The sequence below is a fragment of the Rhodoferax sp. U11-2br genome (genome assembly GCF_018619435.1).
Lineage (GTDB): Bacteria > Pseudomonadota > Gammaproteobacteria > Burkholderiales > Burkholderiaceae_C > Rhodoferax.
Genome location: NZ_JAHFZF010000013.1, coordinates 57,672 through 108,245, shown reverse-complemented (window position 1 = coordinate 108,245; position 50,574 = coordinate 57,672). Strand labels below are relative to the sequence as shown.

The 50,574-nt window shown below is 60.1% G+C and carries 47 protein-coding genes and 1 other RNA gene (1 of these 48 cut by a window edge); 23 read left to right on the top strand and 25 right to left on the bottom strand.

The features are described from left to right. Positions 1 to 22 precede the first annotated feature (22 nt). The 7 genes from KKO72_RS10630 to KKO72_RS10600 all read left to right on the top strand — a co-directional run bounded on the left by KKO72_RS10630 (position 23) and on the right by KKO72_RS10600 (position 6,469). The gene (locus tag KKO72_RS10630) at positions 23 to 736 is read left to right on the top strand and encodes a GntR family transcriptional regulator (protein WP_214938062.1); all 714 of its coding nucleotides are present in this window, start codon (positions 23 to 25) and stop codon (positions 734 to 736) included. A gap of 256 nt (positions 737 to 992) precedes the next feature. Continuing rightward, complete coding sequence (locus KKO72_RS10625; RefSeq protein WP_214938054.1) at positions 993 to 2,165, top strand: ABC transporter substrate-binding protein; 1,173 nt, start codon at positions 993 to 995, stop codon at positions 2,163 to 2,165. Positions 2,166 to 2,444: 279 nt separating this feature from the next. After that, on the top strand, positions 2,445 to 3,317 hold the full coding sequence (locus KKO72_RS10620; RefSeq protein WP_214938053.1) for a branched-chain amino acid ABC transporter permease: 873 nt from the start codon (positions 2,445 to 2,447) through the stop codon (positions 3,315 to 3,317). 2 nt (positions 3,318 to 3,319) lie between these two features. Next, a complete protein-coding gene (locus KKO72_RS10615) occupies positions 3,320 to 4,294 on the top strand; it encodes a branched-chain amino acid ABC transporter permease (protein WP_214938052.1) in 975 nt (324 codons plus the stop codon). Further along, positions 4,291 to 5,076: an ABC transporter ATP-binding protein gene (locus KKO72_RS10610; RefSeq protein ID WP_214938051.1), complete on the top strand. Its 786-nt coding sequence runs from the start codon at positions 4,291 to 4,293 to the stop codon at positions 5,074 to 5,076. The genes KKO72_RS10615 and KKO72_RS10610 overlap by 4 nt, the downstream gene beginning before the upstream one ends. Continuing rightward, on the top strand, positions 5,069 to 5,794 hold the full coding sequence (locus KKO72_RS10605) for an ABC transporter ATP-binding protein (RefSeq protein ID WP_214938050.1): 726 nt from the start codon (positions 5,069 to 5,071) through the stop codon (positions 5,792 to 5,794). The genes KKO72_RS10610 and KKO72_RS10605 overlap by 8 nt, the downstream gene beginning before the upstream one ends. A gap of 90 nt (positions 5,795 to 5,884) precedes the next feature. Further along, positions 5,885 to 6,469 carry a hemerythrin domain-containing protein gene (locus tag KKO72_RS10600; protein ID WP_214938049.1) on the top strand — a complete coding sequence of 195 codons (585 nt, stop codon included), beginning with the start codon at positions 5,885 to 5,887 and terminating at the stop codon, positions 6,467 to 6,469. An 80-nt stretch (positions 6,470 to 6,549) separates the two neighbouring features. On the opposite strand, the gene KKO72_RS10595 is transcribed toward KKO72_RS10600, so the two are convergent. The 5 genes from KKO72_RS10595 to KKO72_RS10575 all read right to left on the bottom strand — a co-directional run bounded on the left by KKO72_RS10595 (position 6,550) and on the right by KKO72_RS10575 (position 14,293). Further along, the gene (locus tag KKO72_RS10595; protein WP_214938048.1) at positions 6,550 to 7,515 is read right to left on the bottom strand and encodes a PDR/VanB family oxidoreductase; all 966 of its coding nucleotides are present in this window, start codon (positions 7,513 to 7,515) and stop codon (positions 6,550 to 6,552) included. Between the two features lie 19 nt (positions 7,516 to 7,534). Continuing rightward, on the bottom strand, positions 7,535 to 8,587 hold the full coding sequence (locus KKO72_RS10590; RefSeq protein WP_214938047.1) for an aromatic ring-hydroxylating dioxygenase subunit alpha: 1,053 nt from the start codon (positions 8,585 to 8,587) through the stop codon (positions 7,535 to 7,537). A 367-nt stretch (positions 8,588 to 8,954) separates the two neighbouring features. Continuing rightward, positions 8,955 to 9,665 (bottom strand): alpha/beta fold hydrolase, encoded by a 711-nt coding sequence (locus tag KKO72_RS10585; protein ID WP_214938046.1) that lies wholly within the window; start codon positions 9,663 to 9,665, stop codon positions 8,955 to 8,957. Between the two features lie 182 nt (positions 9,666 to 9,847). Beyond that, complete coding sequence (gene parC / locus KKO72_RS10580) at positions 9,848 to 12,247, bottom strand: DNA topoisomerase IV subunit A (RefSeq protein ID WP_214938045.1); 2,400 nt, start codon at positions 12,245 to 12,247, stop codon at positions 9,848 to 9,850. Between the two features lie 75 nt (positions 12,248 to 12,322). After that, positions 12,323 to 14,293, bottom strand: a complete 1,971-nt coding sequence (locus tag KKO72_RS10575; RefSeq protein ID WP_214938043.1) for a DNA topoisomerase IV subunit B — start codon at positions 14,291 to 14,293, stop codon at positions 12,323 to 12,325. Between the two features lie 110 nt (positions 14,294 to 14,403). Here KKO72_RS10575 and KKO72_RS10570 point away from each other — a divergent pair, with 110 nt between their 5' ends. From KKO72_RS10570 to bamC, 4 genes are all read left to right on the top strand, one after another. Beyond that, positions 14,404 to 15,624: an MFS transporter gene (locus KKO72_RS10570; protein ID WP_214938041.1), complete on the top strand. Its 1,221-nt coding sequence runs from the start codon at positions 14,404 to 14,406 to the stop codon at positions 15,622 to 15,624. A gap of 4 nt (positions 15,625 to 15,628) precedes the next feature. Continuing rightward, positions 15,629 to 15,754 (top strand): hypothetical protein, encoded by a 126-nt coding sequence (locus tag KKO72_RS21180; RefSeq protein ID WP_256445083.1) that lies wholly within the window; start codon positions 15,629 to 15,631, stop codon positions 15,752 to 15,754. Positions 15,755 to 15,872: 118 nt separating this feature from the next. After that, positions 15,873 to 16,766 (top strand): 4-hydroxy-tetrahydrodipicolinate synthase, encoded by an 894-nt coding sequence (gene dapA / locus KKO72_RS10565; RefSeq protein WP_214938039.1) that lies wholly within the window; start codon positions 15,873 to 15,875, stop codon positions 16,764 to 16,766. Positions 16,767 to 16,803: 37 nt separating this feature from the next. Then, complete coding sequence (bamC, locus tag KKO72_RS10560; protein ID WP_214938038.1) at positions 16,804 to 17,898, top strand: outer membrane protein assembly factor BamC; 1,095 nt, start codon at positions 16,804 to 16,806, stop codon at positions 17,896 to 17,898. A gap of 92 nt (positions 17,899 to 17,990) precedes the next feature. On the opposite strand, the gene KKO72_RS10555 is transcribed toward bamC, so the two are convergent. From KKO72_RS10555 to uvrC, 3 genes are read right to left on the bottom strand one after another with little or no spacing between them, the layout of a single operon-like run. Next, entirely contained in the window at positions 17,991 to 19,085 is a 1,095-nt protein-coding gene (locus tag KKO72_RS10555) for a tartrate dehydrogenase (RefSeq protein ID WP_214938036.1), read from the bottom strand. 9 nt (positions 19,086 to 19,094) lie between these two features. Then, positions 19,095 to 19,661 carry a CDP-diacylglycerol--glycerol-3-phosphate 3-phosphatidyltransferase gene (gene pgsA, locus KKO72_RS10550; protein WP_214938034.1) on the bottom strand — a complete coding sequence of 189 codons (567 nt, stop codon included), beginning with the start codon at positions 19,659 to 19,661 and terminating at the stop codon, positions 19,095 to 19,097. A 41-nt stretch (positions 19,662 to 19,702) separates the two neighbouring features. After that, positions 19,703 to 21,832 (bottom strand): excinuclease ABC subunit UvrC, encoded by a 2,130-nt coding sequence (uvrC, locus tag KKO72_RS10545; protein ID WP_214938032.1) that lies wholly within the window; start codon positions 21,830 to 21,832, stop codon positions 19,703 to 19,705. A gap of 27 nt (positions 21,833 to 21,859) precedes the next feature. Here uvrC and earP point away from each other — a divergent pair, with 27 nt between their 5' ends. The 3 genes from earP (at position 21,860) to KKO72_RS10530 (ending at position 24,597) form a co-directional block, all read left to right on the top strand. Further along, positions 21,860 to 22,993 carry an elongation factor P maturation arginine rhamnosyltransferase EarP gene (gene earP, locus KKO72_RS10540; RefSeq protein WP_214938030.1) on the top strand — a complete coding sequence of 378 codons (1,134 nt, stop codon included), beginning with the start codon at positions 21,860 to 21,862 and terminating at the stop codon, positions 22,991 to 22,993. A gap of 92 nt (positions 22,994 to 23,085) precedes the next feature. Next, complete coding sequence (gene efp, locus KKO72_RS10535) at positions 23,086 to 23,640, top strand: elongation factor P (protein ID WP_214938028.1); 555 nt, start codon at positions 23,086 to 23,088, stop codon at positions 23,638 to 23,640. A gap of 81 nt (positions 23,641 to 23,721) precedes the next feature. After that, positions 23,722 to 24,597 carry a TIGR00730 family Rossman fold protein gene (locus KKO72_RS10530; RefSeq protein WP_214938025.1) on the top strand — a complete coding sequence of 292 codons (876 nt, stop codon included), beginning with the start codon at positions 23,722 to 23,724 and terminating at the stop codon, positions 24,595 to 24,597. A 4-nt stretch (positions 24,598 to 24,601) separates the two neighbouring features. Here the strand turns inward: KKO72_RS10530 and KKO72_RS10525 are convergent, their stop codons facing one another. The 6 genes from KKO72_RS10525 to KKO72_RS10500 form a co-directional block, all read right to left on the bottom strand. Beyond that, on the bottom strand, positions 24,602 to 25,759 hold the full coding sequence (locus KKO72_RS10525; protein ID WP_214938061.1) for an MFS transporter: 1,158 nt from the start codon (positions 25,757 to 25,759) through the stop codon (positions 24,602 to 24,604). 50 nt (positions 25,760 to 25,809) lie between these two features. After that, entirely contained in the window at positions 25,810 to 27,216 is a 1,407-nt protein-coding gene (gene rmuC / locus KKO72_RS10520) for a DNA recombination protein RmuC (protein ID WP_214938060.1), read from the bottom strand. Between the two features lie 232 nt (positions 27,217 to 27,448). After that, positions 27,449 to 28,429 carry a D-glycerate dehydrogenase gene (locus KKO72_RS10515; protein ID WP_214938023.1) on the bottom strand — a complete coding sequence of 327 codons (981 nt, stop codon included), beginning with the start codon at positions 28,427 to 28,429 and terminating at the stop codon, positions 27,449 to 27,451. A gap of 7 nt (positions 28,430 to 28,436) precedes the next feature. After that, complete coding sequence (gene nhaD / locus KKO72_RS10510) at positions 28,437 to 29,723, bottom strand: sodium:proton antiporter NhaD (protein WP_214938021.1); 1,287 nt, start codon at positions 29,721 to 29,723, stop codon at positions 28,437 to 28,439. Positions 29,724 to 29,885: 162 nt separating this feature from the next. Further along, positions 29,886 to 30,107 (bottom strand): hypothetical protein, encoded by a 222-nt coding sequence (locus tag KKO72_RS10505; RefSeq protein WP_078363366.1) that lies wholly within the window; start codon positions 30,105 to 30,107, stop codon positions 29,886 to 29,888. Between the two features lie 163 nt (positions 30,108 to 30,270). After that, positions 30,271 to 31,410, bottom strand: coding sequence for a cupin domain-containing protein (locus KKO72_RS10500; protein WP_214938019.1), 1,140 nt, complete (start codon positions 31,408 to 31,410; stop codon positions 30,271 to 30,273). A 31-nt stretch (positions 31,411 to 31,441) separates the two neighbouring features. Here KKO72_RS10500 and KKO72_RS10495 point away from each other — a divergent pair, with 31 nt between their 5' ends. Next, the gene (locus KKO72_RS10495; RefSeq protein WP_214938017.1) at positions 31,442 to 31,972 is read left to right on the top strand and encodes a peptidylprolyl isomerase; all 531 of its coding nucleotides are present in this window, start codon (positions 31,442 to 31,444) and stop codon (positions 31,970 to 31,972) included. Between the two features lie 32 nt (positions 31,973 to 32,004). On the opposite strand, the gene dut is transcribed toward KKO72_RS10495, so the two are convergent. Then, entirely contained in the window at positions 32,005 to 32,454 is a 450-nt protein-coding gene (gene dut, locus KKO72_RS10490; protein WP_214938015.1) for a dUTP diphosphatase, read from the bottom strand. A 2-nt stretch (positions 32,455 to 32,456) separates the two neighbouring features. Then, positions 32,457 to 33,677 carry a bifunctional phosphopantothenoylcysteine decarboxylase/phosphopantothenate--cysteine ligase CoaBC gene (coaBC, locus tag KKO72_RS10485; protein ID WP_214938013.1) on the bottom strand — a complete coding sequence of 407 codons (1,221 nt, stop codon included), beginning with the start codon at positions 33,675 to 33,677 and terminating at the stop codon, positions 32,457 to 32,459. A gap of 102 nt (positions 33,678 to 33,779) precedes the next feature. Between coaBC and KKO72_RS10480 the strand changes: the two genes are divergently transcribed. From KKO72_RS10480 to KKO72_RS10460, 5 genes are all read left to right on the top strand, one after another. Further along, positions 33,780 to 35,447, top strand: a complete 1,668-nt coding sequence (locus tag KKO72_RS10480) for a CTP synthase (RefSeq protein WP_214938011.1) — start codon at positions 33,780 to 33,782, stop codon at positions 35,445 to 35,447. Further along, the gene (gene kdsA / locus KKO72_RS10475) at positions 35,447 to 36,304 is read left to right on the top strand and encodes a 3-deoxy-8-phosphooctulonate synthase (protein WP_078363372.1); all 858 of its coding nucleotides are present in this window, start codon (positions 35,447 to 35,449) and stop codon (positions 36,302 to 36,304) included. Before KKO72_RS10480 ends, kdsA begins: the two co-directional genes overlap by 1 nt. Before the next feature lie 59 nt (positions 36,305 to 36,363). Next, complete coding sequence (gene eno / locus KKO72_RS10470; RefSeq protein WP_078363373.1) at positions 36,364 to 37,650, top strand: phosphopyruvate hydratase; 1,287 nt, start codon at positions 36,364 to 36,366, stop codon at positions 37,648 to 37,650. Positions 37,651 to 37,659: 9 nt separating this feature from the next. After that, positions 37,660 to 37,935 carry a septum formation initiator family protein gene (locus KKO72_RS10465; RefSeq protein ID WP_078363374.1) on the top strand — a complete coding sequence of 92 codons (276 nt, stop codon included), beginning with the start codon at positions 37,660 to 37,662 and terminating at the stop codon, positions 37,933 to 37,935. Between the two features lie 295 nt (positions 37,936 to 38,230). Next, entirely contained in the window at positions 38,231 to 39,049 is an 819-nt protein-coding gene (locus KKO72_RS10460) for a sulfite exporter TauE/SafE family protein (protein ID WP_214938009.1), read from the top strand. Between the two features lie 77 nt (positions 39,050 to 39,126). Here KKO72_RS10460 and KKO72_RS10455 read toward each other — a convergent pair whose 3' ends face one another. The 4 genes from KKO72_RS10455 to KKO72_RS10440 form a co-directional block, all read right to left on the bottom strand. Continuing rightward, entirely contained in the window at positions 39,127 to 40,503 is a 1,377-nt protein-coding gene (locus KKO72_RS10455; RefSeq protein ID WP_214938007.1) for a tryptophanase, read from the bottom strand. A gap of 136 nt (positions 40,504 to 40,639) precedes the next feature. Continuing rightward, the gene (locus tag KKO72_RS10450; protein WP_251140579.1) at positions 40,640 to 42,193 is read right to left on the bottom strand and encodes a methyl-accepting chemotaxis protein; all 1,554 of its coding nucleotides are present in this window, start codon (positions 42,191 to 42,193) and stop codon (positions 40,640 to 40,642) included. Positions 42,194 to 42,211: 18 nt separating this feature from the next. After that, positions 42,212 to 42,661, bottom strand: a complete 450-nt coding sequence (gene rnhA, locus KKO72_RS10445) for a ribonuclease HI (RefSeq protein WP_214938005.1) — start codon at positions 42,659 to 42,661, stop codon at positions 42,212 to 42,214. A 30-nt stretch (positions 42,662 to 42,691) separates the two neighbouring features. Continuing rightward, positions 42,692 to 43,495: a class I SAM-dependent methyltransferase gene (locus KKO72_RS10440; RefSeq protein WP_251140578.1), complete on the bottom strand. Its 804-nt coding sequence runs from the start codon at positions 43,493 to 43,495 to the stop codon at positions 42,692 to 42,694. Between KKO72_RS10440 and gloB the strand changes: the two genes are divergently transcribed. Continuing rightward, entirely contained in the window at positions 43,494 to 44,261 is a 768-nt protein-coding gene (gene gloB, locus KKO72_RS10435; RefSeq protein ID WP_214938003.1) for a hydroxyacylglutathione hydrolase, read from the top strand. The two genes, KKO72_RS10440 and gloB, sit on opposite strands and share 2 nt — an antisense overlap. Beyond that, the gene (locus KKO72_RS10430) at positions 44,258 to 45,835 is read left to right on the top strand and encodes a transglycosylase SLT domain-containing protein (RefSeq protein ID WP_251140577.1); all 1,578 of its coding nucleotides are present in this window, start codon (positions 44,258 to 44,260) and stop codon (positions 45,833 to 45,835) included. Before gloB ends, KKO72_RS10430 begins: the two co-directional genes overlap by 4 nt. 73 nt (positions 45,836 to 45,908) lie before the next feature. Here KKO72_RS10430 and KKO72_RS10425 read toward each other — a convergent pair whose 3' ends face one another. The 4 genes from KKO72_RS10425 to dnaX all read right to left on the bottom strand — a co-directional run bounded on the left by KKO72_RS10425 (position 45,909) and on the right by dnaX (position 49,399). Next, positions 45,909 to 46,322 (bottom strand): MAPEG family protein, encoded by a 414-nt coding sequence (locus KKO72_RS10425; RefSeq protein ID WP_214938001.1) that lies wholly within the window; start codon positions 46,320 to 46,322, stop codon positions 45,909 to 45,911. A 17-nt stretch (positions 46,323 to 46,339) separates the two neighbouring features. Further along, positions 46,340 to 46,930, bottom strand: a complete 591-nt coding sequence (recR, locus tag KKO72_RS10420) for a recombination mediator RecR (protein ID WP_078363383.1) — start codon at positions 46,928 to 46,930, stop codon at positions 46,340 to 46,342. A 166-nt stretch (positions 46,931 to 47,096) separates the two neighbouring features. Then, positions 47,097 to 47,429, bottom strand: a complete 333-nt coding sequence (locus KKO72_RS10415; RefSeq protein WP_078363384.1) for a YbaB/EbfC family nucleoid-associated protein — start codon at positions 47,427 to 47,429, stop codon at positions 47,097 to 47,099. 47 nt (positions 47,430 to 47,476) lie between these two features. Continuing rightward, positions 47,477 to 49,399 carry a DNA polymerase III subunit gamma/tau gene (dnaX, locus tag KKO72_RS10410; RefSeq protein ID WP_214937999.1) on the bottom strand — a complete coding sequence of 641 codons (1,923 nt, stop codon included), beginning with the start codon at positions 49,397 to 49,399 and terminating at the stop codon, positions 47,477 to 47,479. 108 nt (positions 49,400 to 49,507) lie between these two features. On the opposite strand from dnaX, the gene ffs reads away from it, so the two are divergent. Continuing rightward, positions 49,508 to 49,604: signal recognition particle sRNA small type (gene ffs / locus KKO72_RS10405), an RNA gene on the top strand. Positions 49,605 to 49,618: 14 nt separating this feature from the next. On the opposite strand, the gene KKO72_RS10400 is transcribed toward ffs, so the two are convergent. Then, positions 49,619 to 50,574, bottom strand: the 3' portion of a protein-coding gene (locus KKO72_RS10400) for an acetyl-CoA hydrolase/transferase family protein (protein WP_214937998.1). Its footprint extends 340 nt past the window's final position; the window shows 956 of its 1,296 coding nt (coding positions 341-1,296); its start codon lies beyond the right edge, outside the window — the gene reads right to left on this strand; it ends in the stop codon at positions 49,619 to 49,621.

Sequence of the window (50,574 nt, the reverse complement as noted above, 5' to 3'; positions counted from 1 at the left end):
GCCCAGCGGTGCACCCACCCCGGTGCAGGTGCAGGCCCTGCTGCGCATGCGCGCCATGATTCTGGATGGTGAATGGCCCGGCGGCAGCCGCATCGCCGAACTGGCCGTGGTCGAGAAACTGGGCTTTTCACGTACCCCGATCCGCGCCGCGCTGCTGCGCCTGGAGCAGGAAGGCCTGCTGGATGCCCTGCCCAACGGGGGTTATGCGGTCAAAACGTTTTCGGAGCGGGATGTGTCCGAGGCGATTGAGTTACGTGGCACGTTGGAGGGCTTGTGTGCCCGCCTGTGTGCCGAACGCGGCGCCCCACCCAAGCTGCTGACGCAGGCGCGCGTTTGCCTGCAAGCCATCGATGCCTTACTGGACCAAGCCGCGCTGGACGCTGCCGCGTTCTCGCGTTATGTGGATTTGAACGCGCGCTTTCATGCGCTGCTCAGCGAGATGGCGGGCAGCAGCCTGATGACCAAGGAGCTGGAGCGGGTCTACGGCCTGCCCTTTGCGTCTCCGTCAGGCTTTGTCGTCGCGCAGGCCCACTCCCCCAAGGCGCGCGACCGGCTCGTCGTGGCGCAAGACCAGCACTGGCAGGTGCTCGATGCGATTGAGCGGCACGAGGGCAGCCGGGCCGAGGCACTGATGCGGGAACACTCGCGTATTGCCCAGCGCAACCTGCGCGATGCCATCCTGAACCAGGCCAAGCACCCCGTGCCCGGTGTGCAGCTGATCCAACAGCGCAGCTGAGCACACGCCCGCCTGGCGGCGGGTATCGGGCCAACACCTTGACCCCCCATTTGCGGGTCAATCCGGTGGCACACCCCTCGTCCCATTGATGCCCCCTACACTTTGCCGCGCTGACCCAGCGGCAGCTTCAGGTGGCGTTTGGGTTATTGCAAAGCGTTATAACAAAGAGTCGGGAATCGCTATTGCATGTGGTGGTGTTTCACGGCACAGTCACTGCAAATAGAAGCAGATCCGCAACACATATTGGAGACAAACCATGCACAAGAGATTGTTCCTTCACGCCACAGCCCTTGCCATTTGTGGCTTGGCAGCTACCAACGCCATAGCACAGGGCGACACCTTCAAAATCGGGCTGATCCTGCCGATGACCGGCCAGCAAGCCAGCACCGGTCGCCAGATCGAGGCCGCGGCCAAGCTCTACATGGCGCAAAACGGCGACACCGTGGCGGGCAAAAAGGTGGAGCTGATCGTCAAGGACGACACCAGCGTGCCCGATGTGACCAAACGCCTGGCGCAGGAGTTGATCGTCAACAACAAGGTCAATGTGCTGGCGGGGTTTGGCATCACACCCTCGGCCCTGGCCACCGCGCCGCTGGCCACCCAGTCCAAAACACCGATGGTGGTGATGGCCGCCGCCACCTCCAGCATCACAGAAGCCTCGCCCTATGTGGTGCGCACCAGCTTCACACTGCCACAGGCCTCGGTCGCGCTGGCTGACTGGGTGCCCAAAAATGGCATCAAGAAGGTAGTGACCCTGGTCAGCGACTACGGTCCGGGTATTGATGCTGAAAAGTATTTCAAAGAGCGTTTGGTCTTCAATGGTGGGCTGGTCGTCGAGGCCTTGCGGGTGCCGCTGCGCAGCCCGGACTTTGCTCCGTTCCTGCAAAAAGTGCGCGACATCAAACCCGATGCACTGTTTGTGTTTGTGCCCTCGGGTGCCGGTGCGGCGGTGATGAAGCAGTTTCTGGAACGTGGCATGGACAAAGCGGGTATCAAACTGATTGGCACAGGTGACCTCACCGACGATGACCAGCTCAACGACATGGGTGATGGCGCGCTGGGGGTGGTCACCTCCCACCATTACTCGGCCGCCCATCCTTCGCCGCTGAACCAGAAGTTTGTGGATGCGTTCAAAAAAGCCAACCCAGGCCTGCGCCCCAACTTCATGGCCATCGGTGGTTATGACGGTATGCGGATGATTTACGAAGCGCTCAAAACGTCCAAGGGCCAAGGTGGTGGTGATGGTCTGTTGGCGGCGATGAAGGGCCAGATTTTCGAGAGCCCACGTGGCCCGATGTTCATCGACGCACAAACACGTGATGTGGTGCAAAACATCTACCTGCGCAAGGTCGAGAAAAAAGACGGCCAGCTCTACAACATCGAGTTTGACGTGATCAAGGACGTGAAAGACCCGGGCAAGGCCAAGTAAGGGTTTAAAAAAGCTTGGGCACGAGTCCCGCCTTGGATGGAGTGATTGGGCGCAAGGACTGTGGGTATTGGGCAGGGCAACTGGGCAATGCGCATGCGGTTTCGGGGTGAAATCACGCGGGTGTTATTAGCGGGTATTCCCAGACTGTCTCCGCGCCTTCCACCCCGAAGCCCGGTCACATTGCCCAATCACCTTACCCAATCGATAAGTTGCTGCCGGTTGCCGAAAACTCCCTGATTTTTCCTGTTTGTTCCTAACCCTGATGAACACCCACTTCTCATGCTAACCATCCTCTTCGACGGCATCGCCTACGGCATGCTGCTGTTCATCCTGTCGGTCGGCCTGGCCGTGACCATGGGGCTGATGAATTTCATCAACCTGGCTCACGGCGCTTTTGCCATGGTGGGCGGCTACATCACCGTGCTGCTGATGCAAAAAATGGGGGTGCCCTTTTTGTTGTGCCTGCCGTTGGCATTCATCGGCTCGGCGCTGCTGGGTGGGGTGCTGGAGCGCACCCTTTACCGCCCGCTCTACAACAAGCCCCATCTGGACCAGGTGCTGTTTTCGATTGGCCTGACCTTTATGGCGGTAGCCTGCGCCGACTACTTCATTGGGTCGAGCCAGCAGATCGTCCAGTTGCCGGAATGGCTCAAGGGCCGCACCGAAATTGGCGAAGGTGTGTTGATGCTGGGCATGGGGCATTACCGGGTGTTCATCATTGTGGTCTGCGCCGCACTCACCGTGGGTCTGCAGTATGTGCTGACCCAAACCCGTTTTGGCAGCCAGCTGCGTGCCTCGGTGGACGACCAGCGGGTGGCGGCTGGCATGGGCATCAATGTGAACATGGTGTTTCTGGGCACCTTTGCCGTGGGCTCCGGCCTGGCCGGGCTGGGTGGCGCCTTGGGTGCCGAGGTGCTGGGCCTGGAGCCCACCTTTGCCCTGAAGTACATGACCTACTTTTTGATTGTGGTGGCCGTGGGTGGCACCTCCAGCATCACTGGGCCGCTGCTGGCCGCGCTGCTGCTGGGCATTGCCGATGTGGCGGGCAAGTACTACATCCCCAAACTGGGTGGCTTCATTGTGTACAGCCTGATGATTCTGATTCTGATCTGGCGCCCACAGGGCCTGTTTGTGCGCAAAGGAGGCAAATGACCATGGGCACACAGAAACTGTTGCAAAACCAGGGCCGCTGGAAGCTCTGGGAAATCCCTCTGTGGCTCCTTGCCCTGGCTTCACCCCTGCTGCTGGGCAGCCACGCGCTGATCATCAACGAGATTGCCATCGTGGCGCTGTTTGCCTTGTCGCTGGACCTGATCCTGGGTTTCACCGGCATCGTCTCACTCGGCCACGCCGCCTTTTTTGGCATGGGCGCGTATTCGGCAGCGCTGTTTGCCAAACTGGTGATGCCCGACCCGCTGCTGGGCCTGGCTTTTGGCATCTTGACCGCCACGCTATTGGGCGCCCTGTGCAGCGCCACCATTTTGCGCGGCACCGACCTGACCCGGCTGATGGTGACCATGGGGGTCGGCCTGATCCTGATGGAGCTGGCCAACAAACTCGACTGGTTAACCGGTGGTGCCGATGGCCTGCAGGGTGTGGTCATGGGGCCGCTACTGGGGCAGTTTGAGTTTGACCTGTATGGCCGCACCTCGGCCTGGTATTCCCTGACTGTGCTGTTATTGGTGTTTGCACTGGCCCGGCGTCTGGTCAACTCGCCGTTTGGTGCCACGCTGAAAGCGATTCGTGACAACCGGTTACGTGCCATGGCGATTGGCATCCCAGTCAACAGCCGCCTAGCCTTGATCTACACCGTGGCCGCTGCGGTGGCGGGCGCCGCCGGTGCGGTGATGGCGCAGACCACCGGCTTTGCCTCGCTCGACCTGTTCGAGTTTCACCGCTCGGCTGACGTGATGCTGATCCTGGTGGTGGGGGGTGTCGGCTGGCTGTACGGCGGCATCACCGGGGCGATTGTGTTCAAGCTGATGCAGGATGCACTGTCGAGCATCACCCCGCAGTACTGGACCTTCTGGATCGGCCTGTTCCTGGTGGTGTTGGTGCTGGTTGGGCGTGACAGGCTGCTGCGTCCTTGGCGCTGGTTCAAACCCGGTCAAAGCGGGAGCCACTCATGAGCACGACGGTTCTTTCTGCCAACAATCTGGTGATGAAGTTTGGCGGCATCACCGCCACCAACCACGTCACCCTTGATTTAAAACAGGGCGCACGCCACGCGCTGATTGGCCCCAATGGCGCGGGCAAAACCACACTGATCAACCTGCTGACTGGTGTGCTGCAACCGACCTCGGGCAGCATCACGTTGGAGGGGCAAGACATCACCCAACTGGCCCCCTACCAGCGGGTGCGCCGTGGCATGGTGCGCACCTTTCAGATCAACCAGCTGTTTGATTCACTCACCCCGCTGGAAACCTTGGCCATGACGGTGTCGCAACACCAAGGCCTGGGCAACCGCTGGTGGCAGGCTCTGGGCGCTCAACAAGGTGTGACCGAGCGCTGTGAGCAACTGCTGGAGCAATTTCATCTGACCTCCGTGATGGATCAGCAGACAAAGGTGCTGGCCTACGGCAAACGCCGCCTGCTGGAGATTGCCATTGCCCTGGCCTGCGAGCCGCGTGTGCTGCTGCTCGACGAGCCGGTGGCTGGTGTGCCCGCCGGTGAGCGTGAGGAGCTGCTGCAAACCGTGGCCGCCCTGCCGACCGATGTGTCGGTGTTACTGATCGAACACGACATGGATCTGGTGTTCAGCTTTGCCAAACGCATGACGGTGCTGGTCAACGGCACGGTGCTCACCGAAGGTGACCCCGACACCATCGCCAACGACCCGCAGGTCAAAGCGGTGTACCTGGGCCACGGTGATGAACTCAACGATACGCTGGGAGCCGCGACCCATGGCTGAACTGTTAAATGTGCAAGGCTTGAGCGCTGGTTATGGCGAAGCCGTGGTGTTGCATGAGGTGTCACTCTCGATCGACCCCGGTCAGACGTTGGCCCTGCTCGGGCGCAACGGCACCGGCAAAACCACCTTGATCAACACCCTGGCTGGCGCCACCCAGCAACACGCGGGCAGCATCCTGCTGGGCGGCCAAGTGCTGCACAAGCTGCCGTCCCACGAACGGGCGGCGGCGGGTATTGGCTGGGTGCCGCAAGAGCGCAACATCTTCAAGTCACTCACGGTGCATGAAAACCTCACCGCCGTGGCGCGGCCACAGCGTGCTGGGCGAGCGTCGAGCCCCTGGACGCCGGCACGGGTTTATGAGCTGTTTCCCCGGCTGGCCGAACGCAAGAGCAACCTGGGCACCCAACTCTCGGGCGGTGAACAACAGATGCTGGCCCTGGGCCGTGCGCTGGTGCTCAACCCGACGCTGCTGCTGCTGGACGAACCCTGCGAAGGCCTGGCGCCCATCATCGTGCAGGAGCTGCTGCGGGCCATCCGGCGTATCACGCGTGAGGAGGGTCTCTCTGCCATCATCGTGGAACAACACCCGCAGGCGATTTTGGCGATCTCGGACACCGCGGCGGTGCTGGACCATGGCACCGTGGTGTATGCGGGCAGCGCGCGCAGCCTGCAGGAGCAGCCCGAGCTGCTCGACAAGTTGCTGGGGGTGGCGCGTTGACGCCTTGCTTACTCTGATTTGTAGAGCTACAAGCCCTTTCAAAATAAGGGCTACAGCCTGTTTTGATACTCAAACCCAAGGGGAATCCAGTTGATCCACTCCAGCATTCAAATCATCCACGACGAACACACCGCCCTGGCCTCGATGCTGCGCTCCATCGGCATGATGCTCGACCGGGGCCCGGGTGCCAACCCACAGACTTTTTTTGAGGTGATGCGTGCGATGTTGTTCTACATCGACGAGTTTCCCGAACAACGCCACCACCCCAAAGAGACCGAGCTGCTGTTCCCGCCCGTGGCCCGGCTGGCGCCCGAAACCCGCACCGCGATTGAGCAGCTGGGCCAGGACCATGCCCATGGCGAAGTCGCGGTGCGTGAATTGCAACACCAGTTACTGGCCTGGGAGCTGCTGGGCGAAACCCGCCGCGCCGTGTTTGAGAACGCCGCCCGGCGTTACCTGAGTTTTTACATGACTCACATGCGCCTGGAAGAAACCGTGGTGTTACCTGCGGCCCTGCGGGTGCTCAGTGCCGAGGACTGGTCTGTGATTGATGCCGCTTTTGAGACCAACTGCGACCCCCTCACCGGCAAGTACCCACGCGACCCGATCTACGACCGCCTGTTCACCCAGATCGTGACCCAGGCACCCGCGCCAATTGGCTTGGGTGAGGCTTAAGCGGCGTTTTGAAAGAATTGCGCCTTGGCCCTTTTTTTATCAGGCCAGGGCGCTATGACTAACGCAGCAGACAGAGCGACTCAGAGATCCAGCACCAGCCGCGCCGTCTTGGCGCGTGAGCAACAGGGCAAAAACTGGTCGTTGGCGGCCTGTTCTTCGGGGGTCAGGTAGCTGTCTTTGTGCTCGGGCACACCTTGCAACACCCGGGTCAGGCAGGTGCCACAGACACCCTGCTCACAGGCAAACTCGATCTCCACACCCGCAGCAGATAGAGCCTGCAGCACCGTCTGGCCACCTGCCACGGGGATCACCTTGCCGCTGCTGGCCAGTTGCACTTCAAAGCTGGCCTCGTCTGCGCTGTGTTTCACCTCGGCAGCAAAAAACTCGTAGTGCAACTGTGCCTCGGGCCAGCCTTTGGCACGGGCGCTGCCCAGCACCGCGTCCATGAAGCCCTTGGGACCGCAGACATACAGGTGCTGACCCGGTGTGGGTGTTGCCAGCATCGCCGTCAGATCCAGTTGTTGTGCGGGTGCGGCGTCGTCAAAATGGAACTGGACACGCTGGGCAAAGGCCGACGCTGCGATGTGCTGGACAAAGGCGGTACGTTCCCGCGAACGGCTGCAGTAATGCAGCTCAAAGTCAGCCCCGCTCTTGGCCAGGTGCTCAGCCATGCACAGAATGGGCGTGATGCCAATGCCACCGGCCAGCAGCAGATGGCGTCGGGCATCCTGCTGCAAGGCAAAGTGGTTTTTGGGCGGGCTGATCTGCAAGGTCTGCCCGGTCTTAATCAGATCATGCACCGCCACCGAGCCACCGCGTGATGCCGGGTCACGCAGCACGCCAATCACGTAGCGATGCTGCTCTTGAGGGTCATTGCACAGCGAATACGAGCGAGTGAAACTGCCGAGCAAATGCACGTCAATGTGAGAGCCTGCCGAAAACGCGGGCAGGCTCTGCCCCGGTTGCGCCATCAGTTCCAAGGCGCAGATGTCTTGCGCCTCGGTCCATTTGCGCGTCACACGCACAGAAAGTGTCGAGCTTGTCATGTTGCTATGAGAAATGGAGTTAAGCAGCCAATGCTGACAAGGGCTGTGCGGCATCCTGTGCCAATAAGCGGTCTAATACGCGGCGCGACTGCACACCACCGGCGTCGATGTTGAGCATCAGCAAGGCGCGCTCGGGGTGCGCCAGCAGGTTCTTTTGTTGGCGCTCCAGCATCTCCAGGTCTTCGGCAAAAATTTTGCCCTGGCCCTCGCGGATGCTGGCGGTGAGCGCACGGTCTTCGGGTTTGAACTTGCGCGCCATGCCCCAGAAGTAATGGATCGAGGTCTCGGTCTCGGGGGTGATGAAGTCCACCACCACGCTGTAAGCTTTTTTGTCGTTGGGCGCGTCGTAACCACCATGCCCCTGGTGCGCCACGCCCACTTCAATCATCACATGGCTCGGCGGGGTGAAGCGGCAAATCTGCCAACGGTCCACCGGCACATCGTCGGCCAGGTTGTTGGCACGCAAACCCATTTTCCAAAACGGCGGCGGCTGGATGCCGCTCATGAAGCGGCTGGTGACCACCATGTCGCCCTCGGTGGTGGTCTTACAGGGCGTCTCATCAATTTCTTTCTGGCCGATGCTGGTGGCGTGCACATAGGTCTCGTGCGTCAGGTCCATCAGGTTGTCGATCATCAGGCGGTAGTCGCAAGCGATGTGGTACAGCCCACCACCATAGGCCCACTCGGGGTTGTCATACCAGTCCATGTGCGGGATTTGGGCCTCGTCGGCCTGGGCCGCATCACCCGGCCAGACCCAGATGAAGCCGTAGCGCTCCACCACCGGGTAACTTTTGATGGCGGGAAAACCGCGCACACGCTGGCCCGGCATGGCGATGGTCTTGCCCTCACAGCCCATTTCCAGGCCGTGGTAACCACAGACCAGTTTGCCCTCAGACACATAACCGAGCGACAGCGGCGCACCCCGGTGTGGGCAGAAGTCTTCCACCGCGGCCACCTTGTTGGCCTCGCCACGGTAGAAGGCGATGGATTCGCCGCAGATGGTGCGGCCCAGGGGTTTGTCGTCGATCTCGTTGGGGGTGGCAGCAACATACCAGGTGTTTTTCAGGAACATGGTGACCTCTATGGGGTGGGCTAAGGGTTAGGTAAACCGTTGGATGCACCAATTTTGTATACAACAACCCCCTAAAACAAGCTGATTTGCCCTTTATAAAGGGTAAATCCTAGGATACTGTATCCAATAGCAGATATAACAAGATGTTGAACAGGTCACCCCTGCGCATGCTGGCGGCCAAACCCAACGCCGCCGTGGGAAATGTGAGCGCCCCGGATCAACGGGGCAGGAGCTGGGGTGTTTTGAAGCGCGCTGCGAGGCAAACTCGTGTGCCCGGGTGGGGTGCCGGCCTGACCATGGGTTTCAAGCCAAATGGGTCTCTAGCCCTTATCCAACAAGGGCCAGTAGCTCCTGATATTGCAGTAGCTTAACGCTGCAACCAGCGTTGCATCGCTGCCGTGACGGCCTCGGGCTGTTCCAGCGTGCTCATGTGGCCGCAGTGGCGGACCACCACCAGCTCGGCATCCCGGATGATGCGGGCAAACGCTGCGTGTTGCTCGGGCGGGCTCCACAGGTCTTGCTCACCGGTCAGCACCAGGGTCGGGCCGCTGATGGTGGGCAACACCACCGCAGCGTCCGGACGGGCCAGCAGCGCGTGGATCTGTGCGGCAAAACGCTCGGGGTTGCTGCGCTCTAACATGTCCAGAATCGATTCAAACAGCGGCGTGCCATGCACGTCCGGGTGCACCATGTTGGGTAACCATTGGCGCCCCATGACCCGCATGCCCTGCTCTTTGGCCAAGGCCACCAAGGCCAGTCGGCCCGCTTTTTCCTTGACACCGGGCTCCCCCTCGGCCAGGGGGTGGGTGCCGGTATCGAGCAAGGCCAGATGTGACACACGCTGCGGCGCCAGGCGCACCACCTCCAGCGCCACCCGCCCGCCCATCGAATGGCCGGCCAGTGCAAACACCCCGGGCGGTGCGGTCTCCAGCACCTGGCGGGCCATGTCGGCCAAGGTGGTGCGCAGGCCGTAGTCCATCACGATGCAGTCATGGGTGGCCGACAAGGCGGGCAGTTGTGGTGCCCAGACGGCGTCATCACACATCAGCCCAGGGCAAAGGATCAAAACGGGTTTCATCTCAGGTCACTCCAGTCAATCGCAGGGGCCAACACAGCTGGCACAAGCACCAGGACACTGCAATAAGCTTGCCAGTATCCCGTCCAGAATAAGGTCGGGTCTGGTGCACAGCATGGTCTGACCGACATCCCGGCGCCTTCACCTCAGATCATCGCAGCCTGGTATGACAACTGGCTGTCAGATCACTCGACCCGTGTCACCGACGCCGGTTTGAAGCCCAGGTCCGCCAGCTTGCCCTTGCGCGCCCGTGCGGCACGGGCGTTGTTGAGGCTGCGGATTTCCAGGGTTTCATCACGCACTTTGCCACCACGGCCGATGCCGTCGATGCGCACACTGCGGTTGTAGGCGCAGGCACCAGCCAGCGTGTCCTTGTCTTCCAGGTCGATCAGCATCAGGCCACGCCCGCCGTTGGCCAGGGTCTTGAGTTCACTGATCTCAAAGGTCAGAATCCGCCCACCCACCGAGGCGCAGGCCACATGGGTGGCCGCTGGCCATGGTGCCGAGCCCGCCTCACTCGCCACCACCGAGGGCGCGCACAGCACCTCTCCGTCGTTGACCGTGACAAAGGCCTTGCCCGCCTTGAACTTGCTGACCATGTTCTCAACCGATGCCAGGAAACCGTAGGCACCGGAACTGGACAGCAGCAGCGTGGCGCTCATCGGCCCGGCAAAGTAATACAGCAGCTGGGTGCCTGCCTCCAGTTCGATCAGGCTGGTGATGGGTTGGCCATCACCACGACCACCCGGCAGCAGCGACACCGGCACCGAATAAACGCGGCCATTGCTGCCAAAGGCCAGCAAGGTGTCCACCGTGCGGCACTCGAAGGTGCCGTACAAGGCATCCCCGGCCTTGAAGGTGTATTCCGGCTGCGCGGCACCAACCGTTGCCGCGCCAGCACCTGCCGTGCGCTCCTTGGCCCAGCCTTTTTGTGCACGCACCCAGCCTTTTTGGCTGACCACCACCGTCACCGGCTCGTCCACCACCTTGACTTCGAGCACGACTTTTTTCTCGGCCTGGATCAGGGTGCGGCGTGGGTCGGCAAAGGTTTTGGCATCCGCCTCAATTTCCTTGACCATCAGGCGGCGCAACACGGCCGGGCTGCCCAGCAGTTCTTCGAGTTTTTGTTGCTCACCACGCAGACCAGCCAATTCCTGCTCTATCTTGATCGCCTCCAGCCGGGCCAGTTGGCGCAAGCGGATTTCAAGAATGTCTTCGGCTTGGCGTTCAGACAGTTTGAAGCGCTCTATCAGCGCCGCTTTGGGCTCGTCACTCTGACGGATGATGGCAATCACTTCGTCAATATTGAGGAGCACCAGCGCCCTGCCCTCCAGGATGTGGATGCGATCCAACACCTTGTCCAAGCGGTGCTGCGAACGCCGCTCGATGGTGGTCTGGCGAAACGCAATCCACTCGGTGAACATCTGGCGCAGCGACTTTTGCGTGGGTCGGCCATCCAGGCCAATCATGGTCAGGTTGATCGGGCTGGTGGTCTCCAGGCTGGTGTGTGCCAGCAAGGTGTTGATCAGTTCCTGTTGGCCGATGCGGCTGGTTTTGGGTTCACATACCAGGCGCACCGCGGCGTCTTTGCTGGACTCGTCACGCACCCCGTCCAGCACCGACAGCAGCGTGGCCTTCAGCTGGTTTTGCTCCAGCGTGAGCGCCTTTTTACCGGCCTTGACCTTGGGGTTGCTCAGGTCCTCAATCTCTTCCAACACGCGCTGGGTGCTGACACCGGGCGGCAACTCGGTCACCACCAATTGCCACTGGCCACGCGCCAGATCCTCGATCTTCCAGCGCGCACGGCATTTGAGCGAACCGCGACCGGTGCGATACGCCTCGGCAATTTCACCTGCGCTGCTGATGATCTGGCCTCCGCCTGGGTAATCCGGCCCGGGCACCAGGGAGAACAACTCGTCGTCAGTCAGCTCGGGGTTCTTGATCAGCGCCACACAAGCTTGTGCCACTTCACCCAGGTTGTGGCTCGGGATTTCGGTGGCCAAACCGACCGCAATACCGCTGGCGCCGTTGAGCAGCGCAAACGGCAGGCGGGCGGGCAGCTGGCGAGGCTCTTCGGTGGATCCGTCGTAATTCGGTGTGAAGTCGACCGTGCCTTCGTCGATTTCGTCGAGCAGCAGGCTGGTGATTTTGGCCAGGCGCGCTTCGGTGTAACGCATGGCAGCGGCACCGTCGCCGTCACGGCTGCCAAAGTTGCCCTGGCCGTCGATCAGCGGGTAACGCTGGGAAAAGTCTTGCGCCATACGCACCAGCGCGTCATACGCAGCACTGTCGCCATGCGGGTGGTAACGGCCCAGCACATCACCGACCACGCGCGCGCACTTGACCGGCTTGGCGCCGGTGTTGCCATTGGCCCCACCAAACCCTAAGCCCATGCGCGACATGGCGTACAAGATGCGGCGCTGCACCGGCTTCTGGCCGTCACAGACGTCGGGCAAGGCGCGGCCCTTGACCACACTGAGCGCGTACTCCAGGTAAGCACGCTGGGCGTAACTGGCCAGACTGGGGGTCTCGTCCGCATCAGGTTGGCTGGGCTGCGGTGGGTCAATCAAAATGATGTCGGTCATGGGGAAACTCTTGTGATCTGCTCTGACTGTTGTAGCTGCTAGCCCTTGACTTGTAAGGGCTGAAGGCAAAAATGACTAAATATCCAGGTCCACCGAATCGCCGTGCAACTCCATCAGGTCGCGCCGGGCACCGGCTTCACCCTTGCCCATGAGCTTGGTCATCAGCTCGGCGGTCTGTTTGGTGTCTAGACCGCCCAGCCCCACCTGCAGCAGGCGGCGGGTGTCGGGGTTCAGGGTGGTGTCCCACAGCTGTTCGGCATTCATCTCGCCCAGACCTTTGAAGCGGCTGATGGTCCAGGCGCCTTCACGCACACCTTCCTTGCGCAACTTGTCCAGTATCACCGTCAACTCACCTTCGTCCAGCGCATAGGCTTTGGACGCGGGCTTTTTGCCACGCGCAGGTGCATCGACCCGGAACAAGGGCGGGCGCGCCACATAAATATGACCGGCATCCACCAGCTTAGGAAAGTGTTTGAAAAACAGGGTCAGCAGCAGCACCTGGATGTGTGAGCCGTCCACGTCCGCATCACTCAGGATACAAATCTTGCCGTAACGCAGGCCACTCAGGTCGGGGGTATCGTCCGGGCCGTGGGGGTCCACACCAATCGCCACCGCGATGTCATGGATTTCGTTGTTGGCAAACAGGCGGTCACGCTCGACCTCCCAGGTGTTGAGCACCTTGCCGCGCAACGGCAGAACGGCCTGGCTTTCCTTGTTGCGGCCCATCTTGGCACTACCACCGGCCGAATCCCCTTCGACCAGGAACATCTCGTTCTCGAGAATGTCACGGCTTTCGCAGTCGGTCAGCTTGCCGGGCAACACCGCCACGCCTGAGCCCTTGCGTTTTTCGACCTTCTGGCTGGCCTTCTGGCGGCTTTGAGCGGCCTTGATCGCGAGTTCGGCCAACTTCTTGCCGTGTTCCACGTTCTGGTTGAGCCATAACTCCAGCGCCGGGCGCACAAAACTCGACACCAGCCGCACCGCGTCGCGCGAATTGAGGCGCTCCTTGATCTGGCCCTGAAACTGCGGGTCCAGCACCTTGGTCGAGAGCACATAACTGGCACGCGCAAACACATCGTCAGGCAACAGCTTGACACCCTTGGGCAGCAGCGAATGCAACTCGACAAAACTCTTGACCGCGGTGAACAAGCCATCACGCAGGCCGGACTCGTGGGTGCCACCGGCCGTGGTCGGGATCAGATTCACATAACTCTCACGCACCGGCTGACCGTCTTCGGTGAAGGCCACACACCAGGCCGCACCTTCACCGTCGGCAAAACTGTCGTTCTGCGCGTCGGCAAAACCCGCCCCTTCAAACAGCGGGATCACCGGTTCGGCCGTCAGGGTCTGTGTCACATAGTCACGCAAGCCGCCTTTGAACAGCCAGGTCTGGGTTTCCTTGGCCTTCTCTTGTGTCAGGCTCACCGTGACGCCGGGCATCAACACCGCCTTGCTGCGCAGCAAGTGCTCCAAGTGCGCCATCGGCAGCACCATCGACTCAAAATACTTGGCATCCGGCCAGACCCGCACCAGCGTGCCGCTGCGGCGTTCGCCGTCACCAGCTGGTCGCACACTCAAAGGCTCGATCACATCACCGCCCGAGAACACCAACCGAGCCACCTGGCTCTCGCGGTAGGTGGTGGCCTCCAGTCGGCTGCTCAAGGCATTGGTCACGCTGACACCCACACCGTGCAGACCACCCGAGAAGCTGTAGGCGCCGCCACTGCCTTTGTCGAACTTGCCGCCGGCGTGCAACTGGGTGAACACAAGCTCAATCACCGGTGCGTTCTCAGTGGGATGCAAGCCAAACGGGATGCCACGGCCATCGTCCTCGATGCTGACCGAGCCATCGGCAAACACCGTGACCTTGATTTTTTTGCCATGTCCAGCCAGCGCTTCGTCGGCCGCGTTGTCCAGTACTTCCTGGATGATATGTAGCGGGTTGTCTGTGCGGGTGTACATGCCCGGACGCTGTTTGACGGGCTCGAGCCCTTTCAAAACGCGGATCGAACCTTCAGAGTATTCAGAGTTGGGTTTGGTAGCCATAGCCTGTGATTGTAGTCATGGGCCGGCAATCCACTGGATGCAAAAACAGGTAATCAACAGCGTTTGGGCCTCAGACAGCGCCTTTTGAACCAATTGGCTATATTCCAGCGATGTCTGAACACAGCCCCAAACTCTCTCTCACCCAGATTCTGATCTGTGGTGCTGCCATCGTGACCGTTTCGATGGGTATCCGCCACGGTTTTGGCCTGTGGTTACAGCCGATTACACAAGCCCAGAGCTGGAGCCGTGAAACTTTCGCTTTTGCGCTGGCGATCCAAAATCTGGTGTGGGGGGTGTCCGGTATTTTTGCCGGCATGCTGGCCGACCGGTTTGGCGCCTTTCGGGTGATTGTGTCGGGTGCGCTGCTGTATGCGCTGGGTTTGTTGGGTATGGCTTATGCCACGTCGCCGCTGGTCTTTTCCCTGACCACCGGGGTGCTGATCGGCATGGCGCAGGCTGGTACCACCTATGCCGTGGTGTACGGCGTGATTGGCCGCAATGTGTCGGCCGACAAACGCTCCTGGGCCATGGGCATTGCGGCAGCAGCCGGGTCGTTTGGCCAGTTTCTGATGGTGCCCACCGAAGGTTTCCTGATCAACAGCCTGGGCTGGCAAAACGCCCTGGTGACCCTGGCGCTGGCGGCGCTTGTGCTGCTGCCGCTGGCCTGGGGGCTGCGTGAGCCCGATGCCCGAGGTGGTGCCGGGCATTTCCGTGAGCAATCCATCCTGCAAGCGCTGCGCGAGGCCTTGCACTACCGTAGCTTCCAGTTACTCATGGCCGGTTATTTTGTGTGTGGTTTTCAGGTGGTGTTCATTGGTGTGCACATGCCAAGCTACCTCAAGGACCATGGCCTGCCGCCCCAGGTGGCCAGTTATGCACTGGCCCTGATCGGCCTGTTCAATGTGTTTGGCACCTACGCGGCCGGTGTGCTGGGCCAACGCCTGCAGAAAAAACACATCCTGGCCTTCATTTACCTGGCGCGTGCGCTGGTGATCAGCGTGTTTTTGCTGGCACCGCTGACGCCGCTGAGCGTCTACGTCTTTTCAGCGGTGATGGGCCTGCTGTGGTTGTCCACGGTGCCACCCACCAATGCGGCGGTGGCCCAGATTTTTGGGGTGGCGCATCTGTCGATGCTCGGTGGATTTGTGTTCTTCAGCCACCAGATTGGCTCGTTTCTGGGTGTCTGGCTCGGTGGCTGGTTGTACGACCGCACAGGTAGTTATGACATCGTCTGGTATATCGCCATCGCGCTGGGGGTGCTGGCCGCCCTCGTGAACCTGCCGGTCAAGGAGACGGCGATTGTGCGCAGCCCCGCACCACAAGCCGCCTGAGCGCATGAAACCCGCCGTCAGACTTCTGGGGTACGCCATGATGCTCGGGCTGCTGGCGCTGGTGTTTGTTTTGTATGGCCAGGCCGACTTCATGTTGATGCTGGCAAACCAGGTCTGGGGCTGTTTCTGAGCGTCTGCGTGCCAGATACATGCGCCGTGTCACCCGCCAAACCTTTACCTGGATGCCGGTCTGGCGCAGCATCCACTCTCGCTAGAATAAAGGGCTAACCCTGGAGCCAGCTCGCAAGATGACCTCTCTATCCCGACCCATCACCGGCAGCATCGTTGCCTTGATCACCCCCATGCTGCCAGACGGCGCGGTAGATTACCCGGCCTTGCGCAAACTGATCGACTGGCACATCGCCGAGGGCACCGACTGCATTGGTGTGGTCGGCACCACCGGTGAATCCCCCACGGTGAGCATCCAGGAAAATTGCGAAGTCATCCGCGTCTCGGTGGAGCAAGCCGCAGGCCGGGTGCCAATCATGGCCGGATGTGGCTCCAACTGCACCGCTGAAGCCATTGAACTGGCCGGTTTTGCCAAAAGCGTTGGCGCCGACTGCCAGTTGCAGGTGGTGCCCTACTACAACAAACCCACCCAGGAAGGTCTGTACCAACACTTCAAGGCGATTGCCGAAGCAGTCGACCTGCCGATGGTGCTGTACAACGTGCCAGGCCGCTCGGTGGCTGACATGTCGGTCGAAACAACCCTGCGTCTGGCCCAGCTCCCGGGCATCATCGGTATCAAGGAAGCCACCGGCAACCTGGACCGTGCCCAGTGGCTGATCCGCGAAGCACCCGAAGGCTTTGCCGTCTACTCGGGTGACGACGCCACGGCGGTTGCCCTGATGTTGTGTGGTGGCCAAGGCAACATCAGCGTCACCGCCAACCTGGCGCCCCGCCTGATGCATGAACTGTGTCAAGCGGCGATTGCTGGCGACGCAAAAGGTGCCATGGCCATCCAGTTCAAACTGATGCCGCTGCACAAAAACCTGTTTCTGGAAGCCAATCCGATCCCGGTGAAATGGGCTGCAGCTCGCCTGAACCTGTGCGGCCCGACCCTGCGCCTGCCCATGACCGAGCTGAGTGCAAGCTACCAACCTGTCGTTGAAGTTGCCCTGCGCACCGTGGGCCTGCTCTGAGCTGACCCTGCCAACCTCTCTTCCTGAAGGATATTTTGTGAACCATTCCCCAAAATTTTTGTTGCTCGGTCTGACCCTGGCGCTGAGCGCCTGCTCGGTGTTACAGAGTGACAAGGTTGACTACAAAAGCGCCGCCACCAACAAAACCCCCACGCTGGAAGTTCCGCCTGACCTGACGCAGCTTTCCAAAGACACCCGTTACAACCTGCCTGGTTCGGCGGTGACCGCTTCGAGTTACCAACTCGCTCAAAACACGGTGGTGGCCACCCCCACCGCAACAGCGTCCCTGGGTGACGTGCGCATCGAGCGCTCCGGCAACACCCGCTGGCTGGTGATCAACCGCCCGGCCGACAAGTTGTGGGAGCCGGTCAAGGAGTTCTGGCAAGACAACGGTTTCCTGCTGGCGATGGACCAGGCCAACCTGGGCATCATGGAAACCGACTGGGCCGAAAACCGCGCCAAGATTCCCCAGGACTTCGTCCGCGCCACCTTGGGCAAGGTGTTTGACTCGCTCTACTCCACCGGTGAGCGCGACAAGTTCCGCACTCGCCTGGAACGCAGCACCGACGGCAGCACCGAAATTTTCATCAGCCACCGCGGTATGGTCGAGGTGTATGACAGCAAGGAAAAGGAACGCACCGTGTGGCAGCCCCGCGCCGCCGACCCCGAGCTGGAGGCCGAATTCCTGCGCCGCCTGATGGTCAAGCTGGGTGTGGGTGAAGAACAATCCAAAGCCCTGTTGGCAGCCGGTGTGGTCAAGGAAAACACCCAGGTCGCCACCGTGGGTGGGCAGCCGGTGGTGCAACTGGCGGACGGCTTTGATCGCGCCTGGCGCCGGGTGGGTCTGTCACTGGACCGCACCAACTTCACCGTGGAAGACCGTGACCGCAGCAAGGGCCTGTACTTTGTGCGTTATGTGGCCCCCAACGCCGACATGGAAAAAGACGAACCGGGCTTTTTTGGCAAACTGTTTGGCAAGTCCAAACCGGATGCACAACCGTCGAAATTCCGCGTGGCCGTGCTAAGCCAGGGCAATGCCACCACGGTGTCGGTGCAAAACGCTGACGGTAGCGCAGCCGCCGTGGCCGATGCACAACGCATCATCAAGGTGCTGGCAGAAGACCTGAAATAAGACCGCTTAGAGAAAAGCCACCTGCCGTGACCGGCAGGTGGCTTTTTTTATGGCCAAATTGGCTCCGGCCCTTATCTAATAAGGGCTAGTAGCTACAAAGACTGCAGCGCCTGAGTGATTGCCTGGCCCAGATCCTGGGTCTTGGCGCAACCACGCAGATCGGGCGTGCGGGGTGCGCCACTGCCGGGGGCCAGCACCTGTTCAATGGCTTGCAACACCGCGTCATGGGCAGCGCGGTAGCCCAGAAAGTCCAGCATCAGCGCGCCACTCCAGATCTGGCCAATCGGGTTGGCCTTGGCTTGGCCAGCGATGTCTGGGGCTGAGCCATGCACTGGCTCAAACAGCGAGGGGTGGGTGCGCCCAGGGTTGAGGTTGGCACTGGGTGCAATCGCAATTGTTCCGGTGCAAGCCGGACCCAAGTCACTGAGGATGTCGCCAAACAGGTTGCTGCCCACCACCACATCAAAAAAATCCGGCCGCTGCACAAAATGCGCGGTCAGGATGTCGATGTGGAACTTGTCCACCGTGACATCTGGGTAGGCTTTGGCCATCTCGGCCACCCGCTCGTCCCAGTACGGCATGGTGATGGCGATGCCGTTGGACTTGGTGGCGCTGGTCAGGTGTTTTTTGGGGCGAGATTGGGCCAGATCAAACGCAAACTTGAGCACCCGGTCCACCCCGACGCGTGACATCACAGTCTCTTGCATCACGATTTCGCGCTCGGTGCCGGCAAACATGCGCCCACCGATGCTGGAGTATTCACCCTCGGTGTTTTCACGCACGATCACCATGTCGATCTCACCGGGCGCACGCGCACTGCCGTCACGGCGCACCACCGGGCAGGTGATGCCGGGCATCAGGCGCGCCGGGCGCAGGTTCACATACTGGTCAAACTCACGGCGAAACAGCAGCAAAGAACCCCATAACGACACATGGTCCGGGATTTTTTCCGGCCAGCCCACCGCACCGAAGTAAATCGCGTCGTGGCCGCCGATCAAATCTTTCCAGTTGTCGGGCAACATCTGGCCGTGCCGCTCGAAGTACTGCCAGCTGGAGAAATCGAAGTGATCCATCTGCAGTTGGATGCCAAACTTGTCGGCCGCAGCTTCAAGCACACGCAGACCCTCTGGCATCACCTCCTGGCCAATGCCGTCACCGGCAATGACAGCAATCTTGTGTGTGGCCACGTGCTCTCCTTACTTGACCTTGGCGCGGATTTCCGGAAGGGCTTTTTGCAGGTAATAGACCATTGACCAGACGGTCATGATCGCGGCCAGCCAGATCAGCCAGACACCCCAGAGGTGGGTGTCGATCAAGCCGAACAGCAGCCCGTCATACAGCAGGAACGGGATCGCCACCATTTGGGCGGTGGTCTTGAGTTTGCCGATCATGTGCACCGCCACACTGCGCGAGGCACCAATCTGCGCCATCCACTCGCGCAACGCCGAGATCGCGATCTCGCGGCCAATGATGATCAGACCCACAAACACATCGGCACGCCCCAGGTGCACCAGCACCAGCACACAGGCACAGACCAGAAACTTGTCGGCCACCGGGTCCAGAAAGGCACCAAAAGCCGACACCTGGTTGAGCCGGCGCGCCAGAAAACCGTCGAGCCAGTCGGTGGCGGCAAACACCACAAACATCACGGTGGCAATCTGGTTGCGGTGGGCTGGCTCAATCGGCAGGTAAAACACACCAACGATCAAGGGAATGGCCGCAATACGCGCCCAGGTCATGAGGGTAGGAATGGTCCAGAACATGTCTCGATTGTGGCATGCAGCCACCGTCTCACCCGCACCGATCAGTGCAACGCCCGATAGATTTCTTCCGCCAGTTCATGCGAGATGCCTTCGACACTGGCCATGTCATCCACCGAGGCCATTGCCACCCCCCTGACACCACCAAAACGCTGCAACAGGCGGGCACGCCGTTTCGGGCCGATGCCAGGGATGTCTTCGAGCTTGCCACCGTCCATACGCACCTTGGCGCGCGCCGCGCGCATGCCGGTGATGGCAAAACGGTGCGCCTCGTCGCGGATCTGCGCCACCAGCATCAGTGCGGCCGAGTCCTTGCCCAGGTAGACCTTCTCGCGCCCATCGGCAAATACCAGCTCTTCCAGGCCGATGCGTCGGCCCTCGCCTTTTTCCACCCCCACGATCAGCGAGAGATCGAGCCCCAGTTGCGTGAACACCTCACGCGCCATGCTGACCTGGCCCTTGCCACCGTCGACCAGCACCAGGTCCGGCAAACGACCGGTGCCCGGTGGGGTTTCGCCCGTGCGTTTGGCTTCCTGCAAGACCTCGGCGAGCTTGCCGTAACGACGTAACAAGACCTGGCGCATCGCGGCGTAATCGTCACCCGGTGTGATGTCGGTGATCTTGTAACGCCGGTACTCGGCGTTTTGCATCTTGTGGTGGTGAAACACCACACACGAGGCCTGGGTTGACTCACCCGCAGTGTGCGAAATGTCAAAACACTCGATGCGAAGCTCGTCCAGGTCGTCCAGCCCCAGATCCAGCGCCTCGTAGAGGGCGCGGGTGCGCGCCTGTTGGGAGCCTTCTTCGGATAACAGCCGAGCCAGTTGCAGGTTGGCATTGGTTTGGGCCATCTCCAGCCAGACCCGGCGTTGTTCACGCGGCGCATGCACCGCCGTGACCTTGATGCCGGTCTGTGCGGTCAGCGCTTTGAGCAGCGCCTTGTCCACCGGGGCGCTCACCACCAGCGAGGGTGGCACCGGCACATTCAGGTAATGCTGGGCGATGAAGGCGTCCAGGATGTGTGATTCAACCGAACGTGCCGCCGCGCCCTCGTCCTCTAGCTCCAGCGCGGCGCCGTCTTGCACCTGCACCGGAAAGTAGGGCCGATCCCCCAGATGGCGCCCGCCACGCACCATGGCCAGGTTGACGCAGGCGCGCCCGCCCTGCAGCTTGACCGCGAGGATGTCGACATCGCGGTCGCTGACGTTGTCCACACTCTGCTGGTGTAACACACTCGAAAGCGCGGCGGTCTGGTTGCGCAACTCGGCTGCCTGCTCGAATTCGAGTTTGTCGGCGTGCGCCATCATGCGTGCCTGCAGGCTGCTCATCACCTCTTGTGCGTCGCCATTCAAGAAACGTTCGGCATCTGCCACATCCTGGGCGTAGTCGGCAGGTGAAATGTGGCCCACGCAAGGGCCGGAGCAGCGTTTGATCTGGTACAGCAAACAAGGCCGGGTGCGGTTGGCAAACACCGACTCCTCACAGGTGCGCAGTTTGAACACCTTTTGCATCAGCAAAATCGCTTCCTTGACCGCCCAGGCACTGGGGTAGGGGCCAAAGTAGTGGTGTTTTTTCTCGACCGCACCCCGGTAATAGGAGACGCGGGGGAACCAGTCACCATTGATCCGGGTCACCGACGATGGTGTGTCTTTTGGGCCTGTAGCCCTTACAGATAAAGGGCCAGGCGCCCCTTTTTTTGCAAGAAGGCTGCTGTCTTTGGGCAGAGGTGCCGGGGCGCTGATCTTGAGGTAAGGGTAACTCTTGTCGTCCCGAAACAGGATGTTGTACTTGGGGTTGAGCGTCTTGATCAGGTTGTTTTCAAGCAGCAGCGCCTCGGCCTCGGAGCGCACCACGGTGGTCTCCAGCCGCACAATCTTGCCCACCATGTGGCCAATGCGGGTGCCGCCGTGGTTCTTCTGGAAATAACTCGACACCCGTTTTTTGAGGTTGATCGCCTTGCCCACATACAACACCTGGCCTTGGGCATCAAAGTAGCGGTAGACCCCCGGCAACGCGGGCAGGCTTGCCACATCATTGAGCAGTTGCTCGGGGTGGACACCGGCAGGAGCCTCTGGCTCCCCACCATCGGGGCTGAGGGTCACAACGGGCGGCAGTTCGGCAGGCAGCTTGACGGGGTCAACGGGTGGCACGGGGTTTTCAGGCAAATCAGACATAGGGCGCTATTGTGGACAATCCCGGTCATGAATTTGCCACCTGCTCAGCCCAAATTGCACTGGGATATTTTTTGCCGCGTGATCGACAACTTTGGTGACATCGGTGTCTGCTGGCGCCTGTGTGTGGATCTGGCACAACGCGACCAGACCGTGCGGCTCTGGGTCGACGATGCCTCGGCCCTGGCCTGGATGGCGCCCGATGGTGCACCCGGAGTCACGGTGCTGCCCTGGACCAGCCCTTTCACACAACACGGTCAGAGCCCCGGCGATGTGCTGGTGGAAGCCTTTGGCTGTGAGATTGATCCTGAATTCATAGCTGCATACGCCCACAAGATAAGGACTACAGGCCAGATAAGCCAGTGGATCAACCTCGAATACCTGAGCGCCGAGGCCTACGTCGCGCGCTGCCACACCCTGCCCTCGCCCGTGATGTATGGGCCGGGCCAGGGGCTGACCAAGCATTTTTTCTACCCTGGCTTCACACCCAACACCGGCGGCCTGTTGCGCGAAGCCGATCTGCTGGTCCGCCAGGCCAGTTTCGAGCGCAGCGCCTGGTTGACAGCACAAGGCATAGCCTGGCAAGGCCAGCGCCTGGTCTCGCTGTTTTGTTACGAACCTGCAGGCCTGCCCGATTTGCTGCACACCTTGGCTGCGGACGACAGACCCACACAGCTGTTGGTGACCGCAGGACGGGCAAGCGCCGCGGTGCACCACATGGTTGAGAACAAAATTGACCTGAAGCCCTTATTTAACAAGGGCCAGAAGCTCTCAATTTCATACCTTCCTTTGCTGTCACAGACCGACTACGACCACCTGCTGTGGGCCTGTGACATCAATTTTGTGCGCGGTGAAGACTCGCTGGTGCGCGCCCTGTGGGCTGGCAAACCCTTGGTCTGGCAGATCTACCCGCAAGACGATGATGCCCACCACCACAAGCTCCACGCCTTCCTGGACTGGCTGCAGGCACCACCCGCATTGCGCCGCGCACACCAGCGCTGGAACGGTTTGCCGGGTAGGGGCACCGACGACGTCAACGCGCCATTGTTCACGACCGAAGACGAGCGAACTTGGCAAGCTGCCTGCCAGCGCGCCAGGCAAACGCTGCTGCAGCAAAACGATCTGGCAAGCCAATTGCTCGATTTCATGACAAAAACCCACTAAAATAGCGGGCTTTGCGGCATGTGGTCGATTTTTCATCGAGTGCTCCAGCCGCCCTCGCCGCCAGATGCGCGGCCTAACTTCACTCTGACTCTATGAAAATCGCTCAAGAAATTCGCGCCGGCAACGTCATCATGCAAGGCAAAGACCCGATGGTCGTCCTGAAAACCGAATACGCCCGCGGTGGCCGCGGTGCTGCCACGGTGCGCATGAAGCTCAAGAGCCTGATCGCCAACTTCGGCACCGAAGTCGTGTTCCGGGCCGACGACAAGATGGACCAAGTCATTCTGGACAAAAAAGATTGCACCTACTCCTACTTTGCCGACCCGATGTACGTGTGTATGGATGCCGAGTACAACCAGTACGAAGTGGAAGCAGAGAACATGGGCGACGCACTCAACTACCTCGAAGACGGCATGGAAGTCGAAGTGGTGTTCTACGACGGCAAGGCCATTTCGGTTGAACTGCCTACCACCGTGGTGCGTGAAATCACCTGGACCGAACCCGCCGTCAAGGGTGACACCTCTGGCAAGGTTCTGAAACCCGCCAAAATCGCGACCGGTTTTGACATCGGTGTGCCAATTTTTGTGGCTCAAGGCGACAAGGTCGAAATCGACACCCGTACTGGCGAATACCGCAAACGGGTCTAAGGACCAGCGAGCGGCTTCACTGCCAAAAACAAGCAGGGCTTCACAACGTGAGGCCCTTTTTTTTACCTGACAATTCGGACCATGGAACACACCCAACCCCTGACCCAACACGTCACCGAACACAAGCTGGCTGACGCCCTGGCTGATCTGTTGCACCACCCCGTCGAAGAGACAGTGCTGCACCCGAATGCCTACCGACTGGCCTTTGCCGACCCCGAATTCCTGCTGCGCCGCGACACCCGTGGCATCCGCATCCAGCTGGAAATGCTCAAACCCGAGATCGACCAGAGTGAACAAGGCATCGACAACACCATCGTGGTGTTTGGCAGCGCCCGTTTTCCTTCACCCGAAACCGCCGACGCCGCCATGCGGGCCGCCCTGGCCTGCGCCGACCCGGCCGACATCCAGCTGGCCCAGCGCCACCTGCGCAATGCCCGCTACTACGACCAGGCACGCCTGTTTGCCCGGCTGGTGGCGGCCTACAGCAACGACCAGACCCACAGCGCCAAACTCTACATCTGCACCGGTGGTGGCCCCGGCATCATGGAAGCGGCCAACCGGGGTGCCCACGAGCTGGGCGCACCCACCGTGGGGCTCAACATTGCACTGCCGCATGAGCAGTCGGCCAACCCCTATGTCACCCCGGCGCTGAGCTTCAAGTTCCACTATTTTGCGATCCGCAAGATGCATTTCATGATGCGCGCCAAGGCGCTGGTGGCCTTCCCTGGCGGTTTTGGCACGCTCGATGAGCTGTTTGAAGTGATCACCCTGGTGCAGACACGCAAAGCCCGACCGGTGCCCATCGTGCTGTTTGGCAGTGACTACTGGAAACGCCTGCTCAACATCGATGTGATGGTTGAAGAAGGGGTGATCTCACCCGAAGACCTCAAGCTGTTCCACTACGTCGACACCCCCGAAGCCGCCTGGGACGTGATCCGGCACTTTTACGCGCTGTAAGGCCTCAGGGCCGCACCGAGCCCGCTTTGGGTGGCGGGCGCAAAAACCAGGCTGAGCGTGCGCCCAGACCTACCGCGGTGCCCACGGTCCAGAACACCAGCGACACGCCCAAGGTGGCACCGGCGGTGCCAAACAACATCGGCATGAACACACTGGAGGCATTGATCGCCATCAGCCGAAAGCCCAGCGCTTCACCATGGCGTGACTCCGGGGTGATTTGGTGCAAGGTGCTCATGATCATCGGTTGTACCGAACCCAAGGAGAGCCCCAGCAGCGCCGAACACACGGCCATGGCCCAGGCCGAGTGGGTCAGCGGGTAGATGGCAAACAACAGTGCGGTGCTCAGCATGGCGCCGGTCACCACCACCCATTCCCGCAGATGTGCCACCAGAAACGGCAACACCACCCGCACGGCCGTGGCCGCCAGCGCAAACCCACCCAGAATCGCACCGATGGCCGAGGCACTGACACCGCGCTCATGCCCGAGCACCGGCACCACAAAGGTGTGGACATCCCAGCAGGACGACAGCAGCCAGTTCACCAGCATCAGGCGGCGCATCATGGGTTCACGCATCAGGTCCCAGGCGCGGCCTTTTTTGCCACCCGGCTGGGCCACCACCGGCGGCAATTCCAGGGTGTGACGCACCCACAGCCAGGTCATCAGCGGAAAACATGCCAGACAGGCAAAACTCAGCCTGAAACCACCCTGGTCAATCAGGATACCGGCCACCAGCGGCCCGACAAAATTGGCCAGCGCCGGTCCAATCGACAACCAGCTGAACATGGACTTGAGCTGCGTCGTGTCTTGCGCCGAGCGCCCGACATGGCGCTGCACACAGATCGATGCCACCCCAGTGGCGCCACCGGTCATCAAGGCGCTCAGGCACAAGACCGGAAACACCGGGAACACAAAGGCCAACGCCGCACCTGCACTGGCCATGCCGACAGCCAGCCTCATCGGCCGTTTGAAACCATGGCGGTCGGTGTAACGCCCGGCAGGCATGGCCAGGAACACCTGGGTCAGCGCAAACAAGGCCAGCAGCGTGCCCACGGCCAAGGCACTGTAGCCCTCACGCAGGGCCAGCAGGGGTGACGCGAGCCGCATACCGGCCATACAGGCGTGCAGGCAGATGTGGCCAGCAATCAGCCGCGCTAGGCCCATTTGGGGCAACACCGGATTCGGCGCGGCGGGCTCACTCAGAGGGGCAGAGCTCACGCGCCGGGTGTCCCTTCACTGCTGTCAAAGTCGCGGTCCAGCGTGATCAGCGACTGGGCCTGGGTCTCGGGCAAAGCCTCTACCGTTTTCAGAGCACGCCCCATCGCGCGGCTGCGGGTTTGGGCGCTGTCCAGCGTCTTGAGCACGGTTTCGGTCTGGGCCTTGACCTTGGCCAGCACATCACCAAATTTGCCAAACTCGGTTTTCACCGCACCGAGCACCTGCCAGACTTCGCTCGAGCGTTTCTCGAGCGCCAGGGTTCTGAAGCCCATTTGCAGGGAACTCAGCATCGCCAACAGTGTGGTCGGCCCGGCCAGCGTCACACGGCAGTCGCGTTGCAAAGCCTCCATCAGGCCGGGGCGGCGAAGCACCTCGGCGTACAGGCCTTCGGTCGGCAGGAACAAAATCGCAAAGTCGGTGGTGTACGGTGGCTCCAGGTACTTGTCGGCAATCGACTTGGCCTCCAGGCGGATGCGTTGCTCCAGTGCGCGCGCAGCCAGCTCGGCAGCCACCACGTCGGCACGCCCCTGGGCATCGAGCAGGCGCTCGTAATCTTCATTGGGAAATTTGGCGTCAATCGGCAGCCACAGCGGCTCACCCGAATCAGAACGTCCAGGCAGCTTGATGGCGAAGTCGACCACGTTTTTGCTGCCCGGACGCGTTGCCACCTGGGCCGCGTATTGGTCTGGCACAAAGACCTGCTCGAGCAGGCTGGCGAGTTGGGCCTCACCAAAAATACCGCGGGTTTTGACGTTGGTCAGCAGGTGTTTGAGGTCACCCACGCCCTGCGCCAGCGTCTGCATTTCACCCAGACCTTTGTGCACCTGCTCCAGCCGATCCGCAACCTGTTTGAAACTTTCACCCAGGCGGGCCTGCAAGGTAGTCTGCAATTTTTCATCAACAGTGGCACGCATTTCGTCGAGTTTGGCGGCGTTGTTGGTCTGCAACTGGGCCAGCTGTTTCTCAAGCGTCTCGCGGATCTCGCTCATGCGCCGCACATTGGATTCACTCAAACCCGAGAGCTGGGTCGAGAGCGTGTCGGACAAGGTTTTTTGCAGCAGCGCCAGCTGCTGGCCAAAGGCATCAATCTGGGTGTTTTGGGTGCGCGTGGCTTCGGCGCCTTGCTGCACCAGCGTCTGCTGGAAGGTGGCTAGGTTCTGCGCCAGTTCCTGGCGCGCGCTACGGGATGAGTCGCTGATGTCGCGCTGCAAATCACGCGCGAGTTTGTCGCTGCTTTGGGTGATGAGTGTTAGCAGCGCCTGATGGCGGGTCAGCTGGGCCTGCTGCTCTTGCTGCCGGTTGGCCAGTTCGATGGCGTCGGGCTGCTTGACCTGACTCAGGCGCTGCCACAGCACCAGCAACAACACCACATTGATCACACCCAGCGCCAGCGCGCCCCACATTGCCAAATCAGTCACGTTCAAATTTCTCCTGGGTTCCGATTGTGGTTCAAAACCGAATACCCCTGGCCTGCGGTTTTGACTGCTTTATATAAAGAATAAGCCTCCAGCCCTTTTATCAAAAGGACTATCAGCTATTATTTTCATAACAAATGATTCAACCCACAAGGCCAATCAGGGTTGGCACCGTGTCGATCAAAGCACCATCTGTTAGTGCGTGACCGTCGACACCAACTCAGGCTGCCAGCACCTGCGGGTTCAACGGTGTCAAGGGTTTGCCATGCAGCAAAAACCCGATCAGGTTGTCTGCCGCGAGTTGCGCCATGGCCAGCCGGGTGGGCTGGGTGGCGCTGGCAATGTGCGGGGTCAGCACCACGTTGTGGCAGGCCAGCAGGTCCGGGTGCACCACTGGCTCCCCCTCAAACACATCGAGTCCGGCGGCCGCCAACTGGCCGGTGCGCAAGGCTGCAGCAAGCGCGGCGTCATCCACAATGCCACCGCGTGCGATGTTGACCAGGGTGGCTGTGTGCTTCATCTGCGCCAGCTCCAGCTGACCGATGCTGTGGTGGGACGCGGCGCTGTAGGGCAGCACCAACATCAGGTGATCGCTGTTGCGCAACAACTCCTCCTTGCTGACCCAACGCGCCTGACAGGTCGCTTCGGTGGCATCGTCCAACCGCGAGCGGTTGTGGTAGATCACCTTCATACCAAAACCAAAGGCGCCGCGCTTGGCAATGCCCTGCCCGATGCGGCCCATGCCCAGAATGCCCAGGGTGCGGCCATGCACCTCAGCCCCGGCAAACAGGTCATAGCGCCAGTGGTTCCACAAACCCGCACGTAAAAAGTGCTCCGACTCGGAGATGCGCCGCGCCGTGGCCAGCAGCAATGCAAAACCAAAATCGGCGGTAGTCTCGGTCAACACATCGGGGGTGTTGGTGGCCAGCACACCAGCCTCCGTCATCGCGTCAAGATCAAAATTGTTGTAACCCACCGCCATGTTGGCGCAGATCTTCAGGTCAGGGCAAGCCGCCAGCAGCGCCGCATCAATCCGCTGGCTGCCGGTGGTGAAAACACCTTGTTGGCCCTGGAGCTGCTGCGCCAGCTCGGTGGGTGTCCACAACACATCGTCTTGATTGGACGACACCTCAAAATGCTGCGCCAGCTTGTCCAGAACCTCGGGGAAAACAGCACGTGCGACCAGAACAGCAGGTTTCATGGCGGGCTCAGTGTCCAAGCAGGCGCATCTCAACGATGTACCACAGGGCGCCCCCAAAATAGCCCAGCAGCGCCAGCCCGCTGATTTTTTTCATGTACCAGAAGAAATCAATTTTCTCCAAGCCCATCGCGGCCACACCCGCGGCCGAGCCGATGATCAGGATGGAACCGCCAGTGCCCGCGCAATAGGCCATGAACTCCCACAGGAAACTGTCCGCCGGGAACTGGGCCAGGTCATACATGCCCATCGATGCAGCCACCAAAGGCACGTTGTCCACCACGGCACTCACCAGACCGATGATCAACACAATGACGTCCTGGCGGCCCACCGTGGCATCGAGCCACTGCGCCAGCGAGGTCAGGATATGAGTGTGTTCCAGCGAGGCCACCGCCAGCAGGATGCCGATGAAAAACACGATCGAACCCATGTCGATCCTGGACAAGGCATGCACCAGTGTGAAGTGGTCCTTGTCTTCGTCAGACTTGTCGCGGTGCAACAGATCACCCACCAGCCACAAGATGCCCAGGCCAAACAAAATGCCCATGAAAGGAGGCAAATGGGTCAGCGTCTTGAACACCGGCACCGCCACCAGAATCCCCAAGCCCAGGAAAAACATGATGTTGCGTTCTGCGTTGGTGGACACCACCCGGTTTGAATCGGACTGGCGCTCTGGCGACACCACGGGTTTGCCCTTCAAGAGAAAAGCGGTCACAGCCAGGGGCACCAACAGATTGATCATGGACGGCACGAACAGTTCTTTCATGATGTTCAGTGCGGTGATCTGGCCACCAATCCACAACATGGTGGTGGTCACGTCACCAATCGGCGTCCATGCGCCACCCGCATTGGCGGCAATCACGATGATGCCGGCAAAAAACAGCCGGTCATCGCGCTTGTCGAGCAGCTTTTTCATCAGCGACACCATCACGATGGTGGTGGTCAGGTTGTCCAGAATGGAACTCAGAAAAAAGGACACAAAACCCACCATCCACATCAGGGTGGAGAGTTTGGTAGTTTTGATACGCGAGGTGATCACCTCGAACCCGTTGTGGGCGTCGATCACTTCAACAATGGTCATGGCACCCATCAAAAAGAACACAATTTGTGCGGTGCCCATGAGCGATTCGGACAGGTTCTCACCCACCAGATGGGCGTCTGCACTGGACACGGCGTAGATGGTCCATAACAAGCCGGCACCAATCAAAGCCGAGGCTGACTTATTGATTTTGATAGGGTGTTCAAGCGCGATGGCTGCGTAAGCCAGCACAAAAACAATGACCAGAGCTGTCAACATGAAAATACCTTTGTTTTTGATGGAACGACAGGGCGATTATCACCGTCGGTTTTGTCGACAACCCGACTTTCAGGTCCCTAAAAGCCGATAGGAAACCACGCAGCCCAGGTCACTAAGCAAAAAAAAAGCCACCCGAAGGTGGCTTTTTTGGGCTGGGTCCAATTACTTGGAAGCAGCAGCCTTGGCGGCTTCAGCAGCAGCAGCAGCGGCGGCATCAGCGGGAGCAGCAGCAGCGTCAGAAGCGGGGGCAGCAGGTGCTTCAGCAGCGGGAGCAGCAGCAGCGGCAGGTGCTTCAACAGCGGGTGCAGGAGCTTCTTCCTTCTTGCCACAAGCAGCCAAAGCAGCAGCAGCGATCACAGCGGCGAGTACGAGAGTTTTGTTCATTTGTAATTACCTAAAAAAAAAGACAATTTCCGGAAATTGTTGATGCAGTCACCTGCATCCCAACAAGCATACATCGCTGAAGCGAGCGTTGCTTGGGGCTTGATTATAGTCACCATACCAATGGTTTCTACCATTGACATACCACATATCTTATGCTTGAGGCCTAAATCAGGTGCAACCACCCTGCCACGGCCCATGCAGCAAGCAGCTTCTGAGCCTGCTTGCTGAGCTTTTGCAGCTCTTTGGCGCTCAGGCTTTTCTGATTGGCCAGCAAACGCATCAGCTCGGCATCCCGGCCAGCAGCCAGAAAACTCTCACCGTTGATGAAAATGTGCTGCTGATCGAACATCATCTTGGTGCGACGATCCAGTTGTACCGCGCAGCCAGCCAGCTCGACCCCGCCCTCCTGTGGCAAAGCTTCAAACCAGACCTGAGGTTTGGGTTCGGTCATGTATTCACCCAGTCCGCGCGCCAGCGCCAGCGGATCCTTGAGAGCGTCCTCGACCGCTTGGTGGGCAAACGCCAACATGGCGGCCGGTATCTCGGCAGCTTGCGCCACCGCAGGCTGGCTGGCATCACGGTACAGCACCTCACCGAGTTCGTCCTCGGCCTGCTCTGCCACACGCTGCAACAGCTCTCGCGCCAGCTCGGCTTTTTTGGGGATGCGAAAACCAATCGAGTAGGTCATGCACTCACCCTGGGCGATGCCATCATGGGCATAACCAGGCGGCAGGTACAACATATCTCCCGGCTCGACCACAAACTCCTGCTCCGGGACAAAGTTGCTCAGGATCCGTAACGGCACACCGTCCTGCAGCACCGGCTTTTTCTGCCGTCCGATGCGCCATAACCTGCGACCATGGGCTTGCAACAAAAACACGTCGTAACTGTCGATGTGCGGACCCACCCCCCCTCCATCGCTGGCATAGCTGATCATCACATCATCCAGTCGGGCATCGGGCACAAAACGGAACTGGTTCATGAGTTGGTGCACAGACTCATCATGCAGGTCCACACCCTGCAACAGGATGGTCCAGCCGGCTTGTTTGAACGGGGGCAAGGCTTTGCGCTGAAACGGACCGTGTTTGAGTTGCCAGCCGGGACTCTTACCCGGCTGTTGCACCACCAGACGTGAGGCCACATCCTCATCTGCGGCCAGGGCCATCAGCTCGGAGCGGCTCAACAGTGGCTTGAACTGAGGCAGCGCCTGGCGCACCAACAGGGGCTTTTTTTGCCAGTAGCGTTTCATGAACTGCTGCGGGCTGATGCCGCCCAGCAAAGGCAGGGCTTGGGTGATGTCCATGGAATGCTCCTCTAATGCGACAATTCTAGGTATGAAAATTACTGAACAATGCGTAGCCGCTTTAAGCTGGACCCTCAGCGACACCCTCGGTGAAGAACTGGACGTGCTCCAGGACCCGGTTGAATTTCTGATCGGCGGGGATGACCTGTTCCAGATCATTGAAGACGCCTTGCAAGGCTGCAGCGCAGGTGACACCGTCAAACTGCAGATCGAGCCCGAGCAAGGGTTTGGCGAGTACAACGAACAACTGGTGTTCCTAGAAAGCCGCGCCCTGTTTCCCGATGAACTCGAAGAAGGCATGACCTTTGACGGCAGCGCCCTGCCCGCTGGCTGCAACCCCGATGCACCACATGACGCGCTCTACACCGTGACCGAGATTTATCCGGAACATGTGGTGCTGGACGGCAACCACCCGCTGGCGGGTATCGCGCTGCGCCTGAGCCTGACCGTGCGCGCGGTGCGTGAGGCCACCGAGGAAGAAATCGGCAGCGGCACCGCTGGCACCGGTTTTTTCCGGATCACACCTATGCTGCAGGCACCCGGCAGCGACAGCTTGCACTGAAGTCACAGGGCGCCCGCAAGCGCCTGTTGGACTCAGGCTTTGCCGGTGGAGCCGTAACCGCCCTCGCCACGTTCGCTGGCGGGAAACTCGTTCACCACGTTGAAACGCGCCTGCATCACCGGCACCACCACCAGCTGGGCAATACGCTCCATCGGCTCGATGGTGAACGCAGTACTGCTGCGGTTCCAGGCGCTGACCATCAGCTGCCCCTGGTAGTCGCTGTCAATCAATCCCACCAGGTTGCCTAACACAATGCCATGTTTGTGACCCAGACCCGAGCGCGGCAGGATCAATGCCGCGTAGCCCGGGTCCTTGAGGTAAATCGCCATGCCTGTGGGCACCAGTTGCCAGGCATTGGGTTGCAAAGTCAATGGCGCGTCCAGACAGGCGCGTAAATCCAGCCCGGCACTTCCCGGTGTGGCATAGGTGGGCAGCTGGTCAGCCAGCCGCGGGTCGATGATCTTGATATCAATATCTAGCATATTTAGCCTGTAGCCCTTGTTTTGTGAGCGATGTCCGCTATTAATTTACGAGCCAGTGCAAGCTTGGAGTCACGCGACAACTCGCGCACACCTTGCTCGTCCACCAGCAGCAAGGTGTTGTCATCCTGACCAAAGGTGGCCGGACCGATGTTGCCCACCAGCAGGGGCACACCCTTGCGAAGCCGCTTGGCTTGGGCATTGGCCACCAGGTCCTGGCTCTCTGCCGCAAAACCGACGCAAAACAGCTCGCCGCTTTGCGCACGGGGTGACTGCGCCAGCGTTGCCAGGATGTCGGGGTTCTCTACAAAGCTTAGCGTGGGCGCTTGGCCCGAGCCGTCTTTCTTGATTTTCTGTTCGGCCTCTTGCGCAGGGCGCCAATCGGCCACTGCTGCAGTTGCTACAAAAATATCAGCTACTGGCGCTTTATCCATAACGGCTTCGAGCATATTGGATGCTGAACGCACATCCACCCTATGGATGCCACGCGGCGTCGGCAGGCTGACCGGACCAGCCACCAGCGTGACCTCGGCACCCGCCTCGCGCGCGGCACGGGCAATGGCAAACCCCATCTTGCCACTCGACAGATTGGTGATACCACGCACCGGGTCCATCGCCTCGTAGGTCGGCCCGGCGGTGACCAGCACATGCTGACCTGTGAGTAACTTGGGCTGAAAAAAAGCGATCAGCTCGTCCAGCAGATCCTGGGGTTCCAGCATGCGACCGTCGCCCGTTTCACCACAGGCCTGCTCACCGCTGCCCACCCCCAGCACCACCGCGCCGTCAGTCGCCACCTGCGCCATATTGCGCTTGGTGGCCGGGTGTGCCCACATTTCGCGGTTCATGGCCGGCGCCAGCAACAGCGGCACCTTGTCGATTGGCCGCGCCAGACACATCAGGCTCAGCAACTCATCGGCCTGACCGTGCGACAGCTTGGCGATGAAATCGGCACTGCAGGGTGCGATCAGGCAGGCATCGGCTTCGCGACTCAAGTTGATGTGTGCCATGTTGTTGGCTTCACGCGCGTCCCACTGTGAGGTGGCCACGGTGCGCTGGCTCAGCGCCTGCATCGTCACCGGGGTGATGAACTGCTCGGCAGCGGCCGTCATCACCACCTGCACCGTCGCACCTGCTTTGATCAGCAGTCGGCACAGCTCGGCCGACTTGTAGCAGGCAATTCCCCCAGTGAGGCCCAGAACAATGTGTTTCCCAGCAAGATCTTTCATGCGCCGCAATGTAACAGAGCGGTACCCGGTTACATGGCCGCAACAAGGCGGCCTTCTATAATCCTTTTTTACCAGCTCCATGAGCGTGCAGCTCCCCTCGACATGACCAAATTTGTCTTCGTCACCGGCGGCGTGGTGTCTTCCCTGGGCAAGGGAATCGCCTCAGCCTCACTCGCCGCGATCCTTGAATCACGTGGCCTCAAAGTCACTCTGATCAAATTGGATCCCTATCTGAATGTCGACCCCGGCACGATGTCGCCATTTCAGCATGGTGAAGTGTTTGTGACCAATGACGGTGCGGAAACCGACCTTGATTTGGGGCACTACGAGCGTTTTATTGAAACGCGCATGAAAAAGGCCAACAACTTCACCACCGGCCAGATCTACAAAAGTGTGCTCGAAAAAGAGCGCCGTGGTGACTACCTGGGCAAAACCGTTCAGGTGATCCCGCATGTGACCAACGAAATCCAGGACTTCATCAAACGCGGTGCCGACTTTGGCACACCGGATGCGGTGGATGTGGCGATTGTGGAAATCGGCGGCACCGTGGGTGACATCGAGTCGCTGCCGTTCCTGGAAGCAGTGCGCCAGCTCAGCCTGCGCTTAGGCCCGAACCAGGCCGCTTTTGTGCATCTGACTTATGTGCCGTGGATCGCTGCAGCGGGTGAACTCAAAACCAAGCCGACACAACACACGGTGCAAAAATTGCGCGAGATTGGTATCCAGCCCGACGCCCTGTTGTGCCGTGCTGACCGCTGCATCCCCGATGACGAGCGCGAAAAGATCTCGCTGTTCACCAATGTGGCGCAATGGGGTGTGATCTCCATGCCCGATGTCGATACCATTTACAAAGTGCCGCGGGTGCTGCATGAACAAGGCCTGGACGGTCTGATTTGTGACAAGTTGCGCCTGAACACACCACCAGCCAACCTCAAACGCTGGGATGACTTGGTAAATGAAACCGAACATCCCAAGGGCAATGTCTCGATTGCCATGGTGGGCAAATATGTCGAGCTGAGCGACAGTTACAAGTCACTCAACGAGGCGCTACGCCACGCGGGCATGAAAAACCATGTGCACGTCAACATCAGTTACATCGACTCGGAAACCCTCTCGCCTGACAACGTGGCGCAGCTGGCCAAGTTTGACGCGATTTTGGTGCCTGGTGGTTTTGGTGTGCGGGGTGTCGAAGGCAAGATCTGCGCGGCGCGTTTTGCCCGTGAAAACAAGATTCCTTACCTGGGCATCTGCTTAGGGATGCAAGTGGCCACCATCGAATTTGCGCGCCATGTGGCCGGTTTGACCGACGCCAACAGCACCGAATTTGTTCCCGATTGCCCCCATCCGGTGATCGCCTTGATCACCGAATGGAAAGACGCCGACGGCAGCATCAAGACACGCACCGAAGACTCGGACCTGGGCGGCACCATGCGCCTCGGCGCTCAAAGCTCAGATGTGGTCAAGGGCACGCTGGCGCACAAGATTTATGGCAACGTGGTCACCGAACGGCACCGCCACCGTTTTGAAGCCAATGTGAATTACCTCGACAAGCTGCGCCAGGCCGGGCTGGTGATATCGGCGTTGACCCAGCGTGAGCACCTGACTGAGATTGTCGAACTGCCGCAAGCGGTGCACCCGTGGTTCATGGGGGTGCAGTTCCACCCCGAGTTCAAGTCCACCCCTTGGGCTGGCCATCCGCTGTTTAACGCGTTTGTGCGCGCAGCCCTGGACCAACAAGTCACATCCACCCCTGAGAAAGCGTTGGCCTGATGAAACTCTGTGGTTTTGAGATTGGCCTGGATCGGCCGTTTTTCCTGATCGCCGGGCCCTGTGTGATCGAGTCCGAGCAATTGCAAATGGACACGGCGGGCACGCTGAAAGAGATCACGACCAGCCTGGGCATCCCGTTCATTTTCAAAAGCAGTTTTGACAAGGCCAACCGTTCCAGCGGCAACACCTTCCGTGGCCCCGGCATTGACAAGGGCCTGGAGATTCTGGCCAAGGTCAAACGTGAACTCGGTTTACCGGTGCTCACCGACATCCATTCTGAAGACCAGATCGCCCAGGTGTCGTCGGTGGTGGATGTGTTGCAAACCCCGGCTTTTTTGTGCCGCCAGACCGATTTCATCCGCGCTGTGGCCCAGAGTGGCAAACCAGTGAACATCAAGAAGGGGCAGTTTCTCGCCCCCGGTGACATGAAAAACGTCATCGACAAAGCCCGTGCAGCCGCACGTGAAGCAGGTCTGGTGGAGGACAACTTCATGGCCTGTGAACGTGGTGCCAGTTTTGGCTACAACAACCTGGTGAGCGACATGCGTTCGCTGGCCATCATGCGTGATACCCAGGCGCCCGTGGTGTTTGATGCCACCCACTCGGTGCAACTGCCCGGCGGCCAAGGCACCAGCAGTGGCGGCCAACGCGAGATGGTGCCGGTGCTGGCACGCGCAGCCGTGGCCGTGGGTGTGGCGGGCCTGTTCATGGAAACCCACCCGAACCCGGCGCAAGCCCTGAGCGATGGTCCCAATGCGGTGCCCCTCAAACACATGAAAGCCCTGCTGGAAACCCTGTTGGACCTCGACCGGGTTACCAAAAAGCATGGTTTTCTTGAAAATGACTTCTCGGCGTGATTCAATCACGCCCCATCTATAACCCCTTTTCCCGTGTGTTTAACTACTGAAAGAAGCCAATGAGTGCAATCGTAGATATCGTAGGTCGTGAAATTCTGGACTCCCGTGGCAACCCCACGGTCGAGTGCGACGTGTTGCTGGAAAGCGGCACCATGGGTCGCGCCGCAGTCCCAAGCGGCGCTTCTACCGGAAGCCGCGAAGCGATCGAGCTGCGTGACAATGACAAAACCCGTTACCTCGGCAAAGGTGTCCTCAAAGCCGTCGAGCACATCAACACCGAAATCTCGGAAGCCGTGCTGGGTCTGGATGCGTCGGAACAAGCCTTCCTGGACAAGACCCTGATCGACCTGGACGGAACCGAAAACAAATCCCGCCTGGGCGCCAACGCGATGTTGGCCGTCTCCATGGCTGTGGCACGTGCTGCCGCTGAAGAGTCCGGCCTCCCGCTGTACCGCTACTTCGGCGGCATGGGTGGTATGCAGATGCCCGTGCCGATGATGAACGTCATCAACGGCGGCGAACACGCCAACAACAACCTGGACTTGCAAGAGTTCATGATCATTCCGGTTGGCGCCCCCTCTTTCCGTGAAGCCCTGCGTTACGGCGCAGAAGTGTTCCATGCCCTCAAGAAGATCCTGCACGACAAGGGCATCAGCACCGCTGTGGGTGACGAAGGTGGTTTTGCACCCAAGGTTGAAGGTGGCCATGAAGCCGCGATCCAGCTGATTTTGCAAGCGATTGACAAAGCCGGTTTTGTCGCTGGTGAACACATCGCCCTGGGCCTGGACTGCGCTGCCAGCGAGTTCTACAAAGACGGCAAATACCACCTCGAAGGTGAAGGCCTGGTCTTGAGCGCTGAGGAATGGACCGACATGTTGGCCACCTGGGTCGACAAATACCCGATCATCAGCATCGAAGACGGCATGGCCGAAGGCGACTGGGATGGCTGGAAAGTCTTGACCGACCGCCTGGGCAAAAACGTGCAGATCGTTGGTGACGACTTGTTTGTGACCAACACCAAGATCTTCAAAGAAGGCATCGACAAAGGCATTGCCAACTCGATCCTGATCAAGATCAATCAGATCGGCACTTTGACCGAAACCTTCGCCGCCATCGAAATGGCCAAACGCGCCGGTTACACAGCCGTGATCAGCCACCGCTCTGGCGAAACCGAAGACTCGACCATTGCCGACATCGCCGTGGGCATGAACGCCTTGCAGATCAAGACCGGTTCCTTGAGCCGTTCGGATCGTATGGCCAAGTACAACCAGCTGCTGCGCATCGAAGAAGACTTGGGTGAAGTCGCTTCCTACCCTGGCCGCGCTGCGTTCTACAACCTGCGCTAAACGCCAGTTGTGGGCAGACGCCTCGTCCCGACCCTGCTGATCACGCTGCTGCTGCTGTTGCACGCGCAGCTGTGGTTGGGCCGGGGCAGTTTGCCCAAGGTGGCGCAATTACGCGCCGACCTGAGCGACCAGCTTCAGAAAAATGAGCAGTTCCAGCAGGCCAACAGCCAGCTGGAGGCCGAGGTGCAAGACCTCAAGGAAGGCCTCGAAATGGTTGAAGAAAAGGCCCGGATGGAACTGGGCATGGTGAAAACCAACGAGATCTATGTACAGATGTCGCGTTGAGACCGACCCGCTCGGCCTTGAACGAAAGGCAGGCTGACTTCCAGCCCCTCGCCACAAAAATCCCTCTCACTGCGTGTTGACCCCACATCGCCGCCTACAATGGGGCCGTCTGTCGTGTTCGCTGGGCTGTATATTCCTTGAACCAATGCTCATTGAGCCAGGGCTTGGAACATTGTGTTGTTGGCGTGATCATCTCGCGTTAGATGAACCCAAGACGACGCTGACCTCGCCCACCTGAACCCCGGTTCAGGATGCCGGTCTGGTGCCACGGCAGACACCTTTTTTGATATGGCCAATGCACTTTGAACCCTCCCTGATTCTTGCCCTAGGCCTGCTGGGTCTGATCTCGGGCTTTTTGGCGGGGTTGCTTGGGATTGGTGGCGGCATGATCATGGTGCCGTTTGTCACAGCCATTCTCTCCAGCCAGGGTGTAGACCCGCAGCTGTCCATCAAGATGGCCATTGCCACCTCCATGGCTACCATCGTTTTCACCTCCGTGTCGAGCTTGCGTGCGCACCACAAACGTGGTGCCATCCGCTGGGATTTGGTCAAAAGCCTGGCGCCAGGCATTGTTCTGGGCGCGGGTATCGCCAGCATCGGTGTCTTTGCCGTTCTGAAGGGCTCGACCTTGGCCTTGGTTTTTGCCTTGTTTGTGGGATTTTCCGCCACCCAGATGTTTCTGGACAAAAAGCCTGCACCAAGCCGCTCGGTACCCGGGCCGATGGGTTTGCTAGGTACCGGTTCGGTGATTGGCTTTTTGTCAGGGCTGGTCGGGGCTGGTGGTGGTTTTGTCAGCGTGCCTTTCATGACCTGGTGCAATGTGCCCATTCACGCGGCGGTGGCCACCTCGGCCGCCCTGGGTTTTCCCATCGCCCTGGCCAATGCACTGGGTTTTGTGGTGAGCGGCTCTGGTGTGGCCCAACTGCCCCCTTATTCCCTGGGGTACATCTGGTTTCCCGCTCTGGTGGTGATTGCCAGTTGCAGCATCCTGACCGCACCCTTGGGTGCGGCAGCGGCCCACAAACTGCCTGTCAAACGTCTCAAACGGGTGTTTGCCAGCGTCTTGTACCTGCTGGCGACTTACATGTTGTACCGCGCGGTGGTCAGCTGGTAAGGCGTGGCCCCATTGCTGGTATCAGGTAGGTCACGCACTTGTCTCGGTGAAGGCCACAGCTGTGGCCCCCGTCTGGTTCAGGCGTCCACCCAGCCACACTCACAGGTAAAGTGACGCAGAAAGGGCGGCTGTTTGGTGATCTTCACACCACGAATGCTGGCGGCTTTGCCCTTCACCTCGGCAATCACTTCGGCGGCGTAGTCAAAGTGGCTCTGGGTGTACATGCGCCGCGGGAACGCCAAGCGCACCAGCTCCATGCTGTGGTAGGTCTCCTTGCCATCGGCCAGGCGTTTGCCAAACATCACTGAGCCAATTTCCACACCGCGAATGCCGCCCTCGAGGTACAGGGCATTGCACAAAGCCCAGGCAGGGTAATGCGCCACCGGCATATCAGGCAAGACGGTACGTGCGTCGATGTAGACCGCGTGGCCACCGGTGGGCTTGACAAAGCTGACACCCGCCGCCTCCAGCCGTTCACCCAGGTATTCGGCGGTGCGCAGTCGGTAACGCAGGTAGTCTTCCTGCATGCCCTCCTCCAGCCCCACCGCCAGCGCTTCCAGGTCGCGCCCGGCCAGACCACCGTAGGTGGGAAACCCTTCGGTCATGATCAACACGTTGCGCACAGCGTCCATCCACTCCTCGCTGCGCAGCACGATGAAACCGCCAATATTGACCATGCCGTCTTTCTTGGCACTCATGGTCGCACCGTCGGCGTAACTGAACATCTCACGCACGATGTCCTTGATCGGGGTGTTTTCGTAGCCCGGTTCACGCATCTTGATGAACATCGCGTTTTCCGAGAAACGGCACACGTCCATGATGAAAGGCTTGCCGTATTTCTTGAGCAAGGCGGCATAAGCACGGATGTTGGCCATCGCCACCGGCTGGCCACCACCGGTGTTGTTGGTGACGGTGATCATGCCAAACGGGATCTGGTCACCACGTTCTTTCAGCAAGGCTTCAACGCGCTCCAGATCGATGTTGCCCTTGAATGGATGGATGGTGGCGGGTTGCAGCCCTTCGGGAACCACCAGATCCAGCGCCTCGATACCGAGGTACTCCAGGTTGGCACGGGTGGTGTCAAAGTGGCAGTTGTTGGGCACCACGTCACCCTTTTTGCATACGGCGGTGAACAGCACTTTTTCAGCGGCCCGGCCTTGGTGGGTCGGCACAAAGAAGTTCATGCCGGTGATGTCCTGGATGACTTTCTCCAGCCGGTAGAAGCTGCGTGCACCGGCGTAACTTTCGTCGCCTTCCATGATGGCGCCCCACTGGCGGCTGGACATGGCGCCGGTGCCGGAGTCGGTCAGCCAATCGATCAACACGTCTTCGGCGTGCAATTTAAAAACGTTGAGTTTGGCAGCTTCGAGCAGCTGAACCCGCTCCTCACGGGTCGTCATACGGATGGGTTCAATGCTTTTGATACGGAAGGGTTCGATCAGGGTTTTGGGCATGTTTTGCTCGTCTCAGTCAATGGAGGCGAGAAGTTAGCACCGGCTTAAACCCTGTGGTGTCGGTTAAATACAACAGATTTCAAATGAGGGGCCGACCCGCTCTGCCCCTGAAATACCCGCAACGCAAGCGTGTTCCTCAAAGCTTGAACAGCGCCACGATCTGCACCAGGTCACTTGCACGGGATTTCAAGCCGCTGGCGGCAGCGGCCATTTCCTCGACCAAGGCCGCGTTTTGCTGCGTCACTTGGTCCATTTGCGTAACCGCCTCACCCACCTGCGACACACCCAGGCTTTGCTGGCGGCTGGCTGCACTGATCTCACCCATCACATCGACCAGTCGGGAAATGCTGCTGACCACCTCGGTCATGGTGCTGCCCGCTTGATCCACCAAGGCAGTGCCACTGGCCACGCGTTCCACGCTGGCATCGATCAGGGTCTTGATTTCTTTGGCGGCTGCGGCACTGCGCCCGGCCAGCGATCGCACCTCAGAGGCAACCACGGCAAATCCACGGCCCTGCTCACCGGCACGTGCCGCTTCCACGGCCGCGTTCAAGGCAAGGATATTGGTCTGGAAGGCGATACCGTCAATCACGCCGATGATGTCGCCGATCCGGCGCGACGCCTCATTGATGCCGCGCATGGTGTCAACCACTTCGGCCACCACCTGCCCACCCTGCACCGCCACGCTGCTGGCTTGCACTGCCATCTGGCTGGCCTGAGCGGCGCTGTCAGCGTTGTGCTGCACGGTGCCGTTGAGCTGCTCCATGCTGGCAGCCGTTTGCTCCAGCGAGCTGGCCTGGGATTCGGTGCGCGCCGACAAGTCGTGGTTGCCATGGGCAATCTCGGCGCTGGCGGTGGCGACACTTTCAGAGCCCTCACGGACCTCGCGCACAATGGTGGCGAAGGTATCGCGCATGGCACCAATGTGAAACAACATGCTGCTGCTGTCGTTGGGCTTCAAGTCAATGTGCATCGCTAGGTCACCTTGGGCAATGCGTTGTGTCAAGGCGCTGACATAGCTGGGTTCACCACCCAGTTGGCGTTGGATGCTGCGCGAAATCAGCAGACCCAAAGCACCCAGCAGACCCAGCAGCAGCAGGGTGCCACCGGCGAAACCGGTGGTCCGACGCCAGACCGCAGCATCGACATTTTCGACATAGACCCCGGAGCCAATCACCCAGCCCCACGGCTCAAAACCCTTGACGTAAGAAATTTTCGGCACCGGTTCGGTATTGCCTGGTTTGGGCCAGACATAAGACACAAAACCATCCCCACCGGTTTTAACCTGATTGACAAAGTCCACAAAAATCAACTGTCCCGTGGGACTTTTCAGGTTGCTGACGTCTTTGCCTTCGAGTTCGGGCTTGATCGGGTGCAGCACGATGTTCGGATGCATGTCGTTGATCCAGAAATACTCGGCGCCGCTGTAGCGCAGCTTGCGCAGCATCTCGATGGCCTGCCGTTTGGCCTCGTCCGGCGGCAGCTTGCCCTGTGTTTCCAGACCATGAAAATGCGTCAACACCCCCTGTGCAATCTCGACCGTTTGGCGCACAGCCGCCTGGCGTTCCTCCAGGATCAGGGCGCGTTCAGACCACAGGAACACACTCGCCAGCAACACCAGACCCAACATGGCACTGGCAATCAGCCAGGTCAAGCGACGGGCGATGCTCATCGACGTCAGTTTCAACATTCAAGTGCCTCCGTGTGATCAGCGCTTTTGCAGCGCCATATCGACCCCCCGATTTGCAAGTTCATCGGCTCGCTCGTTACCCGGGTGACCATTATGACCACGCACCCAGCGCCACTCGATCTGATGAGCACCGCCATTCACCAAAGCATCCAGCCGTTGCCACAGATCAACATTTTTGACCGGTGCCTTGGTGGCGGTTTTCCAGCCGCGTGCTTTCCAGCCCGGCAGCCACTCGGTCATGCCTTTGAGCACATACTGGCTGTCCACATGCAGCGTGATCTTGCAAGGGCGCTTGAGCGCCGACAAGGCCTCGATCACCGCCATCATCTCCATGCGGTTGTTGGTGGTGTCGAGTTCACCGCCACACAATTCTTTTTGCGCCTCTGGCGACTTCAGCAACGCGCCCCAGCCGCCCGGGCCGGGGTTGCCCTTGCAGGCGCCGTCGGTATAAATATCAATGCTGTTCAATGTGTTTGCCCATGTGTTTAGGTTTATGTGTCATTTTTGGCCTGTAGACCTTATGTTACCTGAGCTATTAGCTACAGTAACAGGAGCAACCGCCAAGCGTCTGACGGCCTTTCGGGCCGGGTTGATCAAGGTCATGCCACGCACCCGCTTGACCGCCACCAGACAGTACACCGAGCCCAGTATCGGCCACCAGCGCGCACCCGCCTTGTCCATCCAGTTGAAGCGCTGCAACCAGGCCTGGCTGGAGCAGGCGGGCCGATAGCAGCCAAATTGGCTGTCTTCGATCTCCAGACTCAGCAGGCTCAACCAATCACGCAAGCGCAAATAGCCAATACATTCCCCCGCCGACGGCAGCAGCAGCCGCTGCGCCCCCATCCAGCGGAACCAGTTCGGTCGCCGCTGGCAAAAGCCCCACATACTTAATGGGTTCAGTCCACAAATCACCACCCGGCCTTCAGGCATCAGTACACGCGCCACCTCGCGCAAGACGCCGTGTGGATCGGCGGAGAGCTCCAGCGCATGGGGCATCACCACCAGATCGAGGCTGTTGGCCGAGAACGGCAAGGCTGAAAAATCCGTGACCAGCGCCGCTCGTGGGCTGGCGGATGGCTCCTGCGGCAAGATGCTGGTTTCTGTCGGGGTTTGCGTGGCCAGCCAGCGGTGTGGCATGCGGTTGGCTTCGAGTGCGTCCAGCTCGGGCAAGCCCAGTTGCAGCGCGTGAAACCCAAACACATTGCCCACCGCCTGTGCCATTTGCGCCCGCTCCCAGGACAGCAGGTACTGCCCTGGCGGAGAGGCCAACCAATCGTGCATCCCTATAATTTGACCGCTCATGAACTTAATTCCACTGCCTGCTTTCAACGACAACTACATCTGGATGCTGCACGATGGACAGCGTGCCCTGGTGGTGGACCCCGGCGATGCCCAGGTTGTTTTTGAGGCAATTCAAGATCTGGATGTCCAACTCGAGGCGATTCTAGTCACGCACCACCACCATGATCACACCGGCGGCGTGGCCGAACTGCGCGAGGCGACCGGCGCGCGGGTGTTTGGCCCCATGCTAGAGCAAATGCCTGAACCGCTGACACGCCTGTCGGGTGGTGATGTGGTTGAGTTGCTGGGTTGGCGCCTGCGGTTGATCGACGTGCCCGGACACACCGCTGGCCACATTGCCTTCTACACCGAGCCCGAGGGCCAGGACCCGCTGCTGTTCTGTGGTGACACCTTGTTCAGCGCAGGCAGTGGACGCCTGTTTGAAGGCACTCCTGCACAAATGCTCAACTCGCTGGGCAAACTGGCCGCCTTGCCGGACAACACGCGGGTGTGCTGCGCCCATGAGTACACGGCCAGTGGGCTGGTCTTTGCACATGCCGTTGAGCCCAGTAACCAGGACGTGCTCAACCACCAGGCCACCGTCCAAACGCTGCGTGAACAGCACTTGCCCAGCCTACCTTCGAGCATCGGTCTGGAAAAAGCCATCAACCCTTTTTTGCGGACACACCTCCCCAGTGTGATCCGCGCCGTGCAGCAATTTGACGCCACCGCCCTTGACCCGGTGCGTGTGTTTGCGGCGCTGCGAACCTGGAAAAATCAGTTTTGACACATTTTTTGAAATCGGCAGCGCTGCTGCTTTGTCTTGTGCTGGTGGGCTGTGCCAGCACCACCCCAAGTGGCCAACCAGACACCTACACCCTGGCCACCTCACCCAGTGCACCAGGCGTACGTAGCGACAACAGCGCCCCCGGATTGCGCAACCCGGTCTACCCCAGCGGCGGTTTGCGTGCCCTGCCAAGCCTGACTCTGAATGCCTTGCCGGTGCACGCGCTGACCCCACCCGCCGACATGTGGGACCGCATCCGCCTCGGGTTTGCCATGCCCGAGCTCGACAACGACCTAGTACGTGACCGCGAACAGTGGTACGCCACCCGGCCCGACTATGTGCAACGCATGACCGACAGGGGTGGCAAGTACCTGTTCTACATTGTGGAAGAACTGGAGCGGCGCGGCATGCCCACCGAGCTGGCCCTGCTGCCCTTTATTGAAAGCGCGTTCAACCCGCAGGCGGTCTCCAGCGCGCGCGCTGCCGGCATGTGGCAGTTCATGCCCGCCACCGGCAAATACTTCGAACTCAAGCAAAACATGTTTCGTGACGAGCGTCGTGATGTGCTGGCCTCCACCCGCGCCGCGCTGGACTACCTGCAACGTCTGTACGGCATGTTTGGTGACTGGCACTTGGCACTTGCCGCCTACAACTGGGGCGAAGGCAGTGTCTCCCGGGCCATTGCCAAAAACAAAAAGCTGGGCCTGGGCACCAGCTACCTCGACCTCAAGATGCCGATGGAAACGCAGTTTTATGTGCCCAAGCTGCAGGCCGTTAAAAACATCGTGACCGACCCGGACAAATTCAACACACGTTTGCCCGCCATTGGCAACCATCCGTATTTCCAAACGGTGGAAATTCGCCGCGACATCGATGTGGCGCTGGCAGCCAAACTGGCCGGGGTGCCTTTGAACGACTTCCGGGCGCTCAACCCGTCGGCTTCCAAACCGGTGCTGCTGGCAGCAGGCACACCCAGCATCCTGCTGCCCTGGGACAACGCCGAGGTGTTTCAAGCCAACCTAGAGGCCTATGGTGGCAGTGGTCTGGCCAGCTGGACGGCCTGGATTGCACCCGCGACCCTCAAACCTGCTGACGCCGCCAACCGCTTCAACATGTCAGAGAACGAGCTGCGCGAGGTCAACAACATCAAGGGCCGCATGCTGATCCGTGCCGGCTCGACCTTGCTGGTGCGCCGTGACAGCAGTGTGCTCAATGATGTGAGCAACCATGTGGCCGATAACGGCCAGCTGTCGCTGGCGCCCGAGGTGGTGCTGCGAAAGACCAGTGTCAAAGCCGGCAAAAAAGACAGTGTGGCCTCCCTGGCCAAACGTTATGGTCTGAACGTGGCGGAAGTCGCGCGCTGGAACAACATCAGCGCGTCAGCCGTCTTCAAGGCCGGACAAAAAGTGGTGGTGTATTTGCCCGCACGCGCGAGTCGGGCCGTGAGGGCGGCACCGTCAAGCAAAGCCGCACGCTCATCACCGGGAAGCAGCGCCAAAAAAGCCGCCAAGGTGCCAGCGCGCAAAAAAGCAGTTGTAGCGCCCACGAAAGCGGCGCCAGCCAAAAAGAAGTGATCCGAGTGAGGCCGGTAAGCGTTTGACCGGCGCGCCAAGCACCAGCCAGCTCACTATGCTACCGGCCTGAGTTCTAACGGTAACCGGCAAACAAAATGGCGATGTTGAGCCCCAGGCCCAACAGCCACACCACACTGCGCAGGCTCGCCTGGTTGGCCAAATACAACAGGATGTAGACCAGCCGCAGCACCACAAACAGGGCGGCCAGCACATCCAGCCGGGCTTGGTACGCACCCAACTGGTGGGCGATCACCACGGCACCGATGAAAAATGGCAGCGCCTCAAAACTATTGGCCTGCGCGGCATTGGCGCGGGCACGCCAGCCGGTCTGGCCAGCCAACCAGGCGCGCGGGTGTTTGTTGTCAAAGCCCCCTTGCTGTGGCGACTTGGTGAACGTCCCCCACTTGGCGACACCGGCACAGACGATCGGTAACAAAGCGGCGATCAACACACACCAGTAAGCCAGGGTAAATGAGGGCAGCAGCATGACAACTCCTGAGGGGGTTAACGCCGGTCGACCAGCGCGTGGGCAATGGTGCCCAGATCCACATATTCCAGCTCGCTGCCCACCGGCACACCCCGTGCCAGACGGGTGAGTTGCAGGCCCCGGCCTTTGAGGCCTTCCGCTATAACGTGTGCGGTGGCTTCGCCTTCGGCGGTGAAGTTGGTGGCCAGAATCACCTCGTGCACGGTGCCGTCCAGCGCCCGATCAAACAGCTTTTTCAACCCAATGTCCTTGGGGCCGATGCCGTCCAGCGGGCTGAGTTTGCCCATCAGCACAAAGTACAGACCCTTGTAAGCGCCGGTGCGCTCCACCGCCGACTGGTCGGCCGGCGTCTCCACCACACAGAGCTTGCTGGTATCACGCCGCTCATCCAGGCAGGTGGCACAGACCTCGGCCTGGGTGAAGGTGTGGCACAGCGCACAGTGCTGGATGCTGTGGGTCGCCTCATTCAAGGCCCGCGCCAACGTCTCAGCGCCCGCACGGTTGTGCTGCAACAGGTGAAACGCCATGCGCTGCGCCGACTTCACCCCCACGCCCGGCAGGCAGCGCAGCGACTGGATCAGCACTTCTAGCGCATTGGTGTCAGACATAAAAGGGAGTGCTCAGTAAAAGAACGGTATTGGCAACCAACGCAGCGGGCGTAGCGAGCCTGCGTCAGCCTAGGCGGACGGAGCGCAGCAACCGGAACGTACTTCTTTGCACGTGAGGATTGCGAGCACCGCCCAACGACGGATCACGCTGGCGCAGTAGCCACCCTCAGAAAGGGAATTTCATGCCGCCGGGGAGGCCTGGCATCCCTGCGGTGATCTTGCCCATCTTCTCGGCCGATGTCTCCTCGGCCTTGCGCAGCGCCGCATTAAACGCCGCCGCCACCAGGTCTTCGAGCATGTCTTTGTCGTCGGTCAACAAACTCGGGTCGATGGTGACACGGCGCACCTCGTGTTTGCAGGTCATGGTGATCTTGACCAGGCCCGCGCCGGATTCACCGCTGACTTCGATGTTGCCCAGATCGTCCTGGGCTTTTTTCATGTTTTCCTGCATCGCCTGCGCTTGTTTCATCAAGCCTGCGAGTTGTCCTTTGTTGAACATGGGGTTCCTTCAGTTGGTGATAAAAAAGATTCTCGAGCACCAGCGCATCACAACGGCTTGATGCTGCCCGGCACAATTTTCGCGTCAAATTCCCGCATCATCGACTGCACAAACGGGTCGTCAAAAACGATTTTTTCGGCAGCCAACTGGGCTTGCGCCGCTGCCGCCGCGTTGCGTTTGGCCGGGCTGTCCGTGACACGCCCCACTTCAATCACCAGGCGCACCGTGTGCCCGGCGGCGGCCAGAGCGGTGGTCAGGCGGTCTTTGCTGCCAGCATGGTTGAGCGACTCGCGCTCGACGCGCAGCAGCCAGTCGTTGTTGTCACGCGCCACCAGCTGTGACTGCAAGGCCAGTTCACGCGCCATGGCATTGATGGCTTCGGCGGCAACCAAGGCCTGCACCGTGTTATGCCAAAAGTCGCCCTCGGGCGTGGTGCTTATCGCGTGGGGGGTGCTTGCGGCCACCACATCACGTGCTGAGTCGGCCTGTACCCGGACAGGGAATGCTTCAATGTTTGTAGCCACCTGCCCTTTCTCTACCAGGGCTGGAGCATGATTTTGCTCAAAAGTCTTGCTGGCAAGCGGCGGCTCAGAGGGATCTCTGACCGGCAGGCGCTGACCTTCTGGCACAACCTGCATTGCTTCATTTTCAGGAGCTACTTCCCCTTGAGATACGTGGGCTACAAGTTGATTTTGCTCATCTGTCTCGGCGCCATCGTCCAGCGCATCGCCAACAATCCGGGCCACCGGAGCAACCGGCTGAACCGGCGCGACAGGTGCACTGGGTGGCGGTGGCGCCGGACGCTCAGGCGCGGGCGGCGGGGTTTTCAGTGTTTTTTTTTCAGCCACAGCGCTGGTAGCGCCGGTCGCCGGTTTAAACGCCAGCAGCCGCAGCAGCACCATGGTCAGCGCCGCGTAATCGTCGGGGGCCAGACCCAGCTCGGTACGGCCATGCAGGCAGATGCTGTAAAGCAGCTGGGTTTCGTCCATCGGCAGCAGCGCGGCCAGGCGTTGTAACTCGGCCTGCTCGGGGTCGGTGTCGTCCTCAGCCGCCATGCCAGGCACCGCCTGTAACACCGCCATACGTTGCAACACCGCGCTCATTTCCTCCAGCGTCGAGGCGGCACTCAGGCCATTGAGGCGCAGCGTCTCGGAGGTGTCGACCACCGTCTTGCCATCCCCCCGCGCCAGCGCGTCGATCAGGCGAAACACATGGGAGCGGTCCACACTGCCGAGCATCTGGCGCACCGTGGCCTCGGTCAGCGCACCGGAGCCAAAAGCAATCGCCTGGTCGGTCAGACTCAAGGCGTCGCGCATGGAGCCCCGCGCAGCGCGCGCCAACAGGCGCAGCGACTGCATATCAGCGGCCACCTGCTCGACCTCCAGCACCTTGTGTAAATGCTCGCGAATGGTTTCAGGGGCCATCGGGCGCAAGTTGAACTGCAGACAACGCGACAACACGGTGACTGGCACTTTTTGTGGATCGGTGGTGGCCAGCACAAATTTGAGGTACTCGGGCGGCTCTTCCAGCGTCTTGAGCATGGCGTTGAAGGCGTGCCCGGTAAGCATGTGCACTTCGTCGATCATGAAGACCTTGAAACGACCCTGTACCGGCTTGTACACCGCCTGCTCCAGCAGCGACTGCACCTCGTCCACACCGCGGTTCGAGGCGGCATCCAGTTCGGTGTAATCGACAAACCGGCCGCTATCAATATCCGTGCACGCTTGGCAGACACCACAAGGGCTAGCGGTGATGCCACCTGTGCCATCTACCCCTTGGCAGTTGAGCGACTTGGCCAAAATACGCGACACCGTGGTCTTGCCGACACCACGCGTGCCAGTGAACATGTAGGCATGGTGCAGCCGCTGCGTACTCAGGGCGTTGGAGAGCGCCTGCACGACATGGTCCTGCCCGACCATTTCGGTGAAGTTGCGGGGGCGGTACTTGCGGGCGAGCACGAGGTAGGACATCCGGCGATTCTAAGGTGCCCCACCCCACCCACCGCGGCGCCCAAGCCCGACTTGGCATGTTGCCGGGATTCAAATGCAAGACGCCCGCGACCCATTACAATAGTGAGTGACGGGCCTTCCCACATGGTGAAGCGGCCAACCGGGTCAGGTGGGGAACCAAGCAGCCCTAACTGTGGAGCCAGTGCTGGGGTTAAGGTCCGTCAACTCCCCTTTTCTCTCTCAATACACCTGCATCCGTTTGGCCTGTTCGATCAGCTCAGCGCGGAAATCCGGGTGGGCAATACCAATGAGTTCGCGGGCACGCTGTTTGGCGGATTTGCCGTGTAACTGAGCCACACCAAATTCAGTCACCACATAGTTCACGTCATTCTTGCTGGTGCTGACGTGGGTGCCGGGTGACAACACCGGCACGATGCGCGAGATGCTGTCGCCCTTGGCGGTGGACGGCAACACAATGAAGGACTTGCCGCCGTTGGACATGTTGGCGGCGCGCACAAAGTCGGCCTGCCCGCCCGTACCCGAATACTGCACATGACCCAGGCTCTCGGAGCCACACTGGCCCAGCAAATCAATCTGCAAGGTGGCGTTGATGGCGACCAGGTTGTCGTTTTTGCCCGCCAGTGCCGGCGGGTTGGTGAAGTCAACCGGGTGTATTTCGAGCGCCGGGTTGCGGTCCATGAACTGGTACAGCCGCTTGGAGCCCAGCGCAAAGGTGGCCACCATCTTGCCAGGCAGGTAGTTTTTGCGCTTGTTGGTCACTGCGCCGCTCTCTACCAGGGTCAGGATGCCGTCGCCAATCATTTCGGTGTGGATGCCCAGGTCGTGTTTGGTGGTCAGTTGCATCACCACCGCATCCGGGATGCCGCCATAACCAATTTGCAGGGTGGCGCCATCGTCGATCAGATCGGCAACATATTTGCCAATGGCTTCCTGCACCGGGCCAATTTGCGGCAGGCCCACCTCCAGCACCGGCTCATTGCTTTCCACCAGCGCTGCCACCTGCGAGATGTGCACATGGCAGTTGCCAAAGGCAAACGGCACGTTGGGATTGACCTCCAACACCACGGCACGCGCTTTCGCAATGGCGGCCATGGTGTAGTCGGCCGCCAGGCTAAGCGAGAAGTAACCATGTGCATCCATGCCCGATGCCATGCTGAACACCACATCGGCTGGCA

Bases quoted from the DNA above. Each gene is read 5' to 3' on its own strand.
- KKO72_RS10415 (WP_078363384.1), bottom strand. From the start codon at position 47,429: ATGTTCAACAAAGGACAACTCGCAGGCTTGATGAAACAAGCGCAGGCG.
- dapA (WP_214938039.1), top strand. From the start codon at position 15,873: ATGACCTCTCTATCCCGACCCATCACCGGCAGCATCGTTGCCTTGATC.
- KKO72_RS10425 (WP_214938001.1), bottom strand. From the start codon at position 46,322: ATGCTGCTGCCCTCATTTACCCTGGCTTACTGGTGTGTGTTGATCGCC.
- KKO72_RS10450 (WP_251140579.1), bottom strand. From the start codon at position 42,193: ATGTTGAAACTGACGTCGATGAGCATCGCCCGTCGCTTGACCTGGCTG.
- KKO72_RS10500 (WP_214938019.1), bottom strand. From the start codon at position 31,410: ATGGACATCACCCAAGCCCTGCCTTTGCTGGGCGGCATCAGCCCGCAG.
- KKO72_RS10440 (WP_251140578.1), bottom strand. From the start codon at position 43,495: ATGAGCGGTCAAATTATAGGGATGCACGATTGGTTGGCCTCTCCGCCA.
- uvrC (WP_214938032.1), bottom strand. From the start codon at position 21,832: ATGTCTGATTTGCCTGAAAACCCCGTGCCACCCGTTGACCCCGTCAAG.
- recR (WP_078363383.1), bottom strand. From the start codon at position 46,930: ATGTCTGACACCAATGCGCTAGAAGTGCTGATCCAGTCGCTGCGCTGC.
- KKO72_RS10505 (WP_078363366.1), bottom strand. From the start codon at position 30,107: ATGAACAAAACTCTCGTACTCGCCGCTGTGATCGCTGCTGCTGCTTTG.
- pgsA (WP_214938034.1), bottom strand. From the start codon at position 19,661: ATGTTCTGGACCATTCCTACCCTCATGACCTGGGCGCGTATTGCGGCC.
- kdsA (WP_078363372.1), top strand. From the start codon at position 35,447: ATGAAACTCTGTGGTTTTGAGATTGGCCTGGATCGGCCGTTTTTCCTG.
- KKO72_RS21180 (WP_256445083.1), top strand. From the start codon at position 15,629: ATGAAACCCGCCGTCAGACTTCTGGGGTACGCCATGATGCTCGGGCTG.
- rmuC (WP_214938060.1), bottom strand. From the start codon at position 27,216: ATGTGGGGCGCGCTGGCGCTGGGTGTGATCAATGTGGTGTTGTTGCTG.
- earP (WP_214938030.1), top strand. From the start codon at position 21,860: ATGAATTTGCCACCTGCTCAGCCCAAATTGCACTGGGATATTTTTTGC.
- KKO72_RS10575 (WP_214938043.1), bottom strand. From the start codon at position 14,293: ATGGCTACCAAACCCAACTCTGAATACTCTGAAGGTTCGATCCGCGTT.
- KKO72_RS10595 (WP_214938048.1), bottom strand. From the start codon at position 7,515: ATGACAAGCTCGACACTTTCTGTGCGTGTGACGCGCAAATGGACCGAG.
- gloB (WP_214938003.1), top strand. From the start codon at position 43,494: ATGAACTTAATTCCACTGCCTGCTTTCAACGACAACTACATCTGGATG.
- KKO72_RS10495 (WP_214938017.1), top strand. From the start codon at position 31,442: ATGAAAATTACTGAACAATGCGTAGCCGCTTTAAGCTGGACCCTCAGC.
- parC (WP_214938045.1), bottom strand. From the start codon at position 12,247: ATGACCGACATCATTTTGATTGACCCACCGCAGCCCAGCCAACCTGAT.
- KKO72_RS10480 (WP_214938011.1), top strand. From the start codon at position 33,780: ATGACCAAATTTGTCTTCGTCACCGGCGGCGTGGTGTCTTCCCTGGGC.
- KKO72_RS10615 (WP_214938052.1), top strand. From the start codon at position 3,320: ATGGGCACACAGAAACTGTTGCAAAACCAGGGCCGCTGGAAGCTCTGG.
- efp (WP_214938028.1), top strand. From the start codon at position 23,086: ATGAAAATCGCTCAAGAAATTCGCGCCGGCAACGTCATCATGCAAGGC.
- nhaD (WP_214938021.1), bottom strand. From the start codon at position 29,723: ATGTTGACAGCTCTGGTCATTGTTTTTGTGCTGGCTTACGCAGCCATC.
- KKO72_RS10605 (WP_214938050.1), top strand. From the start codon at position 5,069: ATGGCTGAACTGTTAAATGTGCAAGGCTTGAGCGCTGGTTATGGCGAA.
- KKO72_RS10515 (WP_214938023.1), bottom strand. From the start codon at position 28,429: ATGAAACCTGCTGTTCTGGTCGCACGTGCTGTTTTCCCCGAGGTTCTG.
- KKO72_RS10525 (WP_214938061.1), bottom strand. From the start codon at position 25,759: ATGGGCCTAGCGCGGCTGATTGCTGGCCACATCTGCCTGCACGCCTGT.
- KKO72_RS10455 (WP_214938007.1), bottom strand. From the start codon at position 40,503: ATGCCCAAAACCCTGATCGAACCCTTCCGTATCAAAAGCATTGAACCC.
- KKO72_RS10570 (WP_214938041.1), top strand. From the start codon at position 14,404: ATGTCTGAACACAGCCCCAAACTCTCTCTCACCCAGATTCTGATCTGT.
- KKO72_RS10530 (WP_214938025.1), top strand. From the start codon at position 23,722: ATGGAACACACCCAACCCCTGACCCAACACGTCACCGAACACAAGCTG.
- KKO72_RS10460 (WP_214938009.1), top strand. From the start codon at position 38,231: ATGCACTTTGAACCCTCCCTGATTCTTGCCCTAGGCCTGCTGGGTCTG.
- KKO72_RS10610 (WP_214938051.1), top strand. From the start codon at position 4,291: ATGAGCACGACGGTTCTTTCTGCCAACAATCTGGTGATGAAGTTTGGC.
- KKO72_RS10625 (WP_214938054.1), top strand. From the start codon at position 993: ATGCACAAGAGATTGTTCCTTCACGCCACAGCCCTTGCCATTTGTGGC.
- KKO72_RS10585 (WP_214938046.1), bottom strand. From the start codon at position 9,665: ATGAAACCCGTTTTGATCCTTTGCCCTGGGCTGATGTGTGATGACGCC.
- dnaX (WP_214937999.1), bottom strand. From the start codon at position 49,399: ATGTCCTACCTCGTGCTCGCCCGCAAGTACCGCCCCCGCAACTTCACC.
- dut (WP_214938015.1), bottom strand. From the start codon at position 32,454: ATGCTAGATATTGATATCAAGATCATCGACCCGCGGCTGGCTGACCAG.
- KKO72_RS10590 (WP_214938047.1), bottom strand. From the start codon at position 8,587: ATGTTCCTGAAAAACACCTGGTATGTTGCTGCCACCCCCAACGAGATC.
- coaBC (WP_214938013.1), bottom strand. From the start codon at position 33,677: ATGAAAGATCTTGCTGGGAAACACATTGTTCTGGGCCTCACTGGGGGA.
- KKO72_RS10620 (WP_214938053.1), top strand. From the start codon at position 2,445: ATGCTAACCATCCTCTTCGACGGCATCGCCTACGGCATGCTGCTGTTC.
- eno (WP_078363373.1), top strand. From the start codon at position 36,364: ATGAGTGCAATCGTAGATATCGTAGGTCGTGAAATTCTGGACTCCCGT.